At 63.8% G+C, this 56827-nt stretch carries 48 protein-coding genes, 1 tRNA gene and 3 pseudogenes; 27 read left to right on the plus strand and 25 right to left on the minus strand.

Annotated elements, in window-relative coordinates:
• The first annotated feature begins 90 nt into the window (after positions 1-90).
• From lptC to V1273_RS01135, 7 genes are all read left to right on the plus strand, one after another.
• Positions 91-816: an LPS export ABC transporter periplasmic protein LptC gene (gene lptC / locus V1273_RS01105; RefSeq protein WP_442894049.1), complete on the plus strand. Its 726-nt coding sequence runs from the start codon at positions 91-93 to the stop codon at positions 814-816.
• A complete protein-coding gene (locus tag V1273_RS01110) occupies positions 813-1496 on the plus strand; it encodes an LptA/OstA family protein (RefSeq protein ID WP_334371562.1) in 684 nt (227 codons plus the stop codon). The genes lptC and V1273_RS01110 overlap by 4 nt, the downstream gene beginning before the upstream one ends.
• Before the next feature lie 194 nt (positions 1497-1690).
• Positions 1691-2698 carry an LPS export ABC transporter ATP-binding protein gene (gene lptB, locus V1273_RS01115; RefSeq protein WP_334365861.1) on the plus strand — a complete coding sequence of 336 codons (1008 nt, stop codon included), beginning with the start codon at positions 1691-1693 and terminating at the stop codon, positions 2696-2698.
• A gap of 205 nt (positions 2699-2903) precedes the next feature.
• Positions 2904-4553, plus strand: coding sequence for an RNA polymerase factor sigma-54 (gene rpoN / locus V1273_RS01120; RefSeq protein ID WP_334408457.1), 1650 nt, complete (start codon positions 2904-2906; stop codon positions 4551-4553).
• A gap of 129 nt (positions 4554-4682) precedes the next feature.
• Positions 4683-5285: a ribosome hibernation-promoting factor, HPF/YfiA family gene (gene hpf, locus V1273_RS01125; protein WP_334408458.1), complete on the plus strand. Its 603-nt coding sequence runs from the start codon at positions 4683-4685 to the stop codon at positions 5283-5285.
• Between the two features lie 229 nt (positions 5286-5514).
• Positions 5515-5976 (plus strand): PTS IIA-like nitrogen regulatory protein PtsN, encoded by a 462-nt coding sequence (gene ptsN, locus V1273_RS01130; RefSeq protein WP_028347914.1) that lies wholly within the window; start codon positions 5515-5517, stop codon positions 5974-5976.
• Between the two features lie 116 nt (positions 5977-6092).
• Positions 6093-7781, plus strand: a complete 1689-nt coding sequence (locus V1273_RS01135) for a methyl-accepting chemotaxis protein (protein WP_334408459.1) — start codon at positions 6093-6095, stop codon at positions 7779-7781.
• A gap of 258 nt (positions 7782-8039) precedes the next feature.
• Here the strand turns inward: V1273_RS01135 and V1273_RS01140 are convergent, their stop codons facing one another.
• From V1273_RS01140 to V1273_RS01175, 8 genes are all read right to left on the minus strand, one after another.
• Positions 8040-8306, minus strand: a complete 267-nt coding sequence (locus V1273_RS01140) for a DUF1150 family protein (protein ID WP_028347912.1) — start codon at positions 8304-8306, stop codon at positions 8040-8042.
• 52 nt (positions 8307-8358) lie between these two features.
• Complete coding sequence (locus tag V1273_RS01145) at positions 8359-8784, minus strand: Hsp20 family protein (RefSeq protein ID WP_028347911.1); 426 nt, start codon at positions 8782-8784, stop codon at positions 8359-8361.
• A gap of 185 nt (positions 8785-8969) precedes the next feature.
• Entirely contained in the window at positions 8970-10058 is a 1089-nt protein-coding gene (locus tag V1273_RS01150; RefSeq protein WP_334408460.1) for a sn-glycerol-3-phosphate import ATP-binding protein UgpC, read from the minus strand.
• Between the two features lie 16 nt (positions 10059-10074).
• Entirely contained in the window at positions 10075-10923 is an 849-nt protein-coding gene (gene ugpE, locus V1273_RS01155) for a sn-glycerol-3-phosphate ABC transporter permease UgpE (protein WP_334365866.1), read from the minus strand.
• A complete protein-coding gene (ugpA, locus tag V1273_RS01160; protein ID WP_334408461.1) occupies positions 10923-11804 on the minus strand; it encodes a sn-glycerol-3-phosphate ABC transporter permease UgpA in 882 nt (293 codons plus the stop codon). Before ugpA ends, ugpE begins: the two co-directional genes overlap by 1 nt.
• An 83-nt stretch (positions 11805-11887) precedes the next feature.
• The gene (gene ugpB, locus V1273_RS01165) at positions 11888-13201 is read right to left on the minus strand and encodes a sn-glycerol-3-phosphate ABC transporter substrate-binding protein UgpB (protein ID WP_334408462.1); all 1314 of its coding nucleotides are present in this window, start codon (positions 13199-13201) and stop codon (positions 11888-11890) included.
• A gap of 270 nt (positions 13202-13471) precedes the next feature.
• Entirely contained in the window at positions 13472-14668 is a 1197-nt protein-coding gene (locus V1273_RS01170; protein WP_334408463.1) for a CaiB/BaiF CoA transferase family protein, read from the minus strand.
• A 172-nt stretch (positions 14669-14840) separates the two neighbouring features.
• Positions 14841-15266 (minus strand): organic hydroperoxide resistance protein, encoded by a 426-nt coding sequence (locus tag V1273_RS01175; protein WP_065746395.1) that lies wholly within the window; start codon positions 15264-15266, stop codon positions 14841-14843.
• Between the two features lie 166 nt (positions 15267-15432).
• Here V1273_RS01175 and V1273_RS01180 point away from each other — a divergent pair, with 166 nt between their 5' ends.
• The gene (locus tag V1273_RS01180) at positions 15433-15891 is read left to right on the plus strand and encodes a MarR family winged helix-turn-helix transcriptional regulator (RefSeq protein WP_334365869.1); all 459 of its coding nucleotides are present in this window, start codon (positions 15433-15435) and stop codon (positions 15889-15891) included.
• Positions 15892-15926: 35 nt separating this feature from the next.
• On the opposite strand, the gene V1273_RS01185 is transcribed toward V1273_RS01180, so the two are convergent.
• A tRNA-Ala gene (locus V1273_RS01185) sits at positions 15927-16002 on the minus strand.
• A gap of 65 nt (positions 16003-16067) precedes the next feature.
• Positions 16068-16493, minus strand: coding sequence for a TIGR02300 family protein (locus V1273_RS01190; protein WP_028347902.1), 426 nt, complete (start codon positions 16491-16493; stop codon positions 16068-16070).
• 143 nt (positions 16494-16636) lie between these two features.
• Here V1273_RS01190 and aroA point away from each other — a divergent pair.
• From aroA to V1273_RS01265, 15 genes and pseudogenes are all read left to right on the plus strand, one after another.
• A pseudogene (gene aroA / locus V1273_RS01195) lies at positions 16637-17975 on the plus strand (3-phosphoshikimate 1-carboxyvinyltransferase).
• A 10-nt stretch (positions 17976-17985) separates the two neighbouring features.
• Positions 17986-18603 (plus strand): hypothetical protein, encoded by a 618-nt coding sequence (locus tag V1273_RS01200; RefSeq protein WP_334408464.1) that lies wholly within the window; start codon positions 17986-17988, stop codon positions 18601-18603.
• Positions 18604-18610: 7 nt separating this feature from the next.
• Positions 18611-18979: a hypothetical protein gene (locus tag V1273_RS01205; RefSeq protein ID WP_334365875.1), complete on the plus strand. Its 369-nt coding sequence runs from the start codon at positions 18611-18613 to the stop codon at positions 18977-18979.
• A 6-nt stretch (positions 18980-18985) separates the two neighbouring features.
• On the plus strand, positions 18986-19618 hold the full coding sequence (cmk, locus tag V1273_RS01210) for a (d)CMP kinase (protein WP_057844776.1): 633 nt from the start codon (positions 18986-18988) through the stop codon (positions 19616-19618).
• A gap of 428 nt (positions 19619-20046) precedes the next feature.
• Complete coding sequence (gene rpsA / locus V1273_RS01215; RefSeq protein WP_028347899.1) at positions 20047-21750, plus strand: 30S ribosomal protein S1; 1704 nt, start codon at positions 20047-20049, stop codon at positions 21748-21750.
• 320 nt (positions 21751-22070) lie between these two features.
• Positions 22071-23051, plus strand: a complete 981-nt coding sequence (gene sppA / locus V1273_RS01220) for a signal peptide peptidase SppA (RefSeq protein WP_334365877.1) — start codon at positions 22071-22073, stop codon at positions 23049-23051.
• A 171-nt stretch (positions 23052-23222) separates the two neighbouring features.
• Positions 23223-23528, plus strand: coding sequence for an integration host factor subunit beta (locus tag V1273_RS01225; RefSeq protein ID WP_057844774.1), 306 nt, complete (start codon positions 23223-23225; stop codon positions 23526-23528).
• A 71-nt stretch (positions 23529-23599) separates the two neighbouring features.
• Positions 23600-23992, plus strand: a complete 393-nt coding sequence (locus V1273_RS01230; protein ID WP_334365878.1) for a lipopolysaccharide assembly protein LapA domain-containing protein — start codon at positions 23600-23602, stop codon at positions 23990-23992.
• A 61-nt stretch (positions 23993-24053) separates the two neighbouring features.
• The gene (locus tag V1273_RS01235; protein ID WP_334365879.1) at positions 24054-24713 is read left to right on the plus strand and encodes a phosphoribosylanthranilate isomerase; all 660 of its coding nucleotides are present in this window, start codon (positions 24054-24056) and stop codon (positions 24711-24713) included.
• Positions 24710-25927 carry a tryptophan synthase subunit beta gene (gene trpB, locus V1273_RS01240; RefSeq protein ID WP_334408465.1) on the plus strand — a complete coding sequence of 406 codons (1218 nt, stop codon included), beginning with the start codon at positions 24710-24712 and terminating at the stop codon, positions 25925-25927. The genes V1273_RS01235 and trpB overlap by 4 nt, the downstream gene beginning before the upstream one ends.
• Positions 25924-26760: a tryptophan synthase subunit alpha gene (trpA, locus tag V1273_RS01245; RefSeq protein WP_334379623.1), complete on the plus strand. Its 837-nt coding sequence runs from the start codon at positions 25924-25926 to the stop codon at positions 26758-26760. Before trpB ends, trpA begins: the two co-directional genes overlap by 4 nt.
• A gap of 158 nt (positions 26761-26918) precedes the next feature.
• Positions 26919-27860: an acetyl-CoA carboxylase, carboxyltransferase subunit beta gene (gene accD / locus V1273_RS01250; RefSeq protein ID WP_334365882.1), complete on the plus strand. Its 942-nt coding sequence runs from the start codon at positions 26919-26921 to the stop codon at positions 27858-27860.
• Positions 27857-29197 (plus strand): bifunctional folylpolyglutamate synthase/dihydrofolate synthase, encoded by a 1341-nt coding sequence (locus V1273_RS01255; RefSeq protein WP_334365883.1) that lies wholly within the window; start codon positions 27857-27859, stop codon positions 29195-29197. Before accD ends, V1273_RS01255 begins: the two co-directional genes overlap by 4 nt.
• A gap of 253 nt (positions 29198-29450) precedes the next feature.
• Entirely contained in the window at positions 29451-30191 is a 741-nt protein-coding gene (locus V1273_RS01260; RefSeq protein WP_334408466.1) for a metallophosphoesterase family protein, read from the plus strand.
• Positions 30192-30307: 116 nt separating this feature from the next.
• Positions 30308-30904 (plus strand): class I SAM-dependent methyltransferase, encoded by a 597-nt coding sequence (locus V1273_RS01265; RefSeq protein ID WP_334408467.1) that lies wholly within the window; start codon positions 30308-30310, stop codon positions 30902-30904.
• A gap of 83 nt (positions 30905-30987) precedes the next feature.
• On the opposite strand, the gene trxA is transcribed toward V1273_RS01265, so the two are convergent.
• The 11 genes and pseudogenes from trxA to ubiE all read right to left on the minus strand — a co-directional run bounded on the left by trxA (position 30988) and on the right by ubiE (position 48179).
• Positions 30988-31308, minus strand: coding sequence for a thioredoxin (trxA, locus tag V1273_RS01270; protein WP_016847387.1), 321 nt, complete (start codon positions 31306-31308; stop codon positions 30988-30990).
• Between the two features lie 72 nt (positions 31309-31380).
• Positions 31381-34910, minus strand: a pseudogene (addA, locus tag V1273_RS01275) (double-strand break repair helicase AddA).
• Positions 34904-38050, minus strand: coding sequence for a double-strand break repair protein AddB (gene addB / locus V1273_RS01280; RefSeq protein WP_334408468.1), 3147 nt, complete (start codon positions 38048-38050; stop codon positions 34904-34906). Before addB ends, addA begins: the two are co-directional and overlap by 7 nt.
• Positions 38051-38322: 272 nt before the next feature.
• Positions 38323-39045, minus strand: coding sequence for a nucleotidyltransferase family protein (locus V1273_RS01285; protein WP_334408469.1), 723 nt, complete (start codon positions 39043-39045; stop codon positions 38323-38325).
• A 129-nt stretch (positions 39046-39174) separates the two neighbouring features.
• Positions 39175-39498, minus strand: coding sequence for a PilZ domain-containing protein (locus V1273_RS01290; RefSeq protein WP_334365888.1), 324 nt, complete (start codon positions 39496-39498; stop codon positions 39175-39177).
• Positions 39499-39586: 88 nt separating this feature from the next.
• Positions 39587-41107: a tRNA (adenosine(37)-N6)-threonylcarbamoyltransferase complex ATPase subunit type 1 TsaE gene (tsaE, locus tag V1273_RS01295; RefSeq protein ID WP_334408470.1), complete on the minus strand. Its 1521-nt coding sequence runs from the start codon at positions 41105-41107 to the stop codon at positions 39587-39589.
• Positions 41104-43623 carry a PAS domain-containing sensor histidine kinase gene (locus V1273_RS01300; RefSeq protein ID WP_334365890.1) on the minus strand — a complete coding sequence of 840 codons (2520 nt, stop codon included), beginning with the start codon at positions 43621-43623 and terminating at the stop codon, positions 41104-41106. The genes tsaE and V1273_RS01300 overlap by 4 nt, the downstream gene beginning before the upstream one ends.
• Positions 43624-43894: 271 nt before the next feature.
• Entirely contained in the window at positions 43895-44344 is a 450-nt protein-coding gene (gene dut, locus V1273_RS01305) for a dUTP diphosphatase (protein ID WP_442894133.1), read from the minus strand.
• A 5-nt stretch (positions 44345-44349) separates the two neighbouring features.
• Positions 44350-45786: a bifunctional phosphopantothenoylcysteine decarboxylase/phosphopantothenate--cysteine ligase CoaBC gene (gene coaBC, locus V1273_RS01310; RefSeq protein WP_334408473.1), complete on the minus strand. Its 1437-nt coding sequence runs from the start codon at positions 45784-45786 to the stop codon at positions 44350-44352.
• A gap of 59 nt (positions 45787-45845) precedes the next feature.
• Positions 45846-47421, minus strand: a pseudogene (gene ubiB / locus V1273_RS01315) (2-polyprenylphenol 6-hydroxylase).
• Positions 47418-48179 (minus strand): bifunctional demethylmenaquinone methyltransferase/2-methoxy-6-polyprenyl-1,4-benzoquinol methylase UbiE, encoded by a 762-nt coding sequence (gene ubiE, locus V1273_RS01320; RefSeq protein ID WP_334379608.1) that lies wholly within the window; start codon positions 48177-48179, stop codon positions 47418-47420. Before ubiE ends, ubiB begins: the two are co-directional and overlap by 4 nt.
• A 79-nt stretch (positions 48180-48258) precedes the next feature.
• Between ubiE and mutM the strand changes: the two genes are divergently transcribed.
• Entirely contained in the window at positions 48259-49140 is an 882-nt protein-coding gene (gene mutM, locus V1273_RS01325; protein WP_334408474.1) for a bifunctional DNA-formamidopyrimidine glycosylase/DNA-(apurinic or apyrimidinic site) lyase, read from the plus strand.
• Positions 49128-49694 carry a GNAT family N-acetyltransferase gene (locus V1273_RS01330; protein ID WP_334408476.1) on the plus strand — a complete coding sequence of 189 codons (567 nt, stop codon included), beginning with the start codon at positions 49128-49130 and terminating at the stop codon, positions 49692-49694. Before mutM ends, V1273_RS01330 begins: the two co-directional genes overlap by 13 nt.
• Positions 49695-49779: 85 nt before the next feature.
• On the opposite strand, the gene V1273_RS01335 is transcribed toward V1273_RS01330, so the two are convergent.
• Together V1273_RS01335 and V1273_RS01340 are read right to left on the minus strand one after the other, a co-directional pair.
• Positions 49780-50547 (minus strand): ParA family protein, encoded by a 768-nt coding sequence (locus tag V1273_RS01335; RefSeq protein WP_334408477.1) that lies wholly within the window; start codon positions 50545-50547, stop codon positions 49780-49782.
• A gap of 376 nt (positions 50548-50923) precedes the next feature.
• Entirely contained in the window at positions 50924-52303 is a 1380-nt protein-coding gene (locus V1273_RS01340; RefSeq protein WP_334408479.1) for a serine protease, read from the minus strand.
• Between the two features lie 258 nt (positions 52304-52561).
• Between V1273_RS01340 and V1273_RS01345 the strand changes: the two genes are divergently transcribed.
• Positions 52562-53365, plus strand: a complete 804-nt coding sequence (locus V1273_RS01345; RefSeq protein WP_334379603.1) for a HesA/MoeB/ThiF family protein — start codon at positions 52562-52564, stop codon at positions 53363-53365.
• A 3-nt stretch (positions 53366-53368) separates the two neighbouring features.
• Here V1273_RS01345 and V1273_RS01350 read toward each other — a convergent pair whose 3' ends face one another.
• Entirely contained in the window at positions 53369-54361 is a 993-nt protein-coding gene (locus V1273_RS01350; RefSeq protein ID WP_334408480.1) for an aldo/keto reductase, read from the minus strand.
• Positions 54362-54479: 118 nt separating this feature from the next.
• Between V1273_RS01350 and V1273_RS01355 the strand changes: the two genes are divergently transcribed.
• Positions 54480-55439, plus strand: a complete 960-nt coding sequence (locus tag V1273_RS01355) for a LysR family transcriptional regulator (protein WP_334408481.1) — start codon at positions 54480-54482, stop codon at positions 55437-55439.
• 111 nt (positions 55440-55550) lie between these two features.
• Here V1273_RS01355 and V1273_RS01360 read toward each other — a convergent pair whose 3' ends face one another.
• On the minus strand, positions 55551-56552 hold the full coding sequence (locus V1273_RS01360) for a 2-hydroxyacid dehydrogenase (protein ID WP_334365902.1): 1002 nt from the start codon (positions 56550-56552) through the stop codon (positions 55551-55553).
• Positions 56553-56827: the final 275 nt, after the last annotated feature.

Consider the following 56827-nt stretch of genomic DNA (forward strand, 5'->3'; position numbering starts at 1 on the left):
GTTTCGGTCACACTCATCGCGAGTGTCCGGGCTGCATAATCCCGCGATTGCGGGTAGGATGACGCCCTCTTGGGCGTCTTTGGAGCCGCGGTGAACTCGATACAGAACCCAGCCTTTGCCACCGGAATGGAGGCGCGCTTCGCTGCGGCCGCCCGTCACAGCCGGATGGTGCGGGTGCTGCGGGTCGCGGTTCCGGCGGCCGTGCTGCTGGCCATGGCCGGGATCGTCGCGATCTCGATCTTTAATCCGTTCCGCATCACGGGGCTCTCGAAGCTGCCGGTCGACATGGGCAATCTCGTAGTGTCAGGCACCAAGATCACCATGGAAACGCCGCACCTTGCCGGCTTCTCCACCGACCAGCGCCCATACGAATTGTGGGCCAAGGCGGCGATCCAGGATCTGGCCAACCCCGATCACGTCGAACTCCAGACGCTGCGGGCCAAGGTCATGATGGAGGACAAGAGCACCGTGACGATGGATGCCCGCACGGGGTTTTTCGACAGCAAGCAGCAGATGCTCGACCTGCGAAAGGACATCTTCCTGCAATCCTCCACCGGCTACGAGGCGAAACTGTCGCAGGCCTATGTCGATATCAACAAGGGAACGGTGACCTCGGACGAGCATGTCGACGTCAAATTGCTGAACGGTACGCTCACCGCCGATCGGCTCAGGATCATCAACAGCGGCGAGATCGTGCGCTTCGAAGGCAATGTCGTGATGAACCTGATCATGGAAAGCCCTCCGACGCCTGCTCCCGAGCCTGAGGCTCAGCCGAAGACGCGGTCCATCAGCGGCAAGTCCGCCAACACGAAATGATATCTATGATGCAGTTGTTCTCGCGCAGGTTTGCGGCGGCAGCTCTTGTGCTCGCGTTGACCGCCTCCGATGGCGCCTTCGCGCAAGGAGCCATGTCGGGCGTGCCGAATGCGATGCAGGGTTTTTCGCAAAACCGCGATCAGCCGATTCAAATCGAGGCGGCGTCGCTCGAGATGCGCGACAAGAAAAAGGAGGCGACCTTTTCCGGAAACGTGAAGGTCGTGCAGGGCGATACCACCATGACCTCGAAGTCGCTGGTGGTGTTTTACGACTCCGGTCCGGCATCGGACGCGCCGCCCGCTGCACCCAAGGGATCGAAATCCGCGTCGATGCAGTCCGCGAGTCCCGGGCCTGGCGGCAGCTCATCTATCCGCCGGCTCGAAGCCAAGGGCTCCGTCGTGGTCACGCAGAAGGACCAGGTTGTGACCGGCGAGACTGCGATTTTCGACACGCGGGCCAACCTCATCACCATGGTGGGCGGGGTCGTGCTGACCCAGTGCAAGAACGTGCTCAAGGGCGACCGCCTCAAGGTCGACATGACGACCGGCGTATCGCGCGTCGAATCCGACAGCGGCAAGGTGCAGGGCATGTTCATCCAGGGAGAGAATTGCGGGTCGGGATCGGGCGGGTCGAAGCCCGCTCCGGTCCAGATACCCTCGCTGATCCCCGGTAAAAAATAAGCCAGATCAGCGTCTTAAAGATTATTTGGGCCGGTCACGGTTGAAGCCGGTAGCGCGAGCCTGTATCTACAGGGCAGGGCGCACGGCGGGGTGTTTCGCTGGGCAGGGACATCCATTCATTCATGGTTCGCTAGCGAAGCGATTCGCTGGCGGGCGCGTCGCGGAATCACCGTGAAAGGCTTAAGCGAAGCGGGATGGTGGATTTATTCGGCATGTTCCGTCGACGCCCCGCGAAACGCGGCCCTGTAGGCTTTGCGCGTTCGCGCGAGGACATCACCGCGCTCGGCGATTCCTTCGGCGACATGCTGGCGAGCCCGGTGCGCGATGCGCCGCCAATGGCGCGTTCGGCCTCGCTGCCCGGCCTGCAATTGCCGCAGCCCGAGCCCCACGTCGAACCCCGCGAGGAGAGAGCGCGTTCACGGCCACAGGCGCCTCGCGCCAAGGCCAATGGCGGCGAAGCGCCGCGCCTGATCAAGCGGCCCGGCTTTCTCGCTGTGCACAGCGTGGAAAAGAGTTTTGGCACGCGGCAAGTGGTGCGCGGCGTCAGCATCTATGTTCGCCGCGGCGAGGCGGTCGGTCTGCTCGGCCCGAACGGCGCCGGCAAGACCACCGTGTTCTACATGATCACCGGCCTGATCAAGGCGGATCGCGGCGCCATCGAACTCGACGGTCACGACGTGACGAAGCTGCCGATGTATCAGCGCGCGCGGCTCGGCATCGGCTATCTGCCGCAGGAAGCCTCGATCTTTCGCGGCCTCACCGTCGAACAGAATATTCGCGCCGTGCTGGAAGTCGTCGAGCCCAACCGCAAGAAGCGGGAGGCCGAACTCAATTCGCTGCTCGACGAATTCAACATCACGCGCTTGCGCAAATCGCCATCGATCGCGCTCTCCGGCGGCGAGCGCCGCCGCGTCGAAATTGCGCGCGCGCTGGCGACGCGTCCGAACTACATGCTGCTCGACGAGCCCTTTGCCGGCATCGATCCGATCGCGGTCGGCGACATTCAGGACCTGGTCCGCCACCTCACCAACCGCGGCATCGGCGTCCTGATCACCGACCACAATGTGCGCGAAACGCTCGGCCTCACCGACCGCGCCTATATCGTCTATGCCGGACAGATACTGACCGAGGGCAGTCCGGAAGAGATCGTCAACGATCCGGATGTACGCCGTCTTTACCTTGGTGAGGAATTCCGACTATAGCGCACGACCGCAAAAATATCGGCGGTTCGGTCATAAGGTATTGCGCTCAATCAGGATTTTCTGGCGCGCCCGGGAGCGGCTCGGCTTCCCGCGGTCGCTGGTCGCGCCATAGCCCAATTTTCGCATTCGTCAAGGCGTGTACAAGGGCGTTGGACTAATATAAGCAAGAATCGGACCAACTTTTGGTGGATCGGTTCTTGGCCTCATGGCGCTGACGCAGAGATTAGAGTTCCGGCAGTCGCAGTCGCTGGTGATGACGCCGCAATTGATGCAGGCGATCAAGCTGCTGCAACTGTCGAATCTCGACCTCTCGGCTTTCGTCGAGGAGGAATTGGAGCGCAATCCGCTGCTGGACCGGGCCAGCGACGGCCCCGAACCGCCGGTTGCAGGCGAGCCGGTACCCGAACGCGCCGAATTCTCCGATTCCGGCAGCTATGGCGAGGATGGCGGCGGCGATGCCTCCGATATGGGCACCGGCCCAGGGAGCGAGACCTTCGAGCCCGGCCAGGAGGACTGGCTGAACCGCGACCTCGGCAGCCGGACCGAGATCGAGCAGACGCTCGACACACCGCTCGACAACGTCTTTTCCGAAGAGCCCGCCGAAGCTGCCGCGCGCGCCGCACAGGACGCGGCGCCGACCGCCTACACCGAGTGGGGCGGAGGCCCCTCCAATGACGACGAATATAATCTGGAAGCCTTCGTCGCCGCCGAGGTGACGCTATCCGGCCACCTCGCCGAACAGCTCGCGGTCGCCTTCAGCGCGCCGGCGCAGCGCATGATCGGGCAGTACCTGATCGACCTGGTCGACGATGCCGGCTATCTGCCGCCGGATCTGGGGCAGGCTGCCGAGCGGCTGGGCGCCTCGCAGGCGGACGTCGATGCGGTGCTCGCGGTGCTGCAGACGTTCGATCCGCCCGGCGTCTGCGCGCGGAACCTGAGCGAATGCCTCGCGATCCAGCTCCGCGAACTCAACCGCTACGACCCGGCCATGCAGGCGCTGGTGGAAAATCTCGATCTGCTGGCGCGGCGCGACATTGCGTCGTTGCGCAAACTGTGTGGCGTCGACGACGAAGACATCACCGACATGATCGGCGAGATCCGGCGTCTCGATCCGAAGCCCGGCCTCAAGTTCGGCTCGGCGCGCACGCAGACCATGGTGCCCGACGTCTATGTGCGGCCCGGCCCGGACGGCGGATGGCATGTCGAACTCAACAGCGACACCTTGCCGCGCGTGCTGGTCAATCAGGTCTATTACACCGAGCTGTCGAAGACGATCCGCAAGGACGGCGACAAATCCTATTTCAGCGACTGCCTGCAGAACGCGACCTGGCTGGTGCGCGCACTCGATCAGCGCGCCCGCACCATCCTGAAGGTCGCCACCGAAATCGTCCGCCAGCAGGATGGGTTCTTCACCCATGGTGTCGCGCATCTGCGACCGCTGAATTTGAAAGCGGTGGCGGACGCGATCCAGATGCATGAATCCACGGTGTCGCGGGTCACCGCCAACAAATACATGGCGACCAATCGCGGCAGTTTCGAGCTGAAATATTTCTTTACCGCCTCGATTGCTTCGGCCGACGGCGGCGAGGCGCATTCGGCGGAGGCGGTCCGCCACCACATCAAGCAATTGATCGATGCGGAAGCGCCGAGTGCGATCCTCTCCGACGATACCATCGTGGAACGATTGCGCGAATCGGGCATTGATATTGCCCGCCGCACGGTCGCGAAGTACCGCGAAGCCATGCGCATTCCTTCTTCGGTCCAGCGCCGCCGCGACAAACAGAGCATGCTCGGTAACGCCCTTTCCGCTCCCGCCACTTCCTCCGACCGGTCCCGCGATGCGGCGCCGGCCTGATTGCGTTCGCGTCAGATCGCGATAGTGTCAGGTCCCCGACAGAGCGCGGCCCGGAAAGCGACACCGGCTTTCCGAATGGGCCATGCTCCGGCAACACCAGAGTAGTCGAGGCATCAAGCGAGGCATCAAATGACCCTTCGAATCTCCGGGAAAAGCATCAGTGTCGGCGAGGCGCTTCGTTCGCGCGTCAGCGAGCGCACCGATGAGGTCTTGAGAAAATACTTCGACGGCAATTATTCCGGCCACATCACGCTGAGCAAGGACGGCTTCGGCTTCCGCACCGATTGCGCGCTGCACCTGGACTCCGGGATTACGCTGGAGGCCGACTCCAATGCTCCCGATGCCTATGCCAGCGCCGACCAGGCGCTCTTGATGATCGAGAAGCGCCTGCGCCGCTACAAGAGCCGGCTAAAGGACCGCTCGGCCCGGAAGGCCTATGCGGCCTCCGCGGCGCTGGCCGAGATCGATACTCCGGTGCTCGATGCGTCGAGCTATGTGCTCGAGGCGCCGACGGGAGGCGAGGAGGAGGTCACATCCTACAGCCCCGTCATCATCGCGGAGGCGACCACGTCGCTGAAGCGGCTTTCGGTCAGCGAGGCGGTCATGGAACTCGATCTGACGGGGGCCGCCTGCATCGTGTTTCAGCACGGGTCCAGCGGCCGGGTGAACATCATTTACCGCCGGCCGGATGGCAATGTCGGCTGGATCGACCCTCCCTCGGTTACCCCCTGAGAATCATGCCCATGGCATTGACGCCCCCACTGGCCCTCCCTATGGTCCGCCGCTCTTTAAGCAGGGCGCAGGAACTGGCCGTTCGGGAGTTGGCACCGTGCCTGCGTTGGAGTAGAAGCCGTGCAAATCGGGACCCGGGCTTAACCCCGCCTCCCGTCTCATCTTCTTGACGCCCCGGTTCTAGAACCTATCTCGCAACCTGACGGTTTAATTCACCTCGGAACGCCCCATGACGATTACCGATCTGGTCGCACCCGAGGCGATTCTCCCCGCTTTGAAGGTCATCAGCAAGAAGCAGGCGCTGCAGGAGCTGGCCGCGCGCGCTTCCGCCCTGACCGGCCAGAACGAGCGCTCGGTATTCGAGGTGCTGTTGCAGCGGGAGAAACTGGGCACCACCGCGGTGGGCTATGGCGTCGCCATTCCGCACGGCAAACTGCCGAAACTGGAAAAGCTGTTCGGGCTGTTCGCCCGGCTGGAACGCCCGATCGATTTCGAGGCGATGGACGGCCAACCGGTCGACCTGATCTTCCTGCTGCTGGCCCCGGAAGGCGCCGGCGCCGATCATTTGAAGGCGCTGGCGCGGATTGCGCGACTGTTGCGCGACCAGGACGTCGCCAAGAAGCTGCGCGCCTCCCGCGACGCCCAGGCGATCTATTCGGTACTGGCGCTGCCGCCGGCGAGCGCGGCGTAATTCCGCGCGTCGGAACGGTTTCCTGGCGGTAGTACGCCAGAATAAACGCAATTTTAAGCTAAATAGCAGCTTATTTCGGGCGCTGGGATTTTTTACTAGGCCCGGAGAACATTGCCATGACGCTGCGCCTGACGATTTCGCGCGCAATTTTGATTTTCGGATTGGTTACCGCCTTAGGCCTCGGTGCCGTGATTGCCACCAGCGTTTATGCGCTGTCGCAGCTCAAGGTCGGAGGTCCGCTCTATAGCCAGATCAAGCTCGGCAACGACCTGATCGCCGACATCCTGCCTCCGCCGGAATACGTCATTGAGGCCTATCTCGAGGCCACCCTCGTGCTGCACGATCCGGCGCAGCTTTCGTCGCATCGCGACCGTATTGCGCAGCTCAAGAAGGAATATGACGAGCGGCACGATTTCTGGACCAAATCCGATCTCGATCCGGTGCTGAAGACGAAGTTGGTCGAGAAGTCCGACAGCGAGGTACGCCGCTTCTGGACCGCAATCCAGGACGGCCTGTTGCCTGCGCTCGCCAAGGGCGACGGTACGGCTGCGGCGAAATCCTATGCCGAGATCACCGCACGCTATACCGCGCACCGCGCCATCATCGACGACATTGTCAAGCAGACCAACGAGCAGAACGCGGCGACGGAGGTCGCGGCGACGGGGCGCGTCAGCACGTTCACGTGGGTGCTGTGGGGCGTTTCGGCCGCGGTGTTTCTGGTCATCGGCGCCGGCATTTTCGGTGTGGCATTCGGCGTCATACGCCCCATCGCCGAAATGACCGACGTGATGAAGGGCCTTGCCGGCGGCGATCTCTCTGTCTCGGTCCCGGCCCTCAGCCGCGACGACGAAGTCGGCGCCATGGCGCGCGCGGTTCAGGTGTTCAAGGACAACGCGCTGCGCGTTCAGTCGATGGAACAGGAGCAGGCAAGCCTGAAGTCGAAGGCCGAAGGCGAACGCAAGGCAGCGATGCAGCAGATGGCCGACGGCTTCGATGCCGCGATTGGAAAGATCATTCAGACCGTATCGACCGCCTCGTCCGAACTCGAATCATCTGCCGGACAGCTAACCAAGACCGCCGAAGTGACCCAGATGCTCTCGGCAACCGTTGCCTCCGCATCGGAGCAATCCTCGGCCAACGCGCAGTCCGCCGCGGCGGCCGCGGAAGAGATGGCCTCGTCGGTGTCGGAGATCGGCCGCCAGGTCCAGGATTCGCACAAGATATCCCGCGAGGCGGTCAGCCAGGTCGAGCAGACCAATGCGCGGATTGCCGATCTCGCTCAGTCCGCCAGCCGGATCGGCGAAGTGGTCAAGATGATCAGCGCGGTCGCCGAGCAGACCAACTTGCTGGCGCTGAACGCCACCATCGAAGCGGCACGCGCCGGTGAGGCGGGACGTGGATTTGCCGTCGTCGCCTCCGAGGTCAAGGCGCTTGCCGCGCAGACCGCGAAAGCGACCGAGGAAATCGGCGAGCAGATCGGCCAGATGCAATCGGCGACCAATCAGTCGGTGTCGGCGATCCAGGAAATCGGCGGCACGATCAGCCGCATCGCGGAAATCTCGCAGGCAATCGCGGCAGCGGTGGAAGAGCAGGGCGCAACAACCCAGGAAATCTCGCGCAACGTGCAGCAGGCGGCGCAGGGTGCCACGCAGGTCGCAGGCAGCATCACCGACGTCAACCGCGGCGCGACCGATACCGGCGCAGCATCGACGCATGTGCACGGTCTGGCCCGCTCGCTGCTGGGACAGAGCAATCATCTCAAGGGCGAAGTGGAGAAATTCCTCTCGACCGTCCGCGCGGCCTAGAGCATGATCGGGAAAAGCGCGAAGCGGTTTTCCGAAAAGATCATGCTCAAACAAAGAGATAAGATCATGATGCGATTCTACGAAATCGCATCATGATATAAGCGGATTGGAATTTGCTATTGACGAAGATACGCGGGCGATGCCCGCGTATCCGAAACTCTCTTCTCGCATTCACCCGGCATCAGATCAGTCAATGCCGGCGAAGCTTCGTCAGTGACAGCAGCAAGTGCTGCGTCAGTGACAGCAGCAAGTGCTGCGTCAGTGCACGCTGACGGCCTGAAGCTCGTTGCTCCATGCGTTGGCGATCGCAGCTTCCCGGCTGTCGGTCAGCATGATCGGGGTGCCGTCGGCGGCATGCAGCGCGAACAGCTTCAGCCCCGGCGCGATTTTCGGCGCCTGCGGAAACAGTCCCGGCACGTCCTCGGAACGGACTTGTTTCACGTAGGCGATATGGCCTTCACCAAGATGGGCCAGCGCCTCAACGGAAACCTTTTCGGATTCGAAGGTCACACTCACGTCACTCATGGTCTCGACTCCTCTGGAGACTAAGCGGTCGAGTCCGCTCCTTGTTCCACTATTATTCGTGCTCATTGATAGCGATTGTCTTAACGACCCTTTCAGGTTCCGGCCTGGCAAGGTCGATCGACAACAGCCCGTTTTTCAAATCCGCGCCCAGCACCTGCATCCCCTCCGCCAGCACGAAGGTGCGCTGGAAGTGGCGCGCGGCGATGCCGCGATGGATGTACTGCCGAGCCTTGTCGTCCTGCTGGCGGCCCCGGATCACGAGTTGGTTTTCCTCAATGGTCACATCGAGTTGGTCACGGGTAAAACCCGCCACCGCCAGCGTGATGCGCAACCGTTCGGGTTGGCCGTTGGCGCGGTCACACCGCTCGATGTTGTAGGGAGGATAGCCGTCGGCGCCTTTGACAACGCGATCGAGCGCACGCTCGATTTCGTCGAACCCAAGCAGGAACGGACTTGATAACGAAGGAACACGAGACATCACAAAGTCCTCTCGAAGCGACTTTGAGGGGCCCTTGCGGCGCCCCATTCAACCGGCCGGCCGACTTGCCGTCCCGTCAGAAGGGAATATGGGGGTGATTTGGGGAGGGTTCAAGCACCTCTGAATGCAGCGTAAATCGGCGATGGTGGGGTTTTCCACCGTCCGGATCATCCCGGAATGACGGATTACCCGCCCACGCGCTTCCTTCCATCGGCGGTAAAGAGATGCAGCTTGTCGGGCGCGGCGACCGCCGTGATTCGCTCGCCGATGGCGGGACCGATGGCGCCGGGAATCCGCACGATGATTTCCCCCGGCGGCAGCTCGCCCGGCGTGGCGGCTACCCCCTGCATTTCCTGCTGCCTCGTCCCGTAGACGAAGGTCTCGGCGCCGACGCGCTCGATCGCTTCCACGGTGAGGCCGAGCGCCACGCCACCGGACACCGTTTGGTTCGAGATCACAAAGTCCTCAGGCCGGATGCCGATGATGCCGGCTTCGGCGGCGCGGGCATCGCCGGCCAGTTGCGATTGCAATTCGGAGCGCAGCGGCATCAGGTTCATCGGCGGGGCGCCGATGAAGGAGGCAACGAAGGTGGTGGCGGGCCTCTGGTAGATATCCAACGGATTGCCGATCTGCTCGACCTGGCCGCCGTTCATCACCACGAGAATGTCGGCCAGCGTCATCGCCTCGAGCTGGTCGTGGGTGACGTAGATCGATGTCGTGGACAGCCGGCGCTGCAATTTGCGGATTTCGACGCGCATGGCGATGCGCAGTTTGGCATCGAGGTTCGACAGCGGCTCGTCGAACAGAAACACCTTTGGCTGCCGCACGATGGCGCGGCCCATCGCCACGCGCTGGCGCTGGCCGCCGGACAATTGCCGCGGCTTGCGTTCGAGCATTGCGCCGAGCTCGAGAATGCGCGCGGCTTCCCCGACGCGCGTCTTGATCTCGCCCTCCGCCATGCCGCGGTTGCGCAGGCCGTAGGCCATGTTGTTGTAGACGCTCATGTGCGGATAGAGCGCGTAGTTCTGGAACACCATTGCGATGTCGCGATCGGCCGGCTCGATCTGGTTGACGACGCGCCCGCCGATATCGATCTCGCCGCCGGTGATGGTCTCCAGCCCCGCGACCATCCGCAGCAGCGTGGACTTGCCGCAGCCGGATGGGCCGACCAGCACGCAGAACTGGCCGTCGCCGACCTCGAAATCGATGCCCTTGATGGCCTCGAAGCCACCAAGGTAGGTTTTGCGGACGTTGCGGAGCGTTACATTGGCCATCGAGTATTCGCCATATTCACTTTTCCGTCTGGACCAGGCCGCGGACGAACAGCCGCTGCATGAATATGACCACCGCGACCGGCGGCAGCATGGCGAGGACCGCAGTCGCCATTGCGAGCTGCCATTCGGCCAGCTCGTCGGTCGCCACCAACATCTTCTTGATGCCAATCACGATGGTCTGCATCGAATCCTGCGTGGTGATCAAAAGCGGCCAGAGATATTGATTCCAGCCATAGATGAACTGGATGACGAACAGCGCCGCCATGGTCGTCACCGACAGCGGCAAGAGCGTATCCCAAAAGAAGCGGAAGGGGCCGGCGCCGTCGATCCGCGAGGCTTCCAGGAGTTCATCCGGCACCGTCATGAAGAACTGGCGGAACAGCAGCGTGCCGGTGGCGGATGCAATCAGCGGCAGGATCAGGCCGGCATAGGTGTCGAGCAGGCGCAAATCGGCGACTACCTTGTAGGTCGGATAGATGCGCACTTCGACCGGGAGCATCAGCGTGATGAAGATGATCCAGAACGCGGTCTTGCGGAAGGGGAAGCGAAAATAGACCACCGCATAGGCCGACAGGATCGAGATGAAAATCTTGCCCACCGCAATGCCGATCGCCGAGACGAAGGAATTGATAAGCATGTTGGCCACCGGCTCGCGGCTGGTGCGCGAACCGCCGACGAAGATGGCGCGGTAGTAATTTTCCAGCGTGCGGCTGCCGGGCGACGCCGGCATGTGGCCACCGACTACGGTCGCCGCGTCATGGGTCGAGGCGACCAGCGCGAGATAAACCGGGAAAGCGACGATGAACACGCCAAGCGTCAGGATGGCGTAGGCGATGAAATCGGTGAGCGGGCGGTGCTCGACCATCAGTACTGCACCTTGCGTTCGACATAGCGGAACTGGATCGCGGTCAGCGCGATCACGATGACCATCAGCACGACCGACTGCGCCGCCGAGCCGCCGAGGTCGCCGCCGAGACGGCCGTCGGCGTAGACCTTGTAGACCATGGTAGTGGTGGCGCCGGCGGGTCCGCCGCCGGTGACAGCGTCGATGATGCCGAACGTGTCGAAGAAGACGTAGACGACGTTGACCACCAGCAGGAAGAACGTCGTCGGCGACAGCAGCGGGAAGATGATGGTCCAGAAGCGGCGCACCGGCCGGGCGCCGTCGATGGCGCTGGCCTCGATCACGCTTTTCGGGATCGATTGCAGGCCGGCCAGGAAGAACAGGAAATTGTAGGAGATCTGCTTCCAGACGGACGCCATCACCACCAGCGTCATGGCGTGGTTCTCGTTAAGCAGCGGATTCCAGTCGAGACCCATGCCGCGCAGCGGGCGCGCCAGCATGCCGAGCGATGGCTGGAACATAAAGAACCAGAGCACGCCGGCCACCGCAGGCGCCACCGCATAGGGCCAGATCATCAGCGTCTTGTAGGCGGGCGCGGCCTTCAGATTCTTGTCGGCCTGGGTTGCGAACAACAGCGCGATCGAGAGCGAAAGCGCCGCAACCAGCGTCGAGAAGACCACCGTCGTCAGCATCGACCGGTAATATTCCGGCTGAGCGAACAGGGCCTGATAATTTTCCAGCCCGATGAATTCGGAGACCAGGCCGAACGCGTCCTCGCGCAGGAAGGACTGCCAGATCGCCTGGCTTGCCGGCCAGTAGAAGAAGACAACCGTGATGACGAGCTGCGGCAGCAGCAGCAGATAAGGCAACAGGCGATTGTTGAAGACGGTGGACTTTTCCATTCAGGCGTCGCGGTCTTACCGGTGATGCAAGCGCTCCCTCCCGCATTGCAGGAGGGAGCGCCGGTAGTCTGGTTCAGCTTCGCCTACTTTGCAGTCTTCTCGAAAGTGCGCAACATCGCATTGCCCCGGGAGACGGCGGCATCGAGGGCTTCCTTCGCGGATTTCTTGCCGGCCAGCGCCGCCTCGATCTCCTCAGACCAGAGGTCGCGCATCTGCACCATGTTGCCGAAGCGCAGGCCGCGCGAGTTCTCGGTCGGCTCCTTGTTGGTGAGTTCCTTCAAGGGAGTCTGCAGGGTCGGGTTCTTCTCATAGAAGCCGTCCTTGATCGACTTCTCGTAGGCCGCCTTGGTGATCGGCAGATAGCCGGACTCCTGGTGCAGCTTGGCCTGGCGATTGGTGTCCGACAGGAAGGTGAAGAACTTTGCGACGCCCTTGTACTCTTCCGGCTTCTTGCCGCCCATCACCCACAGCGACGCGCCGCCGATGATCGAGTTCTGCGGAGCGCCGGCGACATCAGGGTAATAGGGCATCGGCGCTGAGGTGAAGTCGAATTTTGCGGTGCCCTTCGCAGTGCCATAGTAGCCGGACGAGGTCAGGAAGATCGCGCACTCGCCGGAGCCGAAGCGGGCTTCGTTGGTGCTGAGGCGCCCACCATAGTCGTAGGTCTTGTCCTTCTGCAGGTCGACGAGGTTCTGCAGGTGCTTCACATGCAGCGGCGAGTTGAACTTCAGCTCAGTGTCGAAACCGTCGAGGCCGTTGGCCTTGGTGCCGATCGGCACATTGTGCCAGGCGGAGAACTGCTCGATATGCGCCCAGGGGGCCCAGGCGTTGGAGAAGCCGCAGGTATCGTGGCCGGCTGCTTTCAGCTTTTTGGCGGCGGCGAACACGTCGGGCCAGGTTTTCGGGATTTCCGTGACACCGGCCTTCTTCAATTCGTCCTTGTTGATCCACATCACCATCGAGGACGAGTTGAACGGGAACGACAGCATCTCGCCCTTGGAGGTCGAGTAGTAGCCGGTGATGGTCGGCAGGTACGCCTTGGGATCGAACGGCTCGCCGGCATCCTTCATGAGCTGGTAGACCGGCTTGATGGCGCCTTTGGCACTCATCATGGTGGCGGTGCCGACCTCGAACACCTGCATGATGTGGGGTGCGTTGCCGGCCCGGAACGCCGCGATGCCGGCGTTCATGGTGTCGGGATAGCTGCCCTTGTAGGACGGGATGATCTTGTAGTCGGACTGGCTGGCGTTGAATTCCTCGGCAAGCCTGTTGACGACATCGTTGTTGCCGCCGGTCATGGCGTGCCACCACTGGATCTCGGTCACAGCGTGGGCAGGTGTTGCGAACGCCAGCGCAGCAGTGACTGCCGCGGCTGGGCCAAATTGTCGAAATGCCATGTAATTCCTCCGGGTTGGGGTCGTCACCTTCGTTTCGCGCGATAACAGCGCCGGATGACGTGCAAATGACCCTATAAGCGAAAGGATGCTAGTGGGAAAGCGTGCGCGGAGGGAAGCCGGAAAATAGGCGAAGGCGCAAATGGTAGCCGTCGCCCCTGCGAACCGCAGGGGCCCATAACCACAGCGGTCTGTGGTTGAAGCAGAGCGGCTACCATAGTGCCCAAAGCGAAGCCGCGGCGTATGGGCCCTGCGTTCGCAGGGCGACGACGTTTAGCGCTTGCGTTCGGGGCCGCAGACCGCGCCCTTGGCGACCAGCGCCTCGATCTCGCCCTTCGAGTAGCCGAACTCGCCCAGCACCTCCGATGTGTGCTGGCTGAATTTCGGCGGCGTGCGGCGCAGGCTGGGCTTGGTCCGCTCCAGCCGGATCGGGGAGGCGACGCCCTTGTACCAGTCCTTTTCAATGATATCGCCACGATGCAGCGTATGCGGATTGGTCAGCGCCTGGTCGATCTTCTGCACCGGACCGGCCGGCAATCCCGCCGCCAGCAGCCGATTGCAGAGCGGTTCGGCCTCGTGCTGGCTGAACACGGCAGCGAGCTCGGCGCGCAGCGCCTCGCGGTTGGCGATCCGGTCCTTGTTGCGGGCAAAGCGCGGATCGGTGCCGAGTTCGGGCTTGCCGATTTCCTTGGCGAGCTTGCGGAAGGTGCCGTCATTGCCGACGCCGATGAAGATGTTGTCGGTCTTGGTCGGGAAGATCGCGTAAGGAACGAGGTTCGGGTGCTCGTTGCCGGTAAGCGACGGCGGCTTGCCATGCATGAAATAGTTCGCGGTGTGCGGATGCATGATCGCGAGGCCGGTTTCATACAGCGTGGTTTCGAGAAACTGGCCGAGCCCCGAACGCTGCCGCTCCGACAGCGCCATCAGGATGCCGATCGCCGCGTAAAGCCCGGTGGTGATGTCGACCAGGGGAACGCCGATCCGCATCGGGCCGCTTTCGGGCGAGCCGGTCGCCGCGATCATGCCGGTCATGGCCTGGATGATCGCGTCATAGCCGGGATTGCCGCCGCGCGGACCGTCGGCGCCGAAGCCGGAAATCCGGCAGTGCACCAGTCTTGGAAACTTCGCGCGCAAGACGTCGTTGCCGATGCCCCATTTGTCGAGCGTGCCCGGCTTGAAATTCTCGATCAGGACGTCGGCCGTCTCCAATAGCTTCATCAGCACCGCGCGCCCATCTTCGGACGCGAGGTCAAGGCCGATCGAGCGCTTGTTGCGGTTGATGCCGACGAAATAGGCCGCATCCTCCTCGTGGAACGGAGGGCCCCAGTCGCGTACCTCGTCGCCGGCCGGCGGCTCGACCTTGATCACGTCGGCGCCGTGGTCGGCGAGGATTTGCGTGCAATAGGGGCCGCCAAGCACGCGCGTCAGATCGATCACGCGCAGGCCGGTCATTGCGCCGGGAGAACTCATGGAGAAGACCTTCGCTCAGGATGAGAATGGAGGCTTTGAGCTAGCGGTCTTCAGGCGCGGCGGCAATGGCGTCTCGCGCACAGGCGCATGACGCGGCCGCCGTAGCACGAGGTGAAAATTCCACGGGACGAACGGCCCGCCGATACCAGCGGCGGGCCATCGGGCAGCGCCGTCAGACGACGGTCAGGCGCACGTCGACATTGCCGCGCGTGGCGTTGGAATAGGGGCACACCTGGTGGGCCTTCGCGACCAGGGCCTCCGCATCCGCCTTGGGTACGCCAGGCAGCGAAACGGCGAGTTCGATATCGAGGCCGAAGCCGCCGGCCGAGCGCGGGCCGATGCCGACGGTGGAGGTCACCGAGGCGTCCGCCGGCACCTTCGGCCCGCCCTGCGAAGCCACGAATTTCATCGCGCCGATGAAGCAGGCGGCATAACCGGCCGCGAACAGTTGCTCAGGATTGTTGCCGGCGCCACCGCCGCCGCCGAGTTCTTTCGGGGTGGCGAGCTTGACGTCGAGTGCGCCGTCGAGGGTGGCGGCGTGGCCATCGCGGCCGCCGGTTGCCTTGGCGCTGGTCTTGTAGAGCACGTTCACGGACATGTCGGTCTCCTCTGGGTTGGCCGTTTCGGTGGACTATGTATTGCACACAATTAGATTTTGCACAATCTACATTATTGCAGAGGCCGCGATTTAATTGTATGCAATTGAAATCAAGCGCTTGCGGCTCCGAATCGGGGCAGGGGCGCCGCCCGTTGACGAGGTTGTGATGGCCAGAAAACACGCGGCAGACCTGCCGCTGAAGCTCGACAATCAGCTCTGCTTTGCGGTGTATTCCACCGCGCACGCGTTCAACCGCGTCTACAAGCCGCTGCTCGACCGGCTCGGACTCACCTATCCGCAATATCTGGTCATGCTGGTGCTGTGGGAGCGCGATGGCGTACCGGTGAAAGACATCGGCGAGCGGCTGCATCTGGACTCCGGCACGCTCACGCCGCTGCTCAAGCGGCTGGAGGCGGCTGAGCTCATCAAGCGGACACGCAGCACCGAGGACGAGCGGCAGGTGCTGATCGCGCTGACGTCAAAAGGCGAGGCGCTGCGGGAGAAAGCGCGGGCTGTGCCGCAGGCGATCCTGGCGGCGTCGGCCTGCTCGGTCGGCGAACTCGTGGCGATGAAGAACGAGATCGTCGCGTTGCGCGACCGGTTGAATGCGGTGGTGGGGGAGTGAGGGACGGGCGGCTAGAGGCGCTTCTTGGCGAAGCGTGGTGGAGCCAGGCGGGATCGAACCGCCGACCTCTTGCATGCCATGCAAGCGCTCTCCCAGCTGAGCTATGGCCCCGTAAGAATCGCGCGCCTCAATTCGGCGTGCGGGCAATGACCCTGAACCACAGTTTAGGGCCGATCTCAAGTCTCTTCGTCACCTCCGACGTCGCCGATGATGTCGGTAACGTCCTCATCGCCCTCTTCCTCGTCAGGAATGAAGGTGGAATCGTCGTCGTCATCGTCCTCGATGGTCTCGTCGATCTCGATATCGTCTTCCGATTCGGGAACCACGGCCTTGACCTTGCCGGTGTTCTCCTCGGCATCGGCCTCCTCGAGCGAGACCAATTCTTCTGCCTCGGCGGCCTCCGGCATATCGGCAGCAGCGGTAGCCGACGCGGCGGCTGCCGCGCGCGCGGCATCGCCACGGGCGGCTCGCGGCGGCGCGATCGGGGCAATCGGGACGACCTCGCCGGTGTAGGGCGAAATCACCGGGCTCTTGTTCAGGTCATAGAACTTTTTACCCGTCGTCGGGCAAATACGCTTGGTTCCGAGATCGGCTTTGGCCACGTGTAGATCCTGGGAAATTCTGAAAAACGGTGCTTCACTTGGCTAGTTGAGGGGCCGGTGTCAATAGCGCTTTGAAGCTTTTGAAGGCGGCGTGACGCCGTGTGGTCCATGTGATACTGCCGCCCCCGCAGAGGACCACCATCTTGACCCATTCAACCACCCAGACCCCGCTGGAATCCCGCGCCAGCGGTCCCTTGGCCGGGAAAGTCCGCGTTCCCGGCGACAAGTCGATTTCGCACCGCGCACTCATCCTGGGGGCGCTTTCGGTCGGCGAAACCAGGATCTCCGGCCTGCTCGAGGGCGAGGATGTCCTCAACACCGCCAAATCGATGCAGGCGCTGGGCGCCCAGGTCGAGCGAACCGGGCCGTTTGCCTGGCAGGTCAGGGGCGTGGGCGTGGCAGGCTTCGCCCAGCCGGCCTCCCCGCTCGATTTCGGCAATTCCGGCGACCGGGTGCCGGCTGGTGATGGGGGCTGTGGCCGGCTGTCCGATCACGGCCGTGTTCGACGGCGATGCCTCGCTGCGCTCCCGTCCGATGCGCCGGATCCTCGATCCCCTGGAACTGATGGGGGCGAAGGCCGGGGAGACCAAGGAAGGCGGCCGCCTGCCGCTGACGCTGCATGGCGCCCGCGATCCCGTGCCGATCCTGTATCGCACCCCGGTGGCCTCGGCTCAGATCAAGTCGGCGGTGCTGCTGGCGGGACTTGCCGCGCCTGGCGTCACGACCGTCATCGAGCAGGAAGCCAGCCGCGACCACACCGAACTGATGCTGAAACATTTCGGCGCGGATATCGTCTCGGTCAGGGAAGGCAGCCACGGCCGCAAGGTCGCGCTCACCGGCCAGCCCGAACTGCATGGCGCCGAGGTCGTGGTGCCTGCCGATCCATCCTCGGCGGCATTTCCAATCGTGGCGGCGCTGATCGTCGAGGGCTCCGACGTGACTTTCTTCGACGTCATGACCAACCCATTGCGCACCGGCCTGCTCACGACGCTGCGCGAGATGGGCGCCGCCATCGAGGAAAGCGAGGTTCGCGGCGACGCCGGCGAGCCGATGGCCCGCTTGCGCGTGCGCGCCTCAAAACTGCGCGGCGTCGAGGTGCCGCCGGAGCGCGCGCCCTCGATGATCGACGAATATCTGGTGCTCGCGGTCGCAGCCTCCTTTGCCGAAGGTACCACCATCATGCGCGGCCTGCAGGAACTGCGCGTCAAGGAGTCCGACCGACTGGAGGCGACCGCCGACATGCTGCGCGTCAACGGCGTCAGGGTCGAGATCGCGGGCGATGATTTGATCGTCGAGGGTCGCGGCCACGTGCCTGGCGGCGGTCTCGTCGCCACCCACATGGACCACCGGATCGCCATGTCGGCGCTGGTGATGGGGCTCGCAGCCGACAAGCCGGTCAAGGTCGACGACACCGCCTTCATCGCCACCAGCTTTCCGGATTTCATTCCGATGATGCGATCGCTGGGAGCTGAGTTTTCATGAGGCAGGCGCGATGAGTGCAGCCTTCGATCGCGATGCGCTCCTGGACGCTTTCGATCAGATCGGGCGTGCTGCGGTCGAGGCCGGAACGAAGTTGCAGATCGCGGTGTATGGCGGGTCCGCGCTGATGCTGGCGAGCAATTTTCGGCTTGCGACCGAAGACGTGGATATTCGCGAACTTGGAACCGATTGGCCTGAATGGCTTTCGCAAGCCGTAACCGAAATCGCAGCCAAAAACGGTTGGTCGGCGACCTGGTTCAACGATGCGGTAACTTTTCATCTGAGCCCGCTGGCAAGCCATGACCGGGATCACCTCGCCTATGGTACCTTTCCAAGGCGTAGCGAGCATGTCGGTCTATCGGTGTTCATCCCGACCGCGCGCTATATGCTGGCGTTGAAGCTGAAATCGCTGCGCATTTCAGACTTCGACAAAGGCGCGCAAGACATGTCGGACGCCGCTCATCTCTTGAAGGTCCTCGGGCTGACGGATGTTGAACAGGCGATAGGTGTGTTGGCCGAATTTTTCCCGAGGAGTGCTGCAGATGCAGACAAGCAGCGCTTCGTGCTAAAACGTCTGCTCGCTGGAGATACTGCTATCGATGCGCCCCAATACCCTCGCACAGACGGCTGATCGAATCATGGCAGGGGAAACGCGCGACAAGGCGTTGTCGGAATTTCTTGACGAATTCTATCTCGCCGGAACGACCGCGCAGAGAGTAGCCATGCTCCGCGATGAGCCTAGGCCGACGGGTGACGCCCATCTCGAGGGATTGCTGGGGGCGGTCGCGGAATATCTCGCTCATCAGCATGGTCTGCCAACCGTCCCTGCGTGGGCTTTTTCGCCGAACAGGTATCTCGACCATGCGTGGCATGCGTCACCGTTTGCTGATGACGGTATGCGCGAATACCTGACCTTCAGCAGCCCGGCCGAGTTTGCTTCGCGCAACATTTTCACCGAAGAACGGCCGCTGCGACGGGCGCGCGGCCCTCATCCATCCAGGCCATAGGCAAACATGATCATCGCCATCGACGGACCGGCGGCATCCGGCAAGGGCACGCTCGGCAAACGCCTCGCTCATCATTACGGCTATCGCCACCTTGATACCGGCGTGATCTATCGCGCGGTGGCGAAGGCGTTGCTGGACGAGGGGTTCGATCTGACGGACGAGGCGCGGGCGGTCGCTGTCGCGATGGAGCTTGATCCCGAGAAGTTCGGACATCCAGAGCTGAAGACGCAACGGATTGGGGACGCCGCCTCAGTGGTGTCGGCGATCCCCAGCGTGCGTGAGGCGCTGGTCAATTTTCAGCGCCAGTTCGCGGCCGGTCCGCCGGGCGCCGTGCTTGACGGGCGCGACATCGGAACCGTGATCTGCCCGAATGCCGACGTAAAGATTTTCGTAGTCGCCGATCCGCAGGTGCGGGCTCGCCGCCGGACGCTCGAAGCCCGCGCGCGGGGCGAGGAGGCCGATGAGGCGCTGGTGTTGGCCGATATCCTCAAGCGCGATGAGCGGGACCGCAATCGCGCTGCCGCCCCGCTCAAGGCGGCCGACGACGCCCACGTCCTGGATAATTCCAATCTCGACATCGAGGCCGGCGTTCGCGCCGCAATTGCCATCGTCGAGGCCGTCCGCGCCCAGCGGAAATAGCCAGGATTTGACCCGTCGCGGCGGCCCGAACCGCCTGTAAATCGGGCATTTCCGGCTTGCCGAAAATGGCCCGTGGGGCTATATCCACGGCCATCCGGGCCGCCATCGATGAGATCAGGGCTGTCCGAGCGGGCCGGCCGGAGGTTTGAACTTCCCGCCGTCATTGGAGGAAAGCCCGCTCCAGGTTCTTGAAGTCGATATGCTCGTTTCAGGCTCCGGATTTCTGACGCTACGCGCACTCTTCCGCTGAACCGGTACCCGCTTTTGCGGAATGCGCGACATCAAACGTATCGAACGTGCAGGCATGCTGCCGGCCCGCTTTTGCGCCCTCCGCAAATGCGGTCGTCAGGGTTTGCGGACCCCTGACACTTCACGCGCGATGCGCCCTTTAACCCGAACGGCCGGCAATATCCCGCATTGGAGAACAAATGGCTTCGACTACTGCTGCTTCTTATAATCCGACCCGCGACGATTTCGCTGCGATGCTGGACGAGTCCTTTGCCGGCGGCAATCTGCAGGAAAGCTCCGTCATCAAGGGCAAGGTGGTTGCAATTGAAAAGGACATGGCCGTCATCGATGTCGGCCTGAAGACCGAGGGCCGCGTGGCGTTGCGCGAATTCGCCGGCCCCGGCCGCGAAAGCGATCTCAAGGTCGGCGACGAGGTCGAGGTGTTCCTCGACCGGATCGAGAATGCGCTCGGCGAAGCCGTGCTGTCGCGCGACAAGGCGCGCCGCGAGGAAAGCTGGGGCAAGCTCGAGAAGGCCTTCAACAACAACGAGAAGGTTCACGGCGTCATCTTCAACCAGGTCAAGGGCGGCTTCACCGTCGACCTCGACGGCGCTGTCGCCTTCCTGCCGCGCTCGCAGGTCGATATCCGCCCGATCCGCGACGTCGCTCCCCTGATGAACAACTCGCAGCCGTTCCAGATCCTCAAGATGGATCGCCGCCGCGGCAACATCGTGGTGTCGCGCCGCACGGTTCTCGAAGAGACCCGCGCCGAGCAGCGCCAGGAACTGGTGCAGAACCTCGAAGAAGGTCAGGTGATCGACGGCGTGGTCAAGAACATCACCGATTACGGTGCGTTCGTTGATCTCGGCGGCATCGACGGCCTGCTCCACGTCACCGATATCGCCTGGCGCCGGGTCAATCACCCGACGGAAGTGCTGACCATCGGCCAGACCGTGAAGGTCAAGATCATCAAGATCAACCACGAGACCCACCGCATTTCGCTCGGCATGAAGCAGTTGCTGGACGATCCGTGGCAGGGCATCGAGGCGAAGTACCCGCTGAACGCGCGCTTCACCGGCCGCGTCACCAACATCACCGACTACGGCGCTTTCGTCGAACTGGAGCCGGGCATCGAAGGCCTGATCCATGTCTCGGAAATGTCGTGGACCAAAAAGAACATGCACCCCGGCAAGATCGTTTCGACCTCGCAGGAAGTCGAAGTGCAGGTGCTCGAAGTCGATTCGGTCAAGCGCCGCATCTCGCTCGGCCTCAAGCAGACCATGCGCAACCCCTGGGAAGTCTTCGTCGAGAAGTTCCCGGTCGGTTCGGTGGTCGAGGGCGAGGTCAAGAACAAGACCGAGTTCGGTCTGTTCCTCGGCCTCGACGGCGACGTCGACGGCATGGTCCATCTGTCCGACCTCGACTGGAAGCTGCCGGGCGAGCAGGTCATCGACAATTTCAAGAAGGGCGACATGGTCAAGGCCGTGGTGCTCGACGTCGATGTCGAGAAGGAACGCATCTCGCTTGGCGTCAAGCAGCTCGAAGGCGACCCCTTCGCAGAACCCGGCGACGTCAAGAAGGGCGCGGTCGTGACCTGCGAAGTGCTCGAGGTGAAGGAAGCCGGCATCGAGGTGAAGATCTCGGGCACCGACTTCACCACCTTCATCAAGCGCTCCGAACTGGCCCGTGACCGCAACGATCAGCGCGCCGAACGCTTCGCCGTCGGCGAGAAGGTCGATGCCCGCGTGATCCAGTTCGACAAGAAGGCCCGCAAGGTGCAGGTCTCGATCAAGGCGCTGGAAGTTGCCGAAGAAAAGGAAGCCATCGCGCAATACGGCTCCTCCGATTCGGGCGCGACGCTCGGCGATATTCTCGGCACGGCGCTCAAGAACCGCGAGAAGTAAGCGTTCGCTTATTGCCTGCGACATCAGGCCCCGGTTTCGACCGGGGCCTTTTTCTATCCGTCGTCCCGGACAAGCCAACGGGTCGCGCGAATGCGCGCCCGATGACAGGCTCCGCGCGATCCGGGACCCACAGGTGGATTGTATTGGGCGCGCTGGAGCCCCATCGAATGCGACAATCAGCGCCTGTGGCTATGGGTCCCCGCGTGCGCGGGGACGAGGGAGCCTTGCTTTCTTCATATTGCATCGCAATTGATGTATTCAGGTAACGCTTCGCTCACGCTGCGACTGCAAAACGGGCTGATGCTTTCAGGAGAATTTCGATGTCGCTCGATTCGGACGTGATCGTCGATCGCCGCAGGATCCGCCGGAAGCTCACGTTCTGGCGCATCATGGCTGGCCTGGTGACCATCGCGGCGATCGTCGCCGCCGGTGCAATCGCGACAACGAGCGGGCCGGCTGCCCTGACCCCATCGGGGTCGATCGCGCGTGTCAATATCGAAGGGCTGATCCGCAGCGACCAGCAGCGCGTCGAGGCGCTGGAGCGGCTGGAGAAATCGAGCCATGCTGCGGTTATCGTGCACATCAACTCGCCGGGCGGCACCACGGCCGGCTCCGAGCAGCTCTACGACTCGCTGGTGCGCCTGAAGGCCAAGAAACCGCTCGTCGTGGTGGTGGAGGGGCTGGCCGCGTCGGGTGGTTACATCTCGGCGATGGCCGCCGATCATATCGTCGCCCGGCAGAGCTCGCTGGTCGGATCGATCGGCGTGCTGTTTCAATATCCGAATTTCACCGAGCTGATGAAGACCGTGGGCGTCAAGGTCGAGGAGGTGAAATCCTCGCCGTTGAAGGCCGCGCCCAATGGTTTCGAGCCGACCAGTCCTGAAGCGCGCGCTGCGCTCGACGCGCTGGTGAAGGATTCCTATGCCTGGTTCCGCGGCCTGGTGAGGGAGCGGCGCGGCATGGATGAGGCGCTACTGGAAAAAGTCGCGGACGGACGGGTCTTCACCGGCCGCCAGGCGGTCGAACTGAAACTGGTCGATCAGCTCGGCGATGAAAAAGCAGCCGTTGCATGGCTGGTCGCCGAGAAGAAGATCAAGAAAGATCTGCCGGTGCGCGATTACAAGCTGAATCCGCAGCTTGGCGACCTGACGTTTCTGCGAACGGCGGCTTCCATCGCGTTCGAGGCGCTCGGTTTGAGTTCCATTGCACGCCAGATTGAACAGGCCGGCGTCGCCCAGGCGGTCGATCAGCTCGCGCTCGACGGCATGCTGGCATTGTGGCGCCCCGCAGCCTCCAACTGAGCCGCAGCGGCTGCCCTTCGTGACGTTCTCCCGCATTGCGGGTGTTGCCACAAACCCCTTCCGGGCCGTTTGTCACACCATTTCGCGCTGCCCAAAAGTGAATTAGCGTCTTGACAGTGCAAGGCATTTTCACGGAAATGGAAGTCCGCACGATCCCGGACCCCAACTTCGATGATCAAATCCGAACTTGTTCAGCGCATCGCCGAGCACAACCCGCACCTCTATCAGCGGGATGTGGAGAACATTGTGAACGCGATCCTCGATGAGATCGTCGCTGCCTTGGCGCGCGGCGACCGTGTCGAGCTGCGCGGCTTCGGCGCCTTCTCGGTCAAGCATCGCCCGGCGCGGGCGGGGCGCAATCCGCGCACCGGCGCCCATGTGCCGGTCGACCAGAAGAGCGTCCCGTTCTTCAAGACGGGCAAGGAAATGCGCGAGCGGCTGAACCGCGACAACGGCTCTCCCGAGGCCGGCGCGTAACCAATTTTTGCGATCTGTAGCCGTGTTGCGGGCCTCGTGCCCGCCTTTCTCCATCACTGCGAGAAATGGTCATGCGAAAGTTCTTCACGGCGCTGGTCGTCATTCCCTTAGGGCTGATCTTCATCATTTTCGCCGTCGCCAACCGCCATTTCGTGACGGTATCGTTCGACCCCTTCAATTCGATCGATCCGGCAATCGCGGTGAGCTTGCCGCTGTTTGCCGTGATCATCACGGTGGCCATTTTGGGGGTGGCGGCGGGCGGCATAGCGACATGGTTCCGCCAACGGCACTGGCGCCGTGCGGCGCGCCAGCATGAGGCGGATGCCCGCCGGGCAAGGGCGGAAGCGGCCGATTTACGGGCCGCGGCGGCAGTTTCGCGGGGCCATCAGCAGCGGCTTCCGGCACCGTCCCAGTATGGCTTCTACGGGGCCGCCGGGCGAGACAAGCAGGGCGCGACGTTGTAGAACCCGCCCCGTCAGCCCCTGTTCCAGCCGGTTACGGGGCGAAATATGCGCCCGAGAGACCATGTCCCTGCTCGTCAAAATTTGCGGCCTGTCCACGCGTGAGACGCTCGAGGTAGCGCTTGAGGCGGGTGCCGACATGGTGGGATTCGTGTTCTTCTCCCCGTCGCCGCGTCATCTCAGCCTCGAGACGGCGCGCGAACTCGGCCGGCAGGCCAAGGGCCGCGCGGCCAAGGTGGCATTGACCGTCGATGCCGACGACGCGACGCTTGAAAATATCGCCGAGACGCTGCAGCCGGACCTGCTGCAACTGCACGGCAAGGAAAGCATCGCGCGGGTGCGCGACATCAAACAAAAATTCGGACTGCCGGTCATGAAGGTGATCGCCGTTGAAACCTCGGCCGATCTCGCCGCGCTGCCGGGCTATGCGAGCGTTGCCGACCGCATCCTGTTCGATGCTCGCGCTCCCAAGGGCGCCACCCGTCCTGGCGGGTTGGGGACCGTGTTCGACTGGCACGTTTTGGAAAAGCTCGATCTCCAATTGCCCTTCATGGTCTCCGGCGGGCTCAGCGCCGACAATGTCGCGGACGCCATTCGCGTTACCCGCGCCGGCGGCGTCGATGTATCCTCGGGCGTGGAAAGTGCGCCCGGTGTCAAGGATCCCGAGCTGATCCGCCATTTCATTCGCGCCGCGCGCGCCACCGAAGAATTGATGGTCCGATGAATCAACGCCTGCCCAATTCATTCCGCACCGGTCCCGACGAGCGCGGGCATTTTGGCAATTTCGGCGGCCGCTTCGTCGCGGAAACGCTGATGCCGCTGATCCTCGACCTTGAAAAAGCGTATGCGGTGGCCAAGGCCGATCCGTCGTTCCAGATCGAGATGAACGGCTATCTCAAGGATTACGTCGGCCGGCCGTCGCCGCTCTATTTCGCCGAGCGACTCACCGAGCATCTCGGCGGCGCCAAGATTTACCTGAAGCGCGAAGAGCTGAACCATACCGGCTCGCACAAGGTGAACAACGTGCTCGGCCAGATCATGGTCGCGCGCCGCATGGGCAAGAAGCGCATCATCGCCGAGACCGGCGCCGGCCAGCACGGCGTCGCCACCGCGACGCTGTGCGCGCGCTTTGGTCTCGAATGCGTAGTCTATATGGGCGCGGTGGACGTCGCCCGTCAGGCACCGAACGTGTTCCGCATGGAGATGTTGGGCGCCAAGGTCGTGCCGGTGCAGTCGGGTACGCGTACGCTGAAGGACGCGATGAACGAGGCGCTGCGCGACTGGGTCACCAACGTGCACAACACTTTCTATTGCATCGGCACGGTGGCGGGGCCGCATCCCTATCCGATGATGGTGCGCGACTTCCAGTCGGTGATCGGCGAGGAAACGCGCAAGCAGATGCAGGAAGCCGAAGGCCGTTTGCCGGATTCGCTGGTCGCCTGCATCGGCGGTGGCTCCAATGCGATGGGCCTGTTTCATCCGTTCCTCGACGACCCCTCCGTCGAAATTTTCGGCGTCGAAGCGGCCGGCCATGGGCTGACGCAACTGCATGCCGCCTCGATCGCCGGCGGCCGCCCCGGCGTTCTCCATGGCAACCGCACCTATCTCTTGATGGACGATGACGGCCAGATCCAGGATGCGCATTCGATCTCGGCGGGCCTCGATTATCCCGGCATCGGCCCGGAGCATTCCTGGCTGCACGAGACCGGCCGCGTCACTTACCTTTCCGCGACCGACGACGAAGCGCTCGCCGCCTTCATGCTGCTGTCGCGACTGGAAGGCATCCCACCCGCGCTGGAATCTGCGCACGCGATCGCCAAGGTCACGGAGCTCGCGCCGAAGCGGCCGAAGGACCATCTGATGGTGGTCAATCTTTCCGGCCGTGGCGACAAGGACATTCCGCAGATCACGGAGATCTTGAAAGGCAGGAAGCAGTGACCACCCGCATCGACGCACGCTTTGCCGAGCTCGCAAAAGAAGGCCGCTCGGCGTTTGTCACCTTCCTGATGGCCGGCGATCCCGATCCCTTAACTTCGCTCGACATCATCAAGGCGCTGCCCAAGGCGGGCGCCGATATCATCGAGATCGGCATGCCCTTTACCGATCCGATGGCGGACGGGCCGTCGATCCAGGCCGCGGGCCTGCGCGCGCTCAAGGGCGGCATGACCCTGCGGAAGACGCTCGAGATGGTGCGCGGCTTCCGCAAGGAGGACGACACCACGCCGCTGGTGCTGATGGGCTATTACAATCCGATCTATATTTATGGGGTCGACAAGTTCCTCGCCGACGCCAAGACCGCCGGCGTCGATGGCCTCATCATCGTCGACTTGCCGCCGGAGGAGGACGATGAGCTCTGCATTCCCGCGCTGCAGGCCGGGCTCAACTTCATCCGGCTGGCGACACCTACGACCGATGATAAACGCCTGCCCGCCGTGCTCGCGAATACTTCCGGCTTTGTCTACTACGTCTCGATCACTGGCATCACCGGCGCTGCGGCGGCCGATTCGAAGGTGGTCGGCGATGCGGTGGCCCGTATCAAGCGCCACACCAAGCTTCCGGTGTGCGTCGGCTTCGGCATCCGCACCCCGCGGGCGGCGCGCGCGATTGCCGAGAAGGCCAATGGCGCCGTGGTCGGCACCGCCCTGGTCGATGCGTTGCGCGACAGCCTTGATACCCAGGGGCAGGCAACCACCAAGACCGTGGCCGCGGTGGCCGATCTCGTGGCGTCGCTGGCGCAGGGCGTCCGGGGCGCGAAGCAGGCTGCGGAATAAGCCACAATTTACGTGGAAATAGGCGTGGCATGATCCGGAAAAGTGGAGACCGGTTTTCCGAAAAGATCATGCCCAAACTAGTAGGTGGCGGCTTGCCGGGTTCAAGCCGGGCCGCCATATATTCCAGTCAATGCGTTCAACCGCATTCGGAGCGAACCATGAATTGGCTCACCAATGTCGTACGGCCGAAAATCCGCAGCATCCTGCGCCGCGAGACGCCGGAGAATCTGTGGATCAAGTGCCCGGATTCCGGGCAGCTCGTGTTTTACAAGGACGTCGAGGCCAACCAGTTCGTCATTCCCGGCTCGAACTACCACATGCGCATGGGCGCGGTGGCGCGGCTGAAGTCGATCTTCGACAACGAGACCTGGTACGACATCGCGCTGCCTGAAGTGACAGCCGATCCGCTGAAGTTCCGCGATGAACGCAAATACGCCGACCGCATCAAGGACGCCCGCGCCAAGACCGGGCTGAACGACGCCATCAAGGTCGGCTACGGCAAGCTCGAAGGCGCCGGCGTCGTCATCGCGGTGCAGGATTTCGATTTCATGGGCGGCTCGCTCGGCATGGCCGCAGGCGAGGCGATCGTGCGCGGGCTCGAACTGGCGGTGGAAAAGAAGTCGCCGTTCATCGTGTTCGCGGCTTCCGGCGGCGCACGCATGCAGGAAGGCATCCTGTCGCTGATGCAGATGCCGCGCACCACCGTCGGCGTACAGATGCTGCGGGAAGCCAAGCTGCCCTACATCGTGGTGCTGACCAATCCGACCACCGGCGGCGTGACCGCATCCTACGCCATGCTGGGCGACGTGCAGATCGCCGAACCCGGCGCGCTGATCGGTTTTGCCGGCGCGCGCGTGATCGAGCAGACCATCCGTGAAAAATTGCCGGAAGGGTTCCAGCGCGCCGAATATCTGCTCGACCACGGCATGATCGACATGGTCGTGCATCGCCACGAGATGCGTTCGACGCTGGCGCGGCTGTGTCGGCTCCTGACCAAATCGCCGCCGCTTGACGTCGCCTCAAAGCCTTTGCCGCAGGCCATAGACCCGGCCCAGATCGTCTCGGCCCCGGAAGCGGTGCCGGCTGCGCCCCACGCGTGAGCCTGCCTGCCGCCAGATCCCAGCCGCTCGGTGAATTGATCGCGCGGCTGTCTGCCTTGCATCCGAAGCGCATCGATCTCAACCTTGATCGGATGCACCGCCTGCTGGCGCGGCTCGATCATCCGGAGCGGCTGTTGCCGCCGGTGATCCATGTCGCCGGCACCAATGGCAAGGGCTCCACCATCGCCTATCTGCGCGCGATCCTGGAGGCTGCAGGCCTGCGCGTGCACGTCTACACCTCGCCCTATCTGGTCAGGATCAACGAGTGCTTCCGGCTGGGCCAGAAGGGCGGCGGCCGGCTGGCTGATGATGCCGAACTGCGCCGGGTGCTGGAGTATTGCGAGCAGGTCAACGCGGGCGATCCGATCACGATTTTCGAGATGGAGACCGTAGCGGCGTTCTGCCTGTTCGCGGAGCATGACGCCGATGTCGTGCTGCTGGAAACCGGGCTCGGCGGAAGACTCGACGCCACCAACGTCATCGACCGGCCGGCCGCGACCGTAATCACGCCAGTCAGTATGGACCATACGGAATTTCTCGGTAACACGCTGACCGCGATCGCCGGCGAGAAGGCCGCCATCATCAAGCGCGGTGCGCCGGTGATCTGCGCGGAGCAGGCGCCGGAGGCGATGGCGGTGATCGAGGCGCAGGCCGACCGCATGCGCGCGCCGTTGCATGCTGCCGGGCAGCAATGGCATGTCGGTGTCGAGCGCGGGCGGCTGGTCTATCAGGACGAGCGGGGCCTGATGGATCTTGCGGCGCCAAAGCTGTTCGGGCGGCATCAATTCGACAATGCCGGCCTTGCCATCGCCACGCTGCGCGCGATCGAGGCGTTCAGGATCGGAATGGCGGCGTTCGAGGCCGGCATCGTTGGTGCAGAATGGCCGGCGCGGATGCAACGGCTGGTCTCGGGCGCACTGGTCGATCAGGGGCCGAAGGGCTGCGAGATCTGGCTCGATGGCGGACACAATGCGGAAGGCGGCCGCGTCGCTGCGGCCGCGCTAGGCGATCTCGAAGAGCGGGTGTCGCGGCCCCTGGTGGTGATCGCGGGCATGATGGCGAACAAGGATGCCGGCGCGTTTCTCGCCAATTTCGCAGGACTGACGCGGCACATCGTGGCGGTGCCGATCCCCGGACGCGACAATGCGATGCCGCCGGACCGGCTGGCGGATGCGGCGCGCGCGCTCGGCATGCGCGTGGAAAATGCTGCAAGCGTCGAAGCCGCGCTGCACGCGCTCTCGCGTCTCGCCTACGAAGTGCCGCCGCGGATTCTGGTCGCCGGCTCGCTCTATCTCGTCGGCCATGTGCTTGCCATCAACGGCACGCTGCCGGCATAGTATTCCCCAAAATTAAATGACCGCTGGAATCGCTTCCAGCGGCCGCCCGGGAAAAAATATCGATTGCTTAATGAAACTAGCCAGCCCCGGTCTTTGCAAAGACTAGCCAAGACGCCTGAGAGCTGCGAGTCGGAACCTTCGTTCCGCAATAGGAAGTAAGGATAATGTTGCAGGCTGGCTTCACCCAAATGAGGTAGATGGCGCAGCATCGTTCTTGCAGGGCCGTGCGACAATCATCAAAGCTGGAATCCCCATGCGTTTTGCCGCCATTGCCGACGTGCACGGAAATTATCTCGCGCTGGAAGCCGTGCTGGCCGACATCCGCGCGCTGGGCATTGGCGAAATCGTCAATCTCGGCGACATGGCGAGCGGACCGCTCGACGCGCGACGCACCATGGATGCGCTGATGGCGCTCGACGCCGCTCACGTACTAGGCAATCATGATCGGTATCTGATCGGCCGGCCGCCGGAGAAGATGGGATCATGGGACCGGCCGGCGCACGCGCAGCTCGAAGAGCGCCATCTCGATTGGCTGCGCGCGGTGCCGAAGACGGCCGTGTTTCGCGATCGGGTCTTCCTCTGCCATGCAACGCCCGAGCATGACGAGGTCTACTGGCTGGAAACGGTGTTGCCCGACGGCACCTTGCGAATGTCATCGCTGGATGAAATCGAGGAGCGCGCGCGGGGCGTCACGCAGTCCCTGATCCTCTGCGCGCACACCCATCTTGCCCGCGCGGTCAGGCTTCGCGATGGCCGATTGATCGTCAACCCCGGCAGCGTCGGCTCGCCCGGCTATCGCGACGTGCATCCCTTTCCGCATGTCGTCGAAGCCGGCACGCCGGATGCGCGTTATGCGATCCTCGAACTTGCTGACGGCGCCTGGCGCGTCACGTTCCGGCATGTGCCGTATGATCACGGCGCGATGGCTGCGCTCGCGCAACGGAACGATCAGGCCGAACTCGCCAGCGCGCTAGCGACAGGATGGATCAGATAGCTCCAAAACCGGCACCGGTGCAGCCGATGCATGACTACGACGCGGAATACCGCCGCCTGAAGATAGCCGGCCACCGGGGTTGGTCAGGAAGTGCGCAGGAGCGGAATCTTGCGCGCATGACCGACACGCTCGATCGGCTCGAGCGGGAATTCCTGCCCTCACCACCGGCGAGAATTCTCGAGCTCGGCTGCGGCAACGGCATGTCGTGGTCACTGCTGATGGCCGGAAAGGGCTACGAGGTGCACGGCGTCGACATTTCGGGAACGGCGATCGTCTGGGCAAAAGAGCAATTCGCCGAACGCGGGCTTTCCGGCGCTTTCCGGGAAGGCAATGTTTGCGAGATGCCGTTCATCCGCGACGCGTCGTTCGATATCGTGATGGACGGCAGTTGCCTGCATTGTCTGGTCGGCTGCGATCGAACCCGGTGCCTTCAGGAAGTTCATCGAACCCTTCGACCCGATGGCGTCTTCGTCGTCAGCACCATGTGCGGCTTGCCGAAATCCGACGAGGCCAAGGCGCGCTTCGACGCGGCAAACTTTCAGCTATTGCAGAACGGCCGTCCGTACCGAACGCTGAAGCCGCTGACGGATATTGAACGCGAACTGATGGACGCGGGCTTCGAGGTGCGGGACAGCAGAGTGAGCGTCAATTCCTGGTGGGATCATGTCACGATGGTTTGCCGCGTCGGAGACGGTCAAAATTCATCCAGGTAATTACCCGCTGCCGGCTTATGTTCTCGCAACGAGAACGGCCGGCTATTCGCCGGCCGTCCTCGGAAAAGTTATTAAGGGGTCGATCAAACCGCCGCGGTGATCCACTGCTGCAGCTTCGCCTTCGGCGCGGCGCCGACCTGGCGGGAGGCCATCTCGCCGCCCTTGAAGATCATCAGGGTCGGGATCGACATCACGCCGTATTTGGAGGCCGTCTTCGGGCTCTCGTCGACGTTCAGCTTCACGATCTTGACCTTGTCGCCCATGGCGCCGGAAATCTCGTCGAGCGCGGGCGCGATCATGCGGCAGGGGCCGCACCATTCGGCCCAGAAATCGACGACCACCGGCCCGGTCGCCTTGAGCACTTCGGCTTCGAAATCGGCGTCAGAAACCTTGCCAACGGCCATCGGAATTACCTCGTTCGGTTAGAAATTAAGGGGCGCGGTCAAGAATCGCGCCCGGGGATGATAGTGGCAAACCTATGAACGCGACCCTGCTGGGTCAAGCGCGGTCACGCCGAGATGATGGATGCCAGCTCGGCCTCCAGCGCGGAAGCGGAAATCTCCATCAATTCAGAGGTTTCGGTCCAAAGCAGCGCCGCCCGCACCGGGCGTTGGGAATAGAGCTTGCCGAGCACCGCCCGGTACAGCGCGAGCTGGCGGACATAGCCCCTCGGCGCCTCCGCAGGTTCGCCCGGCGGGGCGTGGTTGGTCTTGAAATCGACAATCAGGACCTCGCGCTCGGTCACCACGAGGCGGTCGATCTGCCCGGATACCAGCGCCGGCCGGCCGCCCGGCCGCTCCAGCCGCCCGACGATCGAGACTTCGGCACGGCTTCCGGGGGCGAAAGCGTGCGCAAACCGCGCATCGGCGATCAAGGCGAGCGTGCTTTCGGCCAGCACCTGCCGCTCCTCCGCGGTCCAGCCATCGGCATTGCGGGCCAGATAGGTCAGCGCGGCCTCGCGGCGGCGCTCGGCGGAGACATCGGGCAGCGACTGCAGAAGCCGGTGCACCAATGTGCCGCGCTGCAGGGCGCGGGCGCGCTTCGTGAGCGACTCCGCCGTACGTACCGGGCGGTTGTCGCTGTCAGCGGGGTCCGAAGGCCGCAACAGACTTTCCGGGGAAATTTCGGGCTGCGCCGGCGTCAGTAGCCAGGTGGGCAGCACGATCGGCGCCGCCGGGGACGACGCAGCAGGTGGAGCGGCCGAGGGTGCGGACTCCTCGGGCCGCGTATAGCGCTTTACCCGGCCGATGGCGGTCTCGATCTCCTGAAGCTGCAAGGCGGAGCCGTCGAGCCCCTTGGCGATCAGATCGTACCACGACAGCGGCCGGACGCTCTTCATGTTGCCGGGCAAGCAGCCGCCGACGATCAGGCGGTCCGCCGCACGCGTCATCGCGACATAGAGCAGGCGGCGGTATTCATCCTCGGTATCGTCGATCATCGCGGCACGGGCGGCGGCGACAGCCGGGGGGTCCTCCGCCTTGCGGCCGGCCCACACCACCACCACACCCGGCGCATGCGGATCGGCATTGCCCAGCGGCAGGTTGATGAGCTTCAGCCGCTGCGTATCCGAAGGCGACGTCGTGGTGTCCACCAGGAACACGACGGACGCTTCCAGGCCCTTGGCGCCGTGCACGGTCATGACGCGGACCTCGTCGCGCGAGATCTCCATGTCGCGCTTCACTTCGAGATCGGCGGTGCGCAACCAGGCCATGAAACCCTGCAGCGAGGCCGGCGCCTTGCGTTCATAGCTCAGCGCCAGCTCCAGAAACTCATCCAGCGCGTCGTTCGCCTCGTGCCCAAGCCGCCGCAGGATTCGTGCGCGGCCGCCATCGCCGCCGAGCAGCCAGGCATAGAACGCAAACGGCGTTTCGCTGGCAAAGCGGCGCTCGCATTGTTCGAGCCGCCACAGTGCATCCCTCAGCCGGCCATCAGCCGCGGCGCGCGCGGTCAACGCGGTGCGCAACGATCCCTTGCGCTGCCAGGCGATCTTGAACAGGTCGTCATCGTCGAGCCCGAACAGAGGGCTCTTCAGCGCCACTGCCAGTGCCAGATCGTCCTGCGGCAGCAACAGCGCGTCGGCCAGGTTCATCAGGTCGATGATCGCGATGTGCTCGGTCAGCTTGAGGCGGTCGGCGCCGGCGACCGGGATACCGGCGTGCTTCAGCGCCTGGATCACGGCGTCAAACGCGTTGCCGCGCCGGCGCACCAAGACCAGCATGTCGCCATAGCGCAGCGGGCGGCGGTCGTTTTTGCTGCCGGTCATCGCACCGCTGCCGACCAGCGCCTTGATCTCGGCCTGGATGCGCCGGGCCAGCTTCACTTCGGGGCTGGTCGCGGAGACGCCGTCGAACGGCGCGCGCCAACCCTCGATATCCTGCCGGTCATCGGCTTCCGCCAGCTCCCAGAGATCGATCTGGCCGGGACCGGCGTCGGCCAGCGCGTGATGGATCGGGTTGCCGATATCGACCGCATGAATGCTGCGATAGATATCCTGCTCGCGAAACACCCGGTCGACCGCGTGAAGGATCTCCGGTCCGGAGCGGAACGAGTAGGTGAAGGATACCGGATCGAACTTCAGTCCGGCGCCCTCGAATTTCCGTTGCAAGGCGCGGCGGCGCAGGTCGAATTCGCGCGGGGCCGCGCCCTGGAACGAAAAGATCGACTGCTTCTCGTCGCCGACCGCGAACACCGTTCGCACCACGCCGTCGCGCGCGCCGGCACCCGAAGTGAATTCGGAGATGATGTGCGCGACGATGTCCCATTGCCGCGGGCTGGTGTCCTGTGCCTCGTCAATCAGCACATGGTCGACGCCGCGATCGAGCTTGTAATGCACCCAGCCCGAGGAGACGCGGTCGAGCATTTCCAGCGTCTTGTCGATCAGGTCGTCATAGTCGAGCAGGCCGCGCTCCTGCTTCTCGCGGCGATAGTTCGCCGCTGCAGCGGTTGCGATGTATAGCAGCGCCTCAGTGCGGTCGCGCGCCACAACCGCACGGCGGCGTTCGATCAGGGAAGCGAGGCGGCTGATTTCCAAATCGAACAATCGACCAACCGCAGGATTCTTTTTGACAAAGCTGTTGGTGACGACCGTTGCTCTTGGCGTGCGTTCATCTGTGAGAAATAATCCGAGATACTCGTCAACTTGGGCAGCTCCGGTAAACGCCAGCGCCTCTCGAAGCCGATCGGCCTGTTTCTGGTCGGCTTTACTGCTAGTATCCAGAACCAGGGCGATTTCCTGCCATTGCGATCGCGGCAGGTTGGGTCCTTCAACGATCTCACGCTCGACATCTTCAATGCGATCATCGGGACCGACGCCGAGTGCTGCTGAAATCTGCGCTGCGGCCGCCTGCGCGCTGCCGGCGGCATCTGTCCAGGCCATGAAATGATCGCGGCTGAGACAGGCCTCGCGTACGACGTCCTTGAAGGTGACGTCGGCAGCGCTCGCCATCGCCGTCATCAGCGCGCGCCCGGTCGGGCTGTCGGGGTTGCGCGACGCCTCGAGGAAGACGGCGAGATTGGCCCGCTCCATCATCTCGTTCTGGTCGCGCTCGTCGAGCACGGCGAACCGCGCCGGCACATTGGCCTCGAACGGGAATTGCTGCAGCAGCCGCGTGCATAGCGCGTGGATGGTCTGCACCTTCAGCCCGCCCGGCGTCTCCAGCGCGCAGGCGAACAGTTTGCGCGCCGATTTGCGCAGGCGTGCGCTGGGATGGGGAATGCCGGCCTCGCGGATCGCCGCATCCAGCGCGTCGTCGTCGAGCGTCACCCAATGGCCCAGCGTGGTGAACACGCGCTCCGCCATGTTGGCGGCGGCGGCCTTGGTGAAGGTGATGCAGAGAATTTTCTCCGGCGCCACGCCGTCGAGCAAGAGCCGGATCACCCGCTGCACCAGCACATGCGTCTTCCCCGAGCCGGCGTTTGCCGAAACGAAGGCGGACGCGGCCGGATCGGACGCGCGCGCTTGCGTCGCACGAACGGCGTCGGGGATGATGCGCCGGGCCTTCACCATTCCTCGATCCCCAGCCCGCCGGCCGCCGACCATTCCTTGATCCGGGCGAGGTCGTCATAGGCGCCGTAGCGGTTCGACCACATCGACAGGTTCAGAGAGGTATAGGCGGTTTCCACGTTCTCGAATTTGCGGATCAATGCTTCAAGCTGTTCGCGCGCGTAATCGGCCGCTTCGTCCGGCCGCTGCGGCGTGTCGTTGTTCCTGATTTTCAGTTCCAGCGAGCGCTGCTCGCCGGGCGGATTGTTGCCGCTAAGCCTGACATAGACGAGTTCGCCGACAGATGAGCCGGCGTGGATATTCTCAAACCCGCCCTCACGCAGGATCGCGGCCTCCAGCGTCAGTTGCGGCGACAGGCCCATCCGCACCTGCTTGCCGGTCGGCGGCTGTCCGGTCTTATAATCGAGGATCGCAAAGCTGCCGTCATGGCGCTGCTCGATCCGGTCGGCGCGCGCGGACAGCGTGAAGATGCGCTCGCTATCGAGCGGAATCTTGATCTCGCCCTTGATCTCGGCGGCAATCTTCTCGATGTCGTCGCGCCGCGCCTTTTCCCACTCCGCAAACCAGGCGGCGATGCGCTGAAACCGCGGCCACCACAGGGCGCGTGCCTCGGGCCGCTCCATCAGCGGGGCGAAATATTTCTCGCCGATGCCGCGCAGCGCCTGCGCGGGCTCTGGCGGAAGGACGTCGGCGAATTCTTGCGTGAATTCGCCGAGCGCGTCATGGATCGCCGAGCCGCGGTCGGCCGCCGACAATGGCATGTCGACGGGATCGAGCGGATCGAGGCGCAAAATATGCTTTGCGTAGATCGTATAGGGATCGCGCAGCCAGTCCTCGATCGCCGTGACCGACAGCTTGAGCGGCCGCGTCTCGACCGGCGGCTTCGGCGCGGGCTGCTCGATCGGCTTGACCTCGTCGGGCTGATCCAGTTCGGCGGCGAAGCGGACGTAATTTTCTCCGGCACGTTTGGCTTCCTCCCAGCGCGGTTCGCCGGCCACCGCCTCCAATCGGTGCACGAAGCGCGAGGCGACCGCCGGCGCGCCGCCGACTTTGGCCGAATGGGTGAGAATCACATCTGGCGTGCCCAGCAATTGCGCGAAATCGTGCGCGGAGAGGCCGATGCGCCGCTCCGGCAGGTCGAGGCCGAGTTCATGACGCATCGGCCGGCTCAGCCACGGATCGACCCGCGGCGCCGGCGGCCACACGCCTTCGACCAGCCCGCCAAGGATGACGCGGTCGGATTCGGTCAGCCGCGCTTCGAGTTGGCCGTAGATCTGGAGCTGCGCATTGGCGGATTCCGGCCGCCGCACCATGCGGTCGGCATAGGCGGTCTGGAACACGTCGGGGTAATCGCCGAGCTGAACCATCAGGCCGCTCGGCTTTTGCTCGGCCAGCAGGTCGTCGAACGCCGCTGACAATGCCGAGCCCTGCGCCTCCTCGAAGACGACCGCAATTCCGTTTCGATCCGAGGACAGCGCGATCAGCGTTTCACGATGGCGCAGCGCCAGTTCGGCGAAATCGTACGGCTTTGATGAGCCCAAGATTTCCAGCGGCGACAGCGCCTTCTGCAACGCCGCGATCAGCGCCTGGGCCTGATCGAGTTCGTCATCCCTTAGTTTCGCGCGTGGCTCCGAGGCGTGAAGCGAGGAAGCTTCCTTGCGCCGGAGTTTTCCGAGCTCGACGCAGAAGCGATCGAAGTCGCGTGCCAAGCCCGCCGTTCCTGCCTGCGGCCGGGTGCCGCGCAGCAGCGCCAGTTCGAGGGTCTCGATGGCGTGCTTGAACGCGCCGAATGCACCACCAAGCCGAAACAGCGGATGTTTCAGTAGCGCGAGCAGCGTCGGGGGCTCCAGCTCCTGGGCGGCGGCTTCTGCGGCGAGGCGGGCAAAAATACCGCTTGGCGTGTCCATCAGCGCGTCGCCACCGGAATCATCAAATTCGAGATTCCAGCGCCTCAGCGCCGCCATCACCCGCCGTGCCAGCGCGCGATCCGGCGTCACCAGCGCGGCGGATTTACCGAGGTGCCGCGCCTCGCGCATCGCCACCGCGATCGCCAGCGCTTCCATCTCCGAGTTGGGTGCTTCGACGACGGCGAGATTTGCCATGCCGGCAGCGATCCTGGCAGACACTTCCGCCTGCGCCAGCCGGTCATGCCATTGCTCGGTCGCCGTCGACGGGCGCATCGTCTCCGATACCAGTACCTCGCGCCCCCGCTGCGCTGGCGTACCCAGGGTTTCGACGTCGCTTCGCTTGATGCCGAAGCGATCCAGCAATCCATGCATCGCGAATTGCGGGTGGTTCGAGGAGGGCTGCGTGGTGAATTTGCCCTGCGCGTCCCTGACGCCGCCAATCGTCTGCCAGGCTTCCTCGTCGAGATCGGTATCGAGCCCCGGCAGCACCACCGCGCCCTGCTTCAGATGGGCTACGGCAGTGAGGAATTTCGCGGTTGCCGGCATTGAGCCGGTCGAACCTGCCGCCACCACCGGTCCCTCATGATGTGCGGTCAGGCGCGCGGCTTCCGCCTCAATCAGGCGGTCGCGCCGTTCCGCAGGTTCGATCCGGCCGATTTCCTTTAAGTGTTCCGGCCATGCCTTGCGCGCGATGCGCAGGAATTCCAGCGAGTGCTGCCAATATTTGTCGAACTGGTCGGGTACCAATTTGTCGAGTGCCTTCCAGGCGACGCCGCGCGTCACCATGTCGTCCATCAACCGCGCCAGATCGCCGGCCAGCGCTAGCGTCGAGGCCGGGCCGCCGACCACGAGCGGCGCCGACACCGGGCTTTTTGCCCATGCCGCAACCAGATGCGCCAGCGTCAGGCGGCGCTCCAGTTCGCCAAGTTTTGGCGGAACGTCGAGCGGCGCGACGCCGCTGAATTGTTCGGAACCTTCCGCAAACGCCAGCTCGTCCTCGTCGATGTCGCCGAGCGCTACGATGCGCGGCAGGATCGCAGCATCGGTCTTCAGCTCATCAAGAAATATCTCCCGCGCCAGCCGCCCGGCGCGCCGGGTCGGCAGATAGAGCGTCGCCGTTGCGAGATTCAGCGGATCCTTTCGCGCCTCGAATCCCTCGACCAGCCGGCCGTCGACCAGTGCCGCGATGACGGTGCGCAGGAACGGTGCGGAGACGGGAACGCTGAAAACGCGCATGGGCTTCCTGATTCGAGGTCAGACGCCAATATAGGGAGCGAGGAGGGAGAGGTCATGCGGGTCAGGCCGGCGTCCCCGCTACTCACTGCCAAAGCAGTCACCATTCTACTTTGCATGGGGTTGTTTTCGCGGTTTTTTGTCTGAGCCCTGCGGGCGGACCGCCGAAGAGCGCGTAGGGTGGGCAAAGCGAAGCGTGCCCACCATCTTCGATCGTGGATTTCGGTGCGAATGGTGGGCACGCTGCGCCCACCCCACGAATCTGTGGGCGATAGCTACGCCACGCTCTCCAGAAACGCCTCTTCCGCCGCTTGCACTGCGTCGGGGGTTCCGACGTGCATCCAGACGCCGTCGAGCCTCAGGCCAAACAGCCGCTCCTGCTCGTTGGCGCGGTCGAACATCTTGGTCAGCGAGAACTCGCCGATGGGTGCGTCGGCAAACAGCGCGGGCGACATGATCGCGGCCCCCGCATAGACGAACGGCACCACCTGGTGTTCGCGCCGCTTGCGCAGCGCGCCATCCGGCAGCATGGCGTAGTCGCCACGGCCGGCATAGCCGATGCTGCTCGTGGTCGGCGCCATCAAGAGCAGGATGTCCATGCGATCGGGATCGAAGGTTTCGGCAAGCCGCGTCAGATTGGGCCGCACGCCGTCGATCCACATCGTATCGGCGTTGACGTGGAAGAACGGCTCCTTGCCGAGCAGCGGCAGCGCCTTCACCACCGCGCCACCGGTGCCGAGCACCTGGTCGCGTTCGTCGGAAATGATGATGCGGGGCCGGCTACGGTTCGCCGTGTGCTGGATGATCTGGTCCGGCAGGTAATGCACGTTGACCACGGCCTCGCTGACGCCGGCGCCGGCGAGCTTGTCGAGCACGTGATCGAGCAACGGCTGGCCGGCCACACTCACCAGCGGCTTCGGCATATGGTCGGTCAGTGGGCGCATGCGCAAACCGAGACCGGCGGCAAGGACCATGGCTTTGGTGGGCGTAACGGACATTTTTGGAGTTTCTCGAACCATCAAATTGCGCCGCGGATCATACCACGGCGCTTCGCATGAACCCAGCCAACCATGAGGCCTTAGTGGGCGCACATGACGGCCGTACGACGGCGCCGGCGCTTGCCAACTTCAGGCGTCAGCGTCCTCGGCCCCGCGCTTGGCCATTTTCTTTTTCTTGTCGCCCTGCTTCAGGAAATTGACGCCGATCTGGTCGCCATTGACCCAGGCCAGCTCGCAGCGCCGATAGGCCAATCCCGTCGACGACAATAGCAGGAAGAATTCCTTCAGATGCAGGCCCTCGACCGAGCCTTCGACCGTCAGCTTGGCGCCGGTCTCGGAGACGTCTTCCATCACGCAATCACGCCGCCAGGTGCCGTCGATTCCCATCATGTGCGCCGCAAAGCCGCGCTCGAACACGACTCGATCTCCCTTGCGCCGTTCCGCCGCCGCCATGGCCGTCCTTCCGCTTCAAAAGATGCTGGCCACGCCTGCGCAGCGTGCCGGTTCCAGATTAAATGCGGGGTGGCTAACAGGAGGTAAATCAGGACAGCGGCGGCGGCACGTTGGCGGCATACCATTCGCGAAACGCCGCCAGCGCGGGGTGCGCCAGCGAGCGGTTCAGGTAGGTCCAGATCCGGGGCTGGTGGCGCAGATATTGCGGCTTGCCGTCGCGCCCGTTGAGCCGGGCGAAGGTACCGAGCAGGCGCGTATTACGCTGCGCCGACATGATGGCGTAGAGCTCGGCAAAGCTGGCCGGATCGAATTGGCCATCTGCCGCGCGGCGCGCCTTGATGTAGCGGGTCAAAAGCGACAACTCGAGTGGTTCGGGGACGTCGATCCGCGCGTCCTGCAGCAGGGAAACCAGATCGTAGGCGGCCGGGCCCAATGCGGCGTCCTGGAAGTCGATGATGCCGACACGTAAAATCCCGGTGCGATCGTCGAGCCAGATGATGTTGGGCGAATGAAAATCACGCAGCACCCAGGTTCGCGGTGCAGCCGCCGGCTTTTCCAACAGCGTTCGCCACATCGCGATGAATTCGTCGCGTTGTTGCGAACTGACTGCAGCGCCGCGAACCGGCAGATACCATTCGAGCATCAGCCCGATCTCGACCAGCCATGCATCGATATCGTAGACCGGAATTTCGTAAGAGCCCTGCGGCCCAAGCGGCGCCGTTTCGGGCAGGGTTTCGCGGTGTAACGCCGCGAGCATGTCGGTTGCCGCCTCATAGCGCTCGGCGATCGGCCGCGGCGGATCGCCTTCGACGATGCCGGCGCTGCCGAAATCCTCGGTGATCAGAAAACCGGAATCGAGATCGGCGTGGCGGATCGCGGGCGCCGAGAAGCCGTGTGCACGCAGGCCATTGTCGATGGCGACGAACGGCTTGACATCCTCGGCGAGATGAACGGCCGCGCTGTAGGATTTTCCGCCATAGATCGCCGGTCCATCCGGACGGCGCGGCGAATTCATCAGGATGGATGTGCCATCGTCGCCGATCAGACGCGCATAGGAGCGCGTCGAGGCGTCGCCGGGCATGCGCTCGCGCGCTGCATCCAGAAAGCCTGCCTCAGTGAGAAATTTGCGCAAGCTGCTTAGTCGCGCCACCTGCGCCGCCGCCTTGCCATAGCCGGTGATTTCGGCGGCCCGTGCGCTCGATCCGAGCGCGGGACGATGGCTGAAGGCGATGTCAATGCGATCTTCGGGCAGTGCGTCGGGTGCGCGCTCCGGCCACTCGATCAGCGCCAGCGTGCCCTCCGGCAGTGGCGACAAGCCGATTTCCTCCAGCTCGCTCGAATCGTTGATGCGGTAGAGATCGGCGTGGACAATCGGAAATGGCAGCTCGTAGCTCTGCGCCAGCGTGAAAGTCGGGCTCGGCACTTCGAGCGCGGGATCGTCGGCGAGATAACGGATCATGGCGCGCGCCGCCGCGGTCTTTCCCGCGCCGAGATCGCCCGACAGCGTAATGACGTCGCCGGGGCCGACCAGCAGCGCGAGGTCGGCCATCAGATGCGCCGTTGCCGCCTCGTACGCCAACGCCACTGTAAATGTCGCGGGCGCGGTCATTCGGCAGCGTTACGGTGGGCGTTCTGGTCGATCGGGAAATCGCAGGTGACGGTCGTGCCTCTGCCGACGACTGAGTCGACGCGCACCTTGCCGCCATGCAGTTCGACGAACGAGCGTACCAGCGACAGGCCGAGGCCGGCGCCGCGGTGGCGCGAGCCGTGGGAGTGGCTCTCGAACCAGTCGAATACCTTGTCTTTCACCTCGGCGGGAATGCCGGGGCCGGAATCGGAGACGGTGAAGATCACGCGGTGCTCGGTTCGCCGCGCGCTGATCGTGACCGCGGCATCGTGCGGCGAGAACCCGACGGCGTTGGCAAGCAGGTTATAGAGCACTTGCACCACGCGCCGCTCGTCGCCGGTGAAGTTGCCGATCTCAGGATCGATATCGACCTTGAGCTCGATGCGGTCGGTCGCCAGCCGGTCCTGGATGCCTTCGGCGGCGGCCTGAATGGCTTTTTCGATATTGACCGGGCCGAGCTCGAGCTTCATGGCGCCGGCATCAATGGTGGCGAGATCGAGGATGTTGTTGGTGAGCGCGAGCAGCGCGTTGGTCGACTTGGTAACGTAGTCGAGATACTCGGCCTGCTTTGGCGTCAGCGGGCCGGTCGAGGGATCGCTGAGGAAATGTGCAAAGCCGATGATGGTGGTCAGCGGTGCGCGCAGCTCGTAGGACACGTGGTGGACGAAATCCACCTTCATCTGGTCGGCAGCTTCCAGCGCCTCGTTGCGCTCGCGCAGCGCGCGCTCGACATTTTCGGTGTCGGTGATGTCCTGGAACGTCAAAAGCGTCGCGCCGTCGGGTAGCGGCATGGTCATGCAATCCAGCACGCTGCCGTCCTTGCGCTCGAGTTTCAGCGCCACCTGCGCCCGGTTCTCGATCGCGGTGATCGCCTCGCGCAGCGCCCGCCAGGTCAGCGCGTCGTCGAACAGCGGCTTGCACCACGCTTCCACGGTCTCGATGTGGGGCTGCTCTTTGAGCGATTCCGCCGAGAGCTTCCACATTTTCAGGAAAGCGGGATTGAACAGTTCCACACGGCCGTTGCTACCGAACACGGCGACCGCTTCAGCCAGATTGTCGAGCGTTTCATGCTGGACCCGGGTCAGCCGGTCATAGCGGCGTGCGAGATCGAGGCTCTCGGTGACATTGTCGAACAGATAGGTGACGCCGCCTTCGAGGTTCGGCGTGGTGACGACGCTGACGGCGCGGCCGTCGGGCAGAAACCAGGTGTAGTTCTCCGGCTCGACGGCGCGGTAGGCGTCGTGGAGCTTGGCCTTCCAGGCACGGAAATCGGGCTGTTCGGGCAGTTTGCGCGCCGCGCGCAGCCGGTCGAGCACGCTTGAATCGTCGGGGTTGGAATCGAGGAAGGCTTGATCGAGGCCCCACAGCCGCCGGTAGGATTCGTTGTAGAAGGCAAGCCGCCGCTGGCCGTCGAATACGGCAACCCCCGACGACAACTGGTCGAGGGTGCGGCGGTGGGCTTCCGCCATCCGCTCCATGGCGTCGCGCAACTGGGTCGCCTCGCTGGCGTCGATGGCGATGCCGGCGCTGCCGCCGCCGAGCTTGAGCGCCTGAACATCATAGATGCGTCGCTCGCCGCCGACCACGATCGGCAGCCGCGCGGCGTAGGTGGAATTGTCGTTCAGCACCCGGCCCATCTCGGAACGCTGGTCGTTCTCCAGGAGCTCGAGGTTGCGGTAGATCGTGTCCGCGACGCTTGCGCCTTCGGTGGCCCGCACATAGGCCGCGTTCGCGTAACGCAGATTGCCCTCGGCGCTCTTGGCCCAGATCGGCCAGGGCGCCGCGGCGGCGAAGTTGCGCAACAACTCGGTCTCCTCCAAAAGCGTCCTGTAGCGGAGATTGGATTCGGCGAGTTCACGGCGCAAGCCGCCGAGTTCGCGAATCCGCACAATGGCTTGTCCCCCAATGGCACGGCCCATCGCTTCGATGGCGCGGCCGCTCGAGGTGGAGAGGTTGAGCAGAAAGCCTTCGCCGGCCTCGCGCAGCGCGTCGACCGCACGGTCCATGCGCAGCGCCGGTTCCGGCGGCAGCCAGGTTCCAAAGGCGAGAATGCGTTGCGGCGAATTCGACAGTGCTTCCTGCGAGATCAGAAGCGAAGTGTCGCCGCTGATCTGGGGCCGGTTGTCCCCCGCGGCCCAGGCGATCAGGATCTGCGGCTCAGCGAATAGCAGCGCGCGCAGCCGGTCGGCCTGTACCTGCAGATCGGCGATGTCGGAGCGCAGGTCGAGTTCCGTCCGGGTGGCCCGAATGCGCGTGCGCATTAGGAGGATTGCGGCCACCACGGTAAAGCCGAGCAGCGATAGCGCCGTGGTCAGCGCCGCGAACTCCTGGTGATTGAGGGCGAACAAGGCGGAAATCGCCTGCGTGATGGTCAATTCGTCGGCCAAAGCGGGCTCCGGCAGCGCCGAGAAGGCGGTGGCGAGCGCAATCACGCCGTGGCGCGCCAGCGAGGTGCACGACAGCAGGGTTCGACGCATCGCAGCGACTACGCCCGACATTATTTGCCCCAAGAACGCATGACTGCAGGCACCACCCCCAGCGCATAATCCGCCAAAATGTGAGCGGTTTGCGTTGAGATTGTGCGCCGACTAAGGATTGAGCGCGCCCGGACACAAAACCGGACCCCACTTTTGCTGGTCGCGCTCTACACGAATCGGGTCGAGAGTATCCCCTTCGGAAGTCGACCGGTAAGAGTCCAGACCGTGAACGCAAAACTGCCTGTGAAAAAATCAAGGCGGCGTCGTTCCGAACCGTTCAAATTGAAAGGATTCAGCGGCCGGTCGAGCCAAAACCGCCACTGCCACGGCCGGTTGCCGTTAGCGAAGTGACGGGAACCAGTTCCGCTTGCACCACAGGCGCGATCACCATCTGCGCGATGCGCTCGCCGCGCTTGATTGGGAAGGGCGTATCACCGTGGTTAATCAGGAGCACGTTGATCTCGCCGCGGTAATCCGCATCCACCGTGCCGGGCGAGTTCAGCACCGTGACGCCGTGTTTGGCGGCAAGCCCGGAGCGCGGCCGCACCTGCGCCTCATATCCGGAAGGCAGCGCGATCGTGAGCGCGGTCGGCACCATCGCGAATTTTCCGGGCGGGAGGATCAGCGGCGTATCCGCCGGCACCGCCGCGAGCAGGTCGAGCCCGGCGGCATTGGCGCTCTGATAGGCCGGCAGTGCGAGGCCTTCACCATGTGGTAGTTGGCAGACGTCGACCTTCACCATCACGCTCACGAATTCTTCTCCATGGTCTGCGCAATCTTCGCCACCAGTTCGGCTGCGACCTGTTCCTTGGTCATCACCGGCCAAGACTCCACTTTAATGCTGTCGACGTTGATCTCCTCGCCATCGCGCGTCAGCAGGTGAACAGTGTTGCGGTCGCCGCCCATCACACCGGAGGCAGGCGAAACGTCATTGGCGACGATCCAGTCGCAGCCCTTGCGCACGATCTTGGCCTTTGCATTGTCAATCAGATGTTCGGTCTCGGCGGCAAAACCGATCACCAGCGGCGGACGCTTCTCCTTCAGTTTCGAGATCGTCGCCAGAATGTCGGGATTTTCCACCAATGCGAGCTGCGGCATGCCGGAGGACGTCTTTTTTAGTTTCTGCTCGCCTTCATTGGCAACGCGCCAGTCGGCAACGGCGGCGGCGAAGATCGCGATGTCCGCCGGCAAGGCGGCTTCCACCCGATGCAGCATGTCACGCGCCGATTCGACCCGGATCACCGTGACGCCGGGGGGATCGCGCAAGTCGACCGGGCCGGACACCAGCGTGACGTCCGCGCCCGCGGCCTGTGCCGCGGCGGCGATGGCAAAACCCTGCTTGCCGGAGGAGCGGTTGGCGATATAGCGCACAGGATCGATCGCCTCATGCGTCGGCCCTGCCGTGATCAGCACGCGCTTGCCCGCGAGCGGACGCGGTCGCGGCGGGCGCAGGATATCGATGGCGGCGGCGGCAATCTCGACCGCCTCCGACATCCGCCCGATGCCGGCCTCATTGGACTCAGCCATTTCCCCGGCGGTGGGGCCGATCATGTGAACGCCGTCGCGGCGAAGCTGCATGACGTTGCGGCGGGTGGCGGCGTTGTTCCACATCAGGGGGTTCATCGCAGGCGCCAGCAGGATCGGCCGGTTGGCTGCCAGCAGGATGGCGGTAGCGAGATCGTCGGCATGGCCGTGCGCCATCTTCGCCATCAGGTCGGCGGTCGCCGGCGCCACGATGATCAGATCGCATTCGCGCGCCAGCCGGATATGGCCGGCGTCGAATTCGCTCTCGGGATTGAACAGGTCCGTATAGACGCGCTCATGCGACAGCGCGCTGGCCGAAAGCGGCGTGACGAATTGCTGGGCGGCCTTGGTTAGCACGCAGCGGACGTGAATGCGTCGCTCCTTCAGCCGCCGGATCAGCTCCAGCGACTTGAACGCGGCAATGCCGCCGCCGATGATCAGGGTGACGTTCCGCGTGCTGGAGGCGCTGGCCGACGGCGCTGCCTGTGCGTGGGCCTCTGCGGAGGGTGGTGTGGCGCCTGATAGTTCGGGACGCCCTTGGACTAGTTCTCCCAGGATGACCCGGACTTCCTCTTCGACGGAGCGGCCGTTTCCCGCCGACCGGAGTCGCAAATAGGCTTTGACGGCTTCATCGAGTTTTCGGATGGTCAGGCTGGCCATAGGGCGGCCTCCGGCAAAAACTATGCAGTCAATGCTAGCACGATATGCTGGCATTGCAATCACAACTGCAGGATCGCAAGCAGAATTCCGATAAAGGTCGCCGCAATGATCCAGAGCGCCACCGTGCGCCAACGGCTCTTGCGGCCTTCGGCACGGGCCCAGGGCCGCAATAGTCTCCGGCGACAGCGTCAGGCCCTCGCGGGTCATCTTTTCCATGTTCTCAATCACGGCGACCGCCCGCGAGGCGATCGCCGGCAGGCCCGTCATCACGCGGCCGAGTTCGCCGGCGCCGGTCATGGCGCCCTGAACCCGCCCGAGCGGGCCGAGATTGCGCTCGATCCATTCGCGCACCACCGGATCGGCCACCTTCCAGATATCGAGCTTGGGGTCGAAGCCGCGCGCGACGCCTTCGACCACCACCATGGTCTTCTGCAGCAGGATCAGTTCGGGCCGGGTCTGCATGTCGAACAGGCCGGTGACCTCGAGCAGCAGGGTCAACAGCTTCGCCATCGAGATTTCTTCGGCGGTGCGGTTGTGGATCGGCTCGCCGATGGCGCGGATGGCCTGCGCGAAATTTTCCACCGAATGATGCCCCGGCACGTAGCCGGCCTCGAAATGGACTTCCGCGACGCGGCGGTAGTCGCGCGTGATGAAGCCCAAGAGAATTTCGGCGAGGAAGCGCCGCTCCTTCACGCCGAGCCGGCCCATGATGCCGAAATCGACCGCCACAAGCCGTCCGGTGTCGTCGAGAAACAGATTGCCGGGATGCATATCGGCATGAAAGAAGCCATCGCGCAGCGCGTGGCGCAGGAAGCTCTGGATCACCTTGCGCCCAAGGTCGGGCAAATCGACCTGCGCTGCTTCGAGGCGCGCATGGTCGTTCAGTGCGATGCCGTCGATCCACTCCATCGTCAGCACGTTATGGGTGGTGCGGTCCCAGTCGACCGCTGGCACGCGGAAATCCGGATCGTCGCGGGTGTTCTCCGCCATCTCGGAAAGAGCGGCAGCCTCAAGCCGCAGGTCCATCTCCATCGCGACCGTGCGCGACATCGTGTTGATGACCTCGATCAGCCGCAGCCGCCGCGCTTCGGCCGAATGCGCTTCCGCGTTGTGCGCGACAAAGAAGAAGTCGGAGAGGTCGCGGCGAAAGCGCGAGGCGACGTTGGGCCGGAGCACCTTTACCGCGACCGGCCGGCGCACGCCATTGCGCTCGATCTCGCCGCGATGCACCTGCGCGATGGACGCAGCGGCGACCGCCGGGCCGAGGCTGACAAAGGCCTTAGCCACCGAGCGTTCCAGCGACAGTGCGATCACCGCCTCCGCTTCACTTTGCGAAAACGGCGGCAGCCGGTCCTGCAGGCTTTCCAGGTCGCGCGCCATCGCAACCCCGACCACGTCAGGGCGGGTCGCCAGAAACTGCCCGAGCTTGAGGTAGGCCGGTCCCAGTCGCGTCAGCGCGCGGGATAGCCGTGGGCCGGATTTGGCACCGGGCCGTTCGATCAATCGCGCCAGCCGCAGCGCGAGCTGCCCGGGCGCCGGCACCAGGCTCGGATCGACGACGCCGAACACGCCCTCGCGCGCGAACACGTAAGCGGCGCGGACAAGCCGCGCGATGTGGGTCGCCGCAGAAATCACAAGCGCCAGCCCGAATGCAGCGCCACGATCCCGCCGGACAGGCTTTCCCACTTCACCCGCGCAAAGCCGGCGCCGCGGATCATCTCGGCAAATACATTGGGCCGGGGAAATTTCCGGATCGATTCGACGAGATACTGATAGGATTCGGCATCGCCGGTCACGGCGCGGCCGAGCGGTGGGATCACCTTGAACGAGAACTGGTCGTACAGCCAGTCCAGTCCGGGAACGTCGACGGTGGAGAATTCCAGACAAAGGAATCGGCTGCCCGGCCGCAGCACGCGATAAGCTTCGCGCAGCGCAACATCGATCCGCGGCACGTTGCGAATGCCGAAGGCGATCGTGTAGGCGTCGAACGAGCGATCCGGGAAAGCCAGCGTCTCGGCATTGCCTTCGACGAAAGACACCTGATGGTCGAGATGCTGCGCCAGCGCGCGGTTGTGACCCACTTCCAGCATATCCGTATTGATGTCGCAGACGGTGGCGCGGAAGCCAAAGCCTGCGGCCTTGGCCGCGCGGAAGGCGATGTCGCCGGTGCCGCCGGCGACATCAAGCAGCGCAAACGGCGCATCACTTTTCGGCGGATTGAGCGCCGTGATCATGATGTCTTTCCAGACCCGGTGCAGGCCCGCCGACATCAGGTCGTTCATCAGGTCATAGCGCCTTGCCACGCTGTGAAACACGTCGTTCACCAGCGACTGCTTGTCCCCTAAGGGCACGTCCCTGAAGCCAAAATGGGTGGTTTGATCCGGCCGATCCATTAGATGTACTCCACTACCGGACCATAGCGCGCCCGTCGCAATGGCGCTATCACGTCACCTCAATAAGGTGAATGCCTGCATGCCTGAATTGCCCGAAGTTGAGACCGTCCGCCGCGGCCTGCAACCCGCCATGGAGGGGTCGAAAATCCTCAAGGCGGAAGCCCGGCGCAAGGATTTGCGGTTTCCCTTTCAAAAAGACTTTATCGCTCGGCTGGAGGGCCAGACGGTGACCGGCCTTGGCCGCCGCGCCAAATATCTGATGGCGGACCTTACCTCCGGCGACGTGCTGCTGATGCATCTGGGCATGTCCGGCTCGTTCCGGGTGCTCGATGGCGGCGCTAACAATGCGCCCGGCCAATTCCACCATCCGCGCAGCGAGGACCGCGCGCATGATCACGTGGTGTTTCACATGTCGTCGGGCAGGTCCGTCGTGTTCAACGATCCGCGCCGCTTCGGTTACATGAAGATTATTGCCCGCAACGTGCTGGAGGATGAACCGCTATTGAAGGGTCTCGGGCCCGAGCCGCTCGGCAACGAATTCGACGCCGCGATGCTGGCGCGGTCCTGCTTCAACAAGAAGACCAGCCTGAAGGCCGCGCTGCTCGACCAGCGCGTGGTTGCCGGCCTCGGCAATATCTACGTCTGTGAGGCACTGTACCGCTCACACCTCTCACCGCGCAGGTTGGCGGCGACGCTGGCAACCAAGAAGGGCGAGCCGACCGATCACGCCGGGCGGCTGGTGAATGCAATTCACACAGTGCTCAATCAGGCGATCAAGGCGGGAGGCTCCTCGATCAACGATCATCGGCTGACCTCGGGCGAACTCGGCTATTTCCAGCACTCGTTCCAGGTCTATGATCGCGAGGGCGAGAAGTGCCAAACTAAAGGCTGCGGCGGTGTCGTGCGACGCTTCGTACAGAACGGCCGTTCAACCTTCTGGTGTCCGAAATGTCAGAAATGACCATCACGCCGACGCTCGAAACGAGGCGACTGATCTTGCGGCCGCTGGCGCTATCCGATGCGCCGGCGATCCAACGTCATTTCAACAACTGGAATATCATCCAGCATCTCGCATCGGTTGTCCCCTGGCCATATCCGGAGGACGGCGCGACCACTTTCATTACGAGGGAGTTGGAGAGGGTTGCCGCAGGGGAAGAGATCTATAATTGGATGCTGGTGTTGCGCGGCGGTGATGGCGAGGCGATCGGGAATATTCGCTTTCGCCCGAGGGCGGATAATGCGAAGGGCAACCGGGGCTTCTGGCTCGCGGAGCGCTATTGGAATCAAGGCCTGATGAGCGAAGCCGTCGCGGAGGTGAACAATTTCGTCTTCGGCGTACTCGGCCTCGAGGTTTTCTACGTCTGTAACGCGGTAACCAATGAGGCATCGCGCCGGGTCAAGCAAAAGACCGGTGCCGAATTGGTCGGCTACACCGAGCTCGCCCATCACAACGGCCAGACGCTGGCGGAACGATGGCGTGTGACGCGGGAACAATGGCTGCGCCGGAACAGGTAGGCGGAGCGAAGCAATCCAGCGGGGCTGGTCGACTGGATTGCTTCCGTCTTCGCCTCGCGCAATGACGCTGTGCGAATCGGGAATGTCAGACTCGAGCCGGCGCTCTCAGGAAGAGAGCGCTGTCGTTCGCGATGACCGGCAGCGCAGCCATAGCCGGAAGTATCGCAGGCGTTTCCACCAACTCCTCGATAATCGGCTCGTCGCCGGCCGCTGCCATATTGCCGAGTTGCACTTCGATCCACTGCCACAGAGCGCGGATTTCCTCGGCAGATTTGCCGCACGGCGCGTATTCGCAGACCGCAAGTCCGGCGCTGAGCGCATCCTGATGATCGTTGCGCATCACGACGAAGGGTTTGGCAAGGATATCGCCGATGTCGAGCGCGGCCTCGTCGCTCAGCGCGGTCTCCGCGCTGGTGAGGCGCGTGCCCCGGATCGGCGTCTGGTTCAGGACATAGGCGAACGGCTTGCGCCAGGCCCTGACGACGCTGAGCGTCGGGGCGGTCGCCTCAATGTCCGCGATGCTCGGGCGCGTCGGGATCAGGCAGAAATCCGCATAACGAATCGCTGAATTGGTCGCGGCGCTGACGCCGCCGGCGGTATCCACGATCGCTACCGTCACGCCCTCGCGGTCGAGCGATTGCAGGCGTTGCTCGACCTCCCTGGCGGCATAGACCGGCTCGACGACCGGCGCGGCATAGGGGCGGCGGCGCTTCCAATTGGAAAGGGTGCCCTGCGAGTCCGTCTCGATCAGGCGGACATTGTGCCCGGCCCGGATGGCGGCAAGCGCAAGGCTGATGGCGAGCGTGCTTTTGCCGGAGCCACCCTTCTGGGTGGCCAATACGATCGTCTGCATTTCAGATCCTTTGGATGGCTTTCAGGCATTTTGGTTACGGCACACGAGCCGCGCCGCATTCTGCGACGCCGAGTTACGCGCTCGTTCAGACGTGCCCAGCCCGATCCAAAGGTCAGGGGATCGCGGTAGTCCGAATCAGTCAGCTTGCAATGATGCCCGATTATGGAAGTGTGGTCATCCGGGCAAATACTGCCGTGCGGCGCATCGGCGCCCGATCATCGACGGCATGGCCCATATACGGCTGGCCGATGGCCGCCACCATGCCACTCGCCGACGTCATGCGGCCTGCTGGCGTGCGGACGGCACACCCGGCGGTATAGGTCCCGGCTCTGCGGTGCACCGCTGACGCGCTGCACCGCGTCCGGGACACGAACTCCTACTTCCTGACGCAGATCACGCGGACCACCGACGCCTTGGCGTCCGTCGATCCGTCAGCCGCGTTGATGCCGTTGGCCTTGAGGAAGTCGCGTACCGTTTCGGCGGTCACCAGCATCGCTTGCGCTGCCGGCACGCCATTGGTAGGTCCCGCCACTTGAACCGGCTTCAACAGCGCGATGCCGGCGAATTTGCCGTCGCCGTCCTGCGCGGGCGCGCCGGAGAAGCCAAGCGCCGGCGCGGGCGTCAGCGCGATGTCGCTGCTGCCGCCTAGCTGGGCCACCGTGGCCTTGGTGCTGGTCACCGCCACGCCGCCGCCCTGGTTCTGCGGATCGGCAATGCCGGTGAGGTCGAGCGCCGGTTTGGTGGCGGCATTGGCGAGATTGAGCGCCTTCAGCCCGCGCGCGCCATAGATGCGCAAGAGCGCCAGATCGTGCTCCTTGTTCTCGGCGACACGGTCGGCATTGCCGAACCCTGCGATCGCGACCGTGAGGCAGCCGTCGGTGATCTGGCGGTCGGCCAGAATCGCGCCATCGTCGCCGACGACGACACCGGTGCCGTACTCCACGCTCTTGCGCGGGGGAGGCCCCGCCGTCTGCACGGCCGCCGGAAATGCATTGAACGCGCTCGACATCGCGATCACCACGGGCTCGACGGTGTTTTCGGTTGCCTGGTCGTACATGATGGTGAGGATGCGGACCTCGTCGCCTTTGAAGGTGCCGCGCATATAAAACTTCTTCAGGCCCTGCAGGCCGGACAGGACGAAGAAATCCGGCTTGACCACGGTGTAATCGATGGTGCGGCCCGGCTCTTTCTTCTCGCGCTCGGCGAGTTTTGCCGTGGTCGGATTGGCTTCCTTGCGCCGCGAAAGCTGGATCTGGATCGTGCCGGTTGGTGACGTCCATTTGGTGCCGTTGGCGTCGCTGGCCTGCTGCGGCACCAGCTTGGTGGGAATGCCGAGCCGCGCGCTGGTGCCGGGATCGATGACGATTTTCCAACCGACGCTTTCCTGCTTTTTTCTGGCAGTATCGGCGAGGAGGCCGCGCTCCTGCGGATTGAGCACGCCGGTTGATTTAGCCCCGCGCGACTTCTGGAATTCCTTGATCGCATTGACCATGCGCTCGCTGACGTCGCCGGTGATGGCGCCGTTATATTGCCCTACCCAGGCGAGGTCCGACTGCAGCGCCAGCCGCTCGGCCTGGCTTAAGGCCTTCGCCGTGTCCTCCGGCTTCTGTAGCGCGGGACGGATCGGCACCGTCGTGACTTGCTTCGGCTTGGCGCCCGCCGTGGAAGGGGGCGTCATTTGCGCCTGCGCGGCGGCCCCGGAGATCACAAAAGCCGAGGCTGCGATCATCAATGTTGCTGAAAGCACCAATCTCATGACAAATCCCGGCAGAATAACGAGAGTGCGATCATTGACGCTTGGCCAATTAAGCACATCTGCTTAGTCGGCAACAACCGCGCCCCGGTTCAGGGGGATTATCGCCTCATCCTGAGGAGCCGCGAAGCGCGTCTCGAAGGATGAGGCCACCGGCCGGGCCTCATGGTATCCCGGCGATGCGAAGCATCGTCCGGTGGACGCGCGTTCCGCGCTCCTCACCATGAGGGTTTGCCAGCGAAGGAAGGACAGCACACGACCATGCTGAGCGCCGACGAACTTGAACGCTACGCCCGCCATATCGTGCTGCGCGAAGTCGGCGGTCCCGGGCAGGCCGCCCTGAAAGCGGCATCCGTGCTGGTGATCGGCGCCGGCGGACTTGGCGCGCCCGTCCTGATGTATCTGGCGGCGGCCGGTGTCGGCAGGCTCGGCGCTGTCGATGACGACGTGGTCTCGCTGTCCAATCTGCAGCGGCAGATCATCCACGCCACGCCGGACATCGGGCGGCCCAAGGTCGACAGCGCCGCGGAGACCGTTCACGCGCTCAATCCCCACGTTCGTTTCGAGGCGCATGGCGTGCGTCTCGATGCGGGGAACGTGATGTCGCTGATCGACGACTACGATCTCGTGCTCGACGGCTCCGACAATTTCGAGACCCGCTATCTGGTTTCCGATGCCTGCTTCTTTGCCGGCAAGCCGCTGATCACGGCGGCGCTCGGGATGTTCGACGGATCGCTGACCACGATCCGGGCGCATGAACGAGACACCGGCGGCCACTTCAATCCGACCTATCGCTGCCTGTTTCCCGAACCGCCGCCGCCCGGCACCATACCGGCCTGCGCCGAGGCCGGCGTCATGGGCGCGCTGGCGGGCATGCTCGGCTCGATGATGGCGCTGGAAGCGATCCGCGAGATCGTCGGCTTCGGCGAGAGCCTGGTCGGCCGACTGGTGATGGTCGATGCACGCGCGATGCGGTTTGAAACATTGCGCTACGCACGCGATCCGCAAAACCCGCTCAACGGCGATGCGCCTACGATCACTGATTTGAGCGGGCACGCGGCGTAGTATTCACCGCTTCTCGCTGTCCATATGCGCAAGCTGCGACTCCGGATAGCGCGCCCCGGCCGCCACGCCGGGCGGAAACGCCTCGGCCAGCGCGGACAAGTGAGCCCGCGTCAGTTTTACATCGAGCGCGCCGAGCGCCTCAGCGAGACGGTCACGGCGGCGGGCGCCGACCAGCGGCACGATGTCGTTGCCCTGCGCCGCGACCCATGCAATCGCGACCTGTGCGGGGGAGGCGCCGAGCTCGCTTGCAATCGCACGCAATGAATCCACCAGCGCCAGATTGGCGTCGAGATTGCCTCCCTGGAAACGCGGGCTCATGGCACGAAAATCCTTGGTCCCGCGATCGGCCGTCCAGTGTCCGCTGATCAGCCCGCGCGACAGCACGCCATAGGCCGTGATGCCGATGCCGAGTTCGCGGCAGGTCGGCAGGATGTCATCCTCGATGCCGCGCGAGATCAGCGAGTATTCGATCTGCAGGTCGGTGATCGGGTGCACCGCATGGGCGCGTCGAATGGTCTCCGCGCCGACTTCCGACAGGCCGATATGCCTGATCCAGCCGGCCTTCACCATGTCGGCCATCGCACCGACCGTCTCCTCGATCGGCACGGCCGGATCGAGCCGCGCCGGCCGATAGATGTCGATGGTCTCGACGCGGAGCCGCTGCAGCGAATAAGCGAGGAAATTCTTGATCGCCGCCGGACGGCTGTCATAGCCGGACCAGTTCTTTGCGGGGTCGCGCAGCGCGCCAAACTTGACGCTGATCTGGATATTGTCGCGGCCGCGCGCAGCGAGCGCTTCGCCGATCAGCATTTCATTGTGACCCATGCCGTAGAAATCGCCGGTGTCGAGCAGGGTGATGCCGGCATCGAGCGCGGCGTGGATGGTGGCGATGCTCTCGCTGCGGTCGGCCGGGCCGTAGAAGTCTGACATGCCCATGCAACCGAGGCCGATGGCAGAAACGGTTGGGCCGGTAGAGGCGAGTTTGCGTCGTTCCATGGCGGTTCTCCTCGTAGTCGGCGCCGGATCTGCGCCGTGATGACGAGGCGGATATGGACCTTTTCGACTGAGCCGGTAAGATGGACAATTCCAAACAGCTTGTTCACTATGTCGAACAATGAAAGATCTCGACCTCCGCGACCTCGACGTTTTTGTTGCCGTGGCGCGCACCCGGAATTTCCGCCGTGCCGCGATCGAGCAGGGCGTCTCCGTCTCAAGCATCAGCCAGCGGCTGCGCGACATGGAAGAGCTGCTCGGTGTGCGCCTGATGAATCGTACCACGCGCAGCGTAGCCCTCACCGAAGCCGGCGAGTTGTTGCTGGGGCGCGTCGGCCCGGCGCTCTCGGATGTCGGCGCGGCGCTCGATCAGGTGCGCGGCCTGCGGGCCGTGCCGTCGGGGCGTTTGCGCATCAACGCTCCGCCACCGGCAATCGACCTGGTGATGGCGCCGATGGTCGCGCCGTTTCTCGAGAAGCATCCCAAGATCGAGCTGGAGATCGTCGGCGAGAGTTCGTTTGTCGATATCGTCGCCGGCGGGTTCGACGCCGGCGTGCGCTATGGCGAACATCTGGCGCAGGACATGATCGCGGTCTCGCTCGGGGCGCCACAGCGTTACGCAGTGGTGGCGTCGAAGGAATATGTTGCTCAGCATGGTCGACCGGAAGTGCCGAAGGATCTGCTCGACCATGCCTGTATCCGCACCCGCTTCGGCAGCGGCGCGATGCTGGATTGGGAGTTTGAGAAAGCGGGCCGTGTCGTGAAGGTTTCACCGCCGGCCAAGCTGGTCGCGACCCATCTGGGGCTGGCGTTGCGCGCCGTCCATGACGGGGTGGGCTTCTGGTTGACGTTCGAAGGTTATGTTCGGTACGGCATCAAGTCGGGCGCGCTGGTCAGCGTGCTCGACGACTGGTGCCCGCCGTTTCCGGGACCGTTTTTGTATTATCCGAGCCGTCGCCAGCCGCCGCCGGCGCTTGCCGCGTTCGTGGCGTTTATTGCGGATTGGCGGAAGCGGGAGAAGCGGAAGAGCGAAAAATCTATCGTCGTCCCGGCCAAGCGAAGCGCGAGCCGGGACCCATAACCACCGATGTTGCTTGTCAGGAAGACCTTAGGCCCTAGCGTGTCGTAACCACAAAGGCCTGTGGTTATGGGTCCCTGCTTTCGCAGGGACGACTTCGTTGAAGCCTCCCGCTCACAGCATGCTGGGCAGCACGCGATCTGGCGGCTTGTGGTTGTCGAGGAAGGTCCGGATGTTGATGATCACCTTCTCGCCCATCTCGACGCGGCCTTCGATGGTGGCCGAGCCCATATGCGGCAACAGCGTCACCTTGCCGGCTTTCGCCAGCCGAACCAGTTTCGGATTGACCGCGGGCTCGTGCTCGTAGACGTCGAGGCCGGCGCCGCCGACGTCACCGGCTTCGAGCAGCTTGATCAGCGTGTCCTCGTCGATCACGCCGCCGCGCGCGGTGTTGACGATGTAGGCGTCTTTGCGGATCAGCTTGAGCCGCCGGGCCGACAACAGGTGATAGGTTGCCGGCGTGTGCGGACAGTTCACCGAGATGATGTCCATCCGCGCCAGCATCTGGTCGAGGCTTTCCCAATAGGTCGCGCCGAGCTCCTCGGCAATAACAGGCGCTACCGGGCGGCGGTTGTGATAGTGAATCTGCAGGCCGAAGGCGCGCGCGCGGCGAGCCACCGCCTGGCCGATGCGGCCCATGCCGATGATGCCGAGGCGCTTGCCGCCGATGCGGTGGCCGAGCATCCAGGTCGGCGACCAGCCCGGCCAGTTCTTGCCGTCGGGGAGGATCGTTGCGCCTTCGATCAGCCGCCGCGGCACCGCGAGAATCAGCGCCATGGTCATGTCGGCGGTATCTTCGGTCAAAACCTTCGGCGTGTTGGTCACGGTGATGCCGCGCGCGTGTGCCGCCGCGACGTCGATATTGTCGACGCCGTTGCCGAAATTGGCGATCATGCGCAGCTTGCAGTCAGGGTGCTTGAGCATCTCCTCGCTGATCGTGTCGGTGACGGTCGGCACCAACACGTCAGCCGAGCGGCTGGCTTCGGCAATCTGCTGCGGCGTCATCGGCGTGTCGTCGAGATTCAACGTCGCGTCGAACAGCTCCCGCATCCGGGTCTCGATCGAGTCCGGCAATTTGCGAGTGACGACGACGAGAGGTTTTTTCTTGATCGACATGTCCTGCTCTCATGAGGGAGGTGCGCAGCCGCGCGCCGTTCAGACCTCATTAACCCGGTTGTTCGACACTGCGATGGCCACGCGGTCTCGGTATCCGGCTGTTTGCTGAGGTTAAGTCCCTTGGGTTCCCCAATACTTGCCTCGGATTTTCGGCGGAAAATCCAGGCGTTCTGGTTCTAGGCGTTCCGTCCTCTCTATCAGAAGACCGGGCCAAGACAAGAACCCTCGGCCGTCGCAAGCCGGGTGCGGCCAAAGCGGGGCACGGGGTCTGGGGT

The organism is Bradyrhizobium sp. AZCC 1721 (assembly GCF_036924715.1).
Classification (GTDB): Bacteria; Pseudomonadota; Alphaproteobacteria; order Rhizobiales; family Xanthobacteraceae; genus Bradyrhizobium.

What these genes read in the sequence shown, in the direction of transcription:
- V1273_RS01110 (WP_334371562.1), top strand. Translation starts at nt 813, where the DNA reads ATGATATCTATGATGCAGTTGTTCTCGCGCAGGTTTGCGGCGGCAGCT.
- lptB (WP_334365861.1), top strand. Translation starts at nt 1,691, where the DNA reads ATGGTGGATTTATTCGGCATGTTCCGTCGACGCCCCGCGAAACGCGGC.
- rpoN (WP_334408457.1), top strand. Translation starts at nt 2,904, where the DNA reads ATGGCGCTGACGCAGAGATTAGAGTTCCGGCAGTCGCAGTCGCTGGTG.
- hpf (WP_334408458.1), top strand. Translation starts at nt 4,683, where the DNA reads ATGACCCTTCGAATCTCCGGGAAAAGCATCAGTGTCGGCGAGGCGCTT.
- ptsN (WP_028347914.1), top strand. Translation starts at nt 5,515, where the DNA reads ATGACGATTACCGATCTGGTCGCACCCGAGGCGATTCTCCCCGCTTTG.
- V1273_RS01135 (WP_334408459.1), top strand. Translation starts at nt 6,093, where the DNA reads ATGACGCTGCGCCTGACGATTTCGCGCGCAATTTTGATTTTCGGATTG.
- V1273_RS01140 (WP_028347912.1), bottom strand. Translation starts at nt 8,306, where the DNA reads ATGAGTGACGTGAGTGTGACCTTCGAATCCGAAAAGGTTTCCGTTGAG.
- V1273_RS01145 (WP_028347911.1), bottom strand. Translation starts at nt 8,784, where the DNA reads ATGTCTCGTGTTCCTTCGTTATCAAGTCCGTTCCTGCTTGGGTTCGAC.
- V1273_RS01150 (WP_334408460.1), bottom strand. Translation starts at nt 10,058, where the DNA reads ATGGCCAATGTAACGCTCCGCAACGTCCGCAAAACCTACCTTGGTGGC.
- ugpE (WP_334365866.1), bottom strand. Translation starts at nt 10,923, where the DNA reads ATGGTCGAGCACCGCCCGCTCACCGATTTCATCGCCTACGCCATCCTG.
- ugpA (WP_334408461.1), bottom strand. Translation starts at nt 11,804, where the DNA reads ATGGAAAAGTCCACCGTCTTCAACAATCGCCTGTTGCCTTATCTGCTG.
- ugpB (WP_334408462.1), bottom strand. Translation starts at nt 13,201, where the DNA reads ATGGCATTTCGACAATTTGGCCCAGCCGCGGCAGTCACTGCTGCGCTG.
- V1273_RS01170 (WP_334408463.1), bottom strand. Translation starts at nt 14,668, where the DNA reads ATGAGTTCTCCCGGCGCAATGACCGGCCTGCGCGTGATCGATCTGACG.
- V1273_RS01175 (WP_065746395.1), bottom strand. Translation starts at nt 15,266, where the DNA reads ATGTCCGTGAACGTGCTCTACAAGACCAGCGCCAAGGCAACCGGCGGC.
- V1273_RS01180 (WP_334365869.1), top strand. Translation starts at nt 15,433, where the DNA reads ATGGCCAGAAAACACGCGGCAGACCTGCCGCTGAAGCTCGACAATCAG.
- V1273_RS01200 (WP_334408464.1), top strand. Translation starts at nt 17,986, where the DNA reads ATGAGTGCAGCCTTCGATCGCGATGCGCTCCTGGACGCTTTCGATCAG.
- V1273_RS01205 (WP_334365875.1), top strand. Translation starts at nt 18,611, where the DNA reads ATGGCAGGGGAAACGCGCGACAAGGCGTTGTCGGAATTTCTTGACGAA.
- cmk (WP_057844776.1), top strand. Translation starts at nt 18,986, where the DNA reads ATGATCATCGCCATCGACGGACCGGCGGCATCCGGCAAGGGCACGCTC.
- rpsA (WP_028347899.1), top strand. Translation starts at nt 20,047, where the DNA reads ATGGCTTCGACTACTGCTGCTTCTTATAATCCGACCCGCGACGATTTC.
- sppA (WP_334365877.1), top strand. Translation starts at nt 22,071, where the DNA reads ATGTCGCTCGATTCGGACGTGATCGTCGATCGCCGCAGGATCCGCCGG.
- V1273_RS01225 (WP_057844774.1), top strand. Translation starts at nt 23,223, where the DNA reads ATGATCAAATCCGAACTTGTTCAGCGCATCGCCGAGCACAACCCGCAC.
- V1273_RS01230 (WP_334365878.1), top strand. Translation starts at nt 23,600, where the DNA reads ATGCGAAAGTTCTTCACGGCGCTGGTCGTCATTCCCTTAGGGCTGATC.
- V1273_RS01235 (WP_334365879.1), top strand. Translation starts at nt 24,054, where the DNA reads ATGTCCCTGCTCGTCAAAATTTGCGGCCTGTCCACGCGTGAGACGCTC.
- trpB (WP_334408465.1), top strand. Translation starts at nt 24,710, where the DNA reads ATGAATCAACGCCTGCCCAATTCATTCCGCACCGGTCCCGACGAGCGC.
- accD (WP_334365882.1), top strand. Translation starts at nt 26,919, where the DNA reads ATGAATTGGCTCACCAATGTCGTACGGCCGAAAATCCGCAGCATCCTG.
- V1273_RS01260 (WP_334408466.1), top strand. Translation starts at nt 29,451, where the DNA reads ATGCGTTTTGCCGCCATTGCCGACGTGCACGGAAATTATCTCGCGCTG.
- V1273_RS01265 (WP_334408467.1), top strand. Translation starts at nt 30,308, where the DNA reads ATGACCGACACGCTCGATCGGCTCGAGCGGGAATTCCTGCCCTCACCA.
- trxA (WP_016847387.1), bottom strand. Translation starts at nt 31,308, where the DNA reads ATGGCCGTTGGCAAGGTTTCTGACGCCGATTTCGAAGCCGAAGTGCTC.
- addB (WP_334408468.1), bottom strand. Translation starts at nt 38,050, where the DNA reads ATGCGCGTTTTCAGCGTTCCCGTCTCCGCACCGTTCCTGCGCACCGTC.
- V1273_RS01285 (WP_334408469.1), bottom strand. Translation starts at nt 39,045, where the DNA reads ATGTCCGTTACGCCCACCAAAGCCATGGTCCTTGCCGCCGGTCTCGGT.
- V1273_RS01290 (WP_334365888.1), bottom strand. Translation starts at nt 39,498, where the DNA reads ATGGCGGCGGCGGAACGGCGCAAGGGAGATCGAGTCGTGTTCGAGCGC.
- tsaE (WP_334408470.1), bottom strand. Translation starts at nt 41,107, where the DNA reads ATGACCGCGCCCGCGACATTTACAGTGGCGTTGGCGTACGAGGCGGCA.
- V1273_RS01300 (WP_334365890.1), bottom strand. Translation starts at nt 43,623, where the DNA reads ATGTCGGGCGTAGTCGCTGCGATGCGTCGAACCCTGCTGTCGTGCACC.
- dut (WP_442894133.1), bottom strand. Translation starts at nt 44,344, where the DNA reads ATGGTGAAGGTCGACGTCTGCCAACTACCACATGGTGAAGGCCTCGCA.
- coaBC (WP_334408473.1), bottom strand. Translation starts at nt 45,786, where the DNA reads ATGGCCAGCCTGACCATCCGAAAACTCGATGAAGCCGTCAAAGCCTAT.
- ubiE (WP_334379608.1), bottom strand. Translation starts at nt 48,179, where the DNA reads ATGGATCGGCCGGATCAAACCACCCATTTTGGCTTCAGGGACGTGCCC.
- mutM (WP_334408474.1), top strand. Translation starts at nt 48,259, where the DNA reads ATGCCTGAATTGCCCGAAGTTGAGACCGTCCGCCGCGGCCTGCAACCC.
- V1273_RS01330 (WP_334408476.1), top strand. Translation starts at nt 49,128, where the DNA reads ATGTCAGAAATGACCATCACGCCGACGCTCGAAACGAGGCGACTGATC.
- V1273_RS01335 (WP_334408477.1), bottom strand. Translation starts at nt 50,547, where the DNA reads ATGCAGACGATCGTATTGGCCACCCAGAAGGGTGGCTCCGGCAAAAGC.
- V1273_RS01340 (WP_334408479.1), bottom strand. Translation starts at nt 52,303, where the DNA reads ATGAGATTGGTGCTTTCAGCAACATTGATGATCGCAGCCTCGGCTTTT.
- V1273_RS01345 (WP_334379603.1), top strand. Translation starts at nt 52,562, where the DNA reads ATGCTGAGCGCCGACGAACTTGAACGCTACGCCCGCCATATCGTGCTG.
- V1273_RS01350 (WP_334408480.1), bottom strand. Translation starts at nt 54,361, where the DNA reads ATGGAACGACGCAAACTCGCCTCTACCGGCCCAACCGTTTCTGCCATC.
- V1273_RS01355 (WP_334408481.1), top strand. Translation starts at nt 54,480, where the DNA reads ATGAAAGATCTCGACCTCCGCGACCTCGACGTTTTTGTTGCCGTGGCG.
- V1273_RS01360 (WP_334365902.1), bottom strand. Translation starts at nt 56,552, where the DNA reads ATGTCGATCAAGAAAAAACCTCTCGTCGTCGTCACTCGCAAATTGCCG.